Source organism: Vibrio sp. V01_P9A10T6 (assembly GCF_963877065.1).
GTDB classification, from domain to species: domain Bacteria; phylum Pseudomonadota; class Gammaproteobacteria; order Enterobacterales; family Vibrionaceae; genus Vibrio; species Vibrio anguillarum.
Map to the genome: position 1 here is coordinate 1 of NZ_CAWNTB010000222.1, position 49,803 is coordinate 49,803.

At 44.6% G+C, this 49,803-nt stretch carries 42 protein-coding genes; 15 read left to right on the forward strand and 27 right to left on the reverse strand.

Features of this window, described 5'->3' with window-relative positions; genetic code table 11:
• Positions 1-345 precede the first annotated feature (345 nt).
• Positions 346-2,025, forward strand: coding sequence for a sensor histidine kinase (locus tag AACQ21_RS17170; RefSeq protein WP_088720932.1), 1,680 nt, complete (start codon positions 346-348; stop codon positions 2,023-2,025).
• Positions 2,026-2,034: 9 nt separating this feature from the next.
• Complete coding sequence (gene btsR, locus AACQ21_RS17175) at positions 2,035-2,751, forward strand: two-component system response regulator BtsR (protein ID WP_105976596.1); 717 nt, start codon at positions 2,035-2,037, stop codon at positions 2,749-2,751.
• Between the two features lie 53 nt (positions 2,752-2,804).
• On the opposite strand, the gene nagZ is transcribed toward btsR, so the two are convergent.
• Positions 2,805-3,791: a beta-N-acetylhexosaminidase gene (gene nagZ / locus AACQ21_RS17180; protein WP_105976597.1), complete on the reverse strand. Its 987-nt coding sequence runs from the start codon at positions 3,789-3,791 to the stop codon at positions 2,805-2,807.
• A gap of 98 nt (positions 3,792-3,889) precedes the next feature.
• Here nagZ and AACQ21_RS17185 point away from each other — a divergent pair, with 98 nt between their 5' ends.
• Together AACQ21_RS17185 and murQ are read left to right on the forward strand one after the other, a co-directional pair.
• Positions 3,890-5,002, forward strand: a complete 1,113-nt coding sequence (locus AACQ21_RS17185; RefSeq protein WP_026028077.1) for an anhydro-N-acetylmuramic acid kinase — start codon at positions 3,890-3,892, stop codon at positions 5,000-5,002.
• A 15-nt stretch (positions 5,003-5,017) separates the two neighbouring features.
• A complete protein-coding gene (gene murQ, locus AACQ21_RS17190; protein ID WP_017048824.1) occupies positions 5,018-5,947 on the forward strand; it encodes an N-acetylmuramic acid 6-phosphate etherase in 930 nt (309 codons plus the stop codon).
• On the opposite strand, the gene AACQ21_RS17195 is transcribed toward murQ, so the two are convergent.
• On the reverse strand, positions 5,944-7,740 hold the full coding sequence (locus AACQ21_RS17195) for a cation:proton antiporter (RefSeq protein WP_105976598.1): 1,797 nt from the start codon (positions 7,738-7,740) through the stop codon (positions 5,944-5,946). The genes murQ and AACQ21_RS17195 overlap by 4 nt on opposite strands.
• A gap of 51 nt (positions 7,741-7,791) precedes the next feature.
• On the reverse strand, positions 7,792-8,133 hold the full coding sequence (locus AACQ21_RS17200; RefSeq protein ID WP_029388330.1) for a DUF2799 domain-containing protein: 342 nt from the start codon (positions 8,131-8,133) through the stop codon (positions 7,792-7,794).
• A gap of 243 nt (positions 8,134-8,376) precedes the next feature.
• Here AACQ21_RS17200 and AACQ21_RS17205 point away from each other — a divergent pair, with 243 nt between their 5' ends.
• Complete coding sequence (locus AACQ21_RS17205) at positions 8,377-9,861, forward strand: carbon starvation CstA family protein (protein WP_017043277.1); 1,485 nt, start codon at positions 8,377-8,379, stop codon at positions 9,859-9,861.
• Between the two features lie 95 nt (positions 9,862-9,956).
• Here the strand turns inward: AACQ21_RS17205 and ispH are convergent, their stop codons facing one another.
• From ispH to murJ, 6 genes are all read right to left on the reverse strand, one after another.
• On the reverse strand, positions 9,957-10,919 hold the full coding sequence (gene ispH, locus AACQ21_RS17210) for a 4-hydroxy-3-methylbut-2-enyl diphosphate reductase (protein WP_013857553.1): 963 nt from the start codon (positions 10,917-10,919) through the stop codon (positions 9,957-9,959).
• 26 nt (positions 10,920-10,945) lie between these two features.
• Positions 10,946-11,377, reverse strand: coding sequence for an FKBP-type peptidyl-prolyl cis-trans isomerase (fkpB, locus tag AACQ21_RS17215; protein ID WP_013857554.1), 432 nt, complete (start codon positions 11,375-11,377; stop codon positions 10,946-10,948).
• Positions 11,378-11,545: 168 nt separating this feature from the next.
• A complete protein-coding gene (gene lspA / locus AACQ21_RS17220; RefSeq protein WP_105976599.1) occupies positions 11,546-12,055 on the reverse strand; it encodes a signal peptidase II in 510 nt (169 codons plus the stop codon).
• A gap of 17 nt (positions 12,056-12,072) precedes the next feature.
• Positions 12,073-14,931 carry an isoleucine--tRNA ligase gene (gene ileS / locus AACQ21_RS17225; protein WP_105976600.1) on the reverse strand — a complete coding sequence of 953 codons (2,859 nt, stop codon included), beginning with the start codon at positions 14,929-14,931 and terminating at the stop codon, positions 12,073-12,075.
• Between the two features lie 63 nt (positions 14,932-14,994).
• Positions 14,995-15,930 (reverse strand): bifunctional riboflavin kinase/FAD synthetase, encoded by a 936-nt coding sequence (gene ribF, locus AACQ21_RS17230; protein ID WP_026028079.1) that lies wholly within the window; start codon positions 15,928-15,930, stop codon positions 14,995-14,997.
• 71 nt (positions 15,931-16,001) lie between these two features.
• The gene (murJ, locus tag AACQ21_RS17235; RefSeq protein WP_026028080.1) at positions 16,002-17,564 is read right to left on the reverse strand and encodes a murein biosynthesis integral membrane protein MurJ; all 1,563 of its coding nucleotides are present in this window, start codon (positions 17,562-17,564) and stop codon (positions 16,002-16,004) included.
• 257 nt (positions 17,565-17,821) lie between these two features.
• Between murJ and rpsT the strand changes: the two genes are divergently transcribed.
• Entirely contained in the window at positions 17,822-18,082 is a 261-nt protein-coding gene (gene rpsT, locus AACQ21_RS17240; RefSeq protein WP_026027444.1) for a 30S ribosomal protein S20, read from the forward strand.
• Between the two features lie 152 nt (positions 18,083-18,234).
• On the opposite strand, the gene AACQ21_RS17245 is transcribed toward rpsT, so the two are convergent.
• Positions 18,235-18,528: an ArsR/SmtB family transcription factor gene (locus tag AACQ21_RS17245; RefSeq protein ID WP_026028082.1), complete on the reverse strand. Its 294-nt coding sequence runs from the start codon at positions 18,526-18,528 to the stop codon at positions 18,235-18,237.
• Between the two features lie 273 nt (positions 18,529-18,801).
• The gene (nhaR, locus tag AACQ21_RS17250; protein ID WP_026027442.1) at positions 18,802-19,692 is read right to left on the reverse strand and encodes a transcriptional activator NhaR; all 891 of its coding nucleotides are present in this window, start codon (positions 19,690-19,692) and stop codon (positions 18,802-18,804) included.
• Positions 19,693-20,063: 371 nt separating this feature from the next.
• Here nhaR and AACQ21_RS17255 point away from each other — a divergent pair, with 371 nt between their 5' ends.
• Positions 20,064-21,209 (forward strand): Na/Pi symporter, encoded by a 1,146-nt coding sequence (locus AACQ21_RS17255; RefSeq protein WP_105976601.1) that lies wholly within the window; start codon positions 20,064-20,066, stop codon positions 21,207-21,209.
• Positions 21,210-21,311: 102 nt separating this feature from the next.
• Here the strand turns inward: AACQ21_RS17255 and AACQ21_RS17260 are convergent, their stop codons facing one another.
• The 5 genes from AACQ21_RS17260 to rppH are packed head-to-tail and all read right to left on the reverse strand — an operon-like array spanning position 21,312 to position 26,593.
• On the reverse strand, positions 21,312-22,163 hold the full coding sequence (locus AACQ21_RS17260) for a thymidylate synthase (RefSeq protein WP_017043268.1): 852 nt from the start codon (positions 22,161-22,163) through the stop codon (positions 21,312-21,314).
• Between the two features lie 15 nt (positions 22,164-22,178).
• Positions 22,179-22,982 (reverse strand): prolipoprotein diacylglyceryl transferase, encoded by an 804-nt coding sequence (lgt, locus tag AACQ21_RS17265; protein WP_013857591.1) that lies wholly within the window; start codon positions 22,980-22,982, stop codon positions 22,179-22,181.
• A 43-nt stretch (positions 22,983-23,025) separates the two neighbouring features.
• Complete coding sequence (locus AACQ21_RS17270; protein ID WP_094164870.1) at positions 23,026-23,817, reverse strand: sulfite exporter TauE/SafE family protein; 792 nt, start codon at positions 23,815-23,817, stop codon at positions 23,026-23,028.
• Positions 23,818-23,825: 8 nt separating this feature from the next.
• A complete protein-coding gene (ptsP, locus tag AACQ21_RS17275; protein WP_088720923.1) occupies positions 23,826-26,072 on the reverse strand; it encodes a phosphoenolpyruvate--protein phosphotransferase in 2,247 nt (748 codons plus the stop codon).
• Between the two features lie 2 nt (positions 26,073-26,074).
• Positions 26,075-26,593: an RNA pyrophosphohydrolase gene (gene rppH, locus AACQ21_RS17280; protein ID WP_010319133.1), complete on the reverse strand. Its 519-nt coding sequence runs from the start codon at positions 26,591-26,593 to the stop codon at positions 26,075-26,077.
• Between the two features lie 604 nt (positions 26,594-27,197).
• Here rppH and mutH point away from each other — a divergent pair.
• Entirely contained in the window at positions 27,198-27,863 is a 666-nt protein-coding gene (gene mutH, locus AACQ21_RS17285) for a DNA mismatch repair endonuclease MutH (protein WP_026028083.1), read from the forward strand.
• 133 nt (positions 27,864-27,996) lie between these two features.
• The gene (locus AACQ21_RS17290) at positions 27,997-29,031 is read left to right on the forward strand and encodes an NADP(H)-dependent aldo-keto reductase (RefSeq protein ID WP_013857595.1); all 1,035 of its coding nucleotides are present in this window, start codon (positions 27,997-27,999) and stop codon (positions 29,029-29,031) included.
• Positions 29,032-29,068: 37 nt separating this feature from the next.
• Here AACQ21_RS17290 and AACQ21_RS17295 read toward each other — a convergent pair whose 3' ends face one another.
• The 5 genes from AACQ21_RS17295 to brnQ all read right to left on the reverse strand — a co-directional run bounded on the left by AACQ21_RS17295 (position 29,069) and on the right by brnQ (position 35,565).
• Entirely contained in the window at positions 29,069-29,320 is a 252-nt protein-coding gene (locus AACQ21_RS17295; protein WP_105976602.1) for a hypothetical protein, read from the reverse strand.
• 499 nt (positions 29,321-29,819) lie between these two features.
• Positions 29,820-31,154 carry a cyclic-di-GMP-binding transcriptional regulator VpsR gene (gene vpsR / locus AACQ21_RS17300; protein WP_017043264.1) on the reverse strand — a complete coding sequence of 445 codons (1,335 nt, stop codon included), beginning with the start codon at positions 31,152-31,154 and terminating at the stop codon, positions 29,820-29,822.
• Positions 31,155-31,416: 262 nt separating this feature from the next.
• Positions 31,417-32,949, reverse strand: coding sequence for a lysine--tRNA ligase (lysS, locus tag AACQ21_RS17305; protein WP_088731814.1), 1,533 nt, complete (start codon positions 32,947-32,949; stop codon positions 31,417-31,419).
• 33 nt (positions 32,950-32,982) lie between these two features.
• A protein-coding gene (prfB, locus tag AACQ21_RS17310) for a peptide chain release factor 2 (protein WP_096000859.1) occupies positions 32,983-34,081 on the reverse strand; the annotation gives its coding sequence in 2 pieces (ribosomal slippage) (positions 32,983-34,005 and positions 34,007-34,081; 1,098 coding nt in all).
• Between the two features lie 170 nt (positions 34,082-34,251).
• Positions 34,252-35,565, reverse strand: a complete 1,314-nt coding sequence (gene brnQ, locus AACQ21_RS17315) for a branched-chain amino acid transport system II carrier protein (RefSeq protein ID WP_013857601.1) — start codon at positions 35,563-35,565, stop codon at positions 34,252-34,254.
• A 308-nt stretch (positions 35,566-35,873) separates the two neighbouring features.
• Here brnQ and AACQ21_RS17320 point away from each other — a divergent pair, with 308 nt between their 5' ends.
• Both AACQ21_RS17320 and srmB read left to right on the forward strand, forming a co-directional pair.
• The gene (locus AACQ21_RS17320; RefSeq protein ID WP_013857602.1) at positions 35,874-36,596 is read left to right on the forward strand and encodes a tRNA1(Val) (adenine(37)-N6)-methyltransferase; all 723 of its coding nucleotides are present in this window, start codon (positions 35,874-35,876) and stop codon (positions 36,594-36,596) included.
• 92 nt (positions 36,597-36,688) lie between these two features.
• Positions 36,689-37,924 carry an ATP-dependent RNA helicase SrmB gene (gene srmB, locus AACQ21_RS17325; protein WP_013857603.1) on the forward strand — a complete coding sequence of 412 codons (1,236 nt, stop codon included), beginning with the start codon at positions 36,689-36,691 and terminating at the stop codon, positions 37,922-37,924.
• A gap of 101 nt (positions 37,925-38,025) precedes the next feature.
• Here the strand turns inward: srmB and prfC are convergent, their stop codons facing one another.
• Positions 38,026-39,615 carry a peptide chain release factor 3 gene (prfC, locus tag AACQ21_RS17330; RefSeq protein WP_026028084.1) on the reverse strand — a complete coding sequence of 530 codons (1,590 nt, stop codon included), beginning with the start codon at positions 39,613-39,615 and terminating at the stop codon, positions 38,026-38,028.
• Between the two features lie 222 nt (positions 39,616-39,837).
• Here prfC and AACQ21_RS17335 point away from each other — a divergent pair, with 222 nt between their 5' ends.
• On the forward strand, positions 39,838-41,889 hold the full coding sequence (locus AACQ21_RS17335; protein ID WP_105976603.1) for a putative bifunctional diguanylate cyclase/phosphodiesterase: 2,052 nt from the start codon (positions 39,838-39,840) through the stop codon (positions 41,887-41,889).
• 62 nt (positions 41,890-41,951) lie between these two features.
• Here the strand turns inward: AACQ21_RS17335 and rimI are convergent, their stop codons facing one another.
• The 4 genes from rimI to ubiT all read right to left on the reverse strand — a co-directional run bounded on the left by rimI (position 41,952) and on the right by ubiT (position 44,083).
• A complete protein-coding gene (gene rimI, locus AACQ21_RS17340) occupies positions 41,952-42,398 on the reverse strand; it encodes a ribosomal protein S18-alanine N-acetyltransferase (protein ID WP_013857606.1) in 447 nt (148 codons plus the stop codon).
• A gap of 4 nt (positions 42,399-42,402) precedes the next feature.
• Positions 42,403-42,807 carry a DNA polymerase III subunit psi gene (locus AACQ21_RS17345; RefSeq protein ID WP_105976604.1) on the reverse strand — a complete coding sequence of 135 codons (405 nt, stop codon included), beginning with the start codon at positions 42,805-42,807 and terminating at the stop codon, positions 42,403-42,405.
• 261 nt (positions 42,808-43,068) lie between these two features.
• Complete coding sequence (locus AACQ21_RS17350) at positions 43,069-43,572, reverse strand: GNAT family N-acetyltransferase (RefSeq protein WP_105976605.1); 504 nt, start codon at positions 43,570-43,572, stop codon at positions 43,069-43,071.
• Positions 43,556-44,083, reverse strand: a complete 528-nt coding sequence (ubiT, locus tag AACQ21_RS17355; protein ID WP_010318913.1) for a ubiquinone anaerobic biosynthesis accessory factor UbiT — start codon at positions 44,081-44,083, stop codon at positions 43,556-43,558. Before ubiT ends, AACQ21_RS17350 begins: the two co-directional genes overlap by 17 nt.
• Before the next feature lie 196 nt (positions 44,084-44,279).
• On the opposite strand from ubiT, the gene AACQ21_RS17360 reads away from it, so the two are divergent.
• From AACQ21_RS17360 to AACQ21_RS17370, 3 genes are all read left to right on the forward strand, one after another.
• Positions 44,280-46,328: a bifunctional diguanylate cyclase/phosphodiesterase gene (locus AACQ21_RS17360; protein ID WP_094150464.1), complete on the forward strand. Its 2,049-nt coding sequence runs from the start codon at positions 44,280-44,282 to the stop codon at positions 46,326-46,328.
• A gap of 101 nt (positions 46,329-46,429) precedes the next feature.
• Positions 46,430-47,443, forward strand: a complete 1,014-nt coding sequence (gene ubiU / locus AACQ21_RS17365; RefSeq protein ID WP_010318915.1) for a ubiquinone anaerobic biosynthesis protein UbiU — start codon at positions 46,430-46,432, stop codon at positions 47,441-47,443.
• Positions 47,444-47,459: 16 nt separating this feature from the next.
• A complete protein-coding gene (locus tag AACQ21_RS17370; protein WP_105976606.1) occupies positions 47,460-48,338 on the forward strand; it encodes a U32 family peptidase in 879 nt (292 codons plus the stop codon).
• Between the two features lie 37 nt (positions 48,339-48,375).
• Here AACQ21_RS17370 and AACQ21_RS17375 read toward each other — a convergent pair whose 3' ends face one another.
• Positions 48,376-49,716 carry an MATE family efflux transporter gene (locus AACQ21_RS17375; RefSeq protein WP_146127523.1) on the reverse strand — a complete coding sequence of 447 codons (1,341 nt, stop codon included), beginning with the start codon at positions 49,714-49,716 and terminating at the stop codon, positions 48,376-48,378.
• Between the last annotated feature and the right edge of the window lie 87 nt (positions 49,717-49,803).

Sequence of the window (49,803 nt, forward strand, 5' to 3'; positions counted from 1 at the left end):
AATCTTATTGCATACCTAAACACCAATAAAATACAAATTAACAGGCTTTAAAAACATTTCAAGTGTAAATTTAAAAAAACATAATGTGTAAAAATAAAATTACACACGTATTTATCTTCTATTAAAGCAAAAAATATAAGCTGACGCGTATTTTATTCTCTCTATCTCACCTAAAATAGTGAGGATGAATCGTAAATCATACCCAAAGAGATTGGTGTTACAGTCTGGCCATCCGTACATAAATCCTAATGTATATAGAAAACTCTACGCTTAGGAAAATGAACAAAGCCAATACCACTGTAGCTTCAAGTGAAAAGGGGATCACCAAACCAACGGGTTTTTGACATGGATTTAATTCTTTCCTTACTGCAACAGATGTGTGTTTACCTCGTTCTCGCTTATATGTTGAGCAAAACACCCATTTTCTTGCCGCTGCTTAACATTTCCAGTCGAATTAGCCACAAAATCAGTACCTATGTTTTGTTTTCCCTCTTTTGCATCATGGGCACCTATTTTGGTTTGCAGATCAACGATGCGATTGCCAATACGCGGGCGATAGGTGCCGTCATGGGTGGGTTATTTGGTGGCCCCATTGTGGGGTTTGCGGTTGGATTTACTGGCGGTATGCATCGCTACACTTTAGGCGGTTTTACCGATGTGGCATGCGCCATTTCAACCACTGCAGAAGGGTTGATTGGTGGATTGCTGCACACCTATTTACTGAGAAAGGGCAAAGGGCGGCTCCTGTTTAGCCCCAGTATTGTTTTTGCCGTAACACTGTTTGCTGAAATAGTGCAAATGTTGGTGATTTTGTTAGTCGCTAAACCGTTTGTTGATGCATACGCCTTAGTCTCGACCATCGCCGCGCCCATGATCATCGCTAACTCAGTCGGCGCTGCGCTATTCATGAGCATTTTACAAGACAGAAAAACCATTTTTGAAGAGTACTCCGCCACCTTTTCTCGTCGCGCACTGAATATTGCTGAGCGTTCAGTTGGCATTTTGGCCAACGGTTTTAATCCACACAATGCAGGTAAAGTCGCTCGAATTGTTTACGAAATGACCAATGTTGGCGCGGTATCCATCACCGATAGAGAAAAAATACTCGCGTTTATCGGTATCGGTGATGACCACCACAAACCTAATACGCCGATCTCATCACAAAGTACACTGGATGCGATCACCAAAAACCGCATTATTTACCTCGACGGAAAAGATTCCCCTTATCAATGCTCACTCTCTAAAAACTGCAAACTCGGTTCAGCGTTAATCATTCCACTTAGAGCAGGTGATCGCGTAATTGGAACCATAAAGCTGTACGAGCCGAAGCGTAAACTTTTTTCAACCATTAACATGTCAATGGCTGAAGGGATTGCACAATTACTGTCGAGCCAAATTCTGTACGGCGAATACCAACAAAAGCAGATGCTGCTTTCCCGTGCCGAGATCAAACTGCTGCATGCTCAAGTCAACCCTCACTTTCTGTTTAATGCGCTCAATACCATTAGTGCCATCACCCGCCGTGATCCCGACAAAGCGCGAGAACTTATCCAGCATCTTTCGCACTTCTTTCGTAGTAACCTTAAACAAAATATTGAGACAGTGACTCTTAAAGAAGAATTAGCACATGTCAAAGCCTACTTAACCATAGAACAAGCGCGTTTTGCCGATCGCCTTGAAGTGGATATTGCCATCGATGATGCATTACTGCTTGAGCGCAATGTACCCAGTTTTACTCTACAGCCACTGGTAGAAAATGCGATAAAGCACGGCACCTCTAACTTGTTAGAAGGCGGGCGGGTACGAATCTACAGCCAAGTGCAAACGGAAGGATACAAAATTGTAGTGGAAGATAATGCGGGCAGTTACCAAGCTCCGAATGAAGATTACGATGGTTTAGGCATGCAAATTGTCAATAAACGCTTAACTAATAAATTTGGCGAACAAGCCGCACTAAAAACGGAAGTATTGGCTAATCAATACACACGAATGAGCTTTCTCATTCCTCATCAAGGATTTAACTAAGGGAATAACATGCTATCGGCACTGGTTATTGATGACGAACTGCTCGCTCGGGAAGAACTGACTGAGCTACTAGAAGAGACGGGCGATGTTGATGTGATTGGTCACGCCAGTAATGCGATCGAAGGGTTAAAAAAAATCAATCAGCTAAAGCCAGACGTGGTGTTTCTCGACATCCAAATGCCACAAGTTACTGGCATTGAGCTGCTAGGGATGCTTGACCCAGATACGATGCCCAATGTGGTGTTTGTCACCGCTTATGATCAGTATGCGCTGCAAGCGTTTGAGGAAAATGCGTTTGATTATCTACTCAAGCCAGTTGACCCTGAGCGCTTAAAGAAAACGCTGCAACGTTTAGTTCACCAAGGGCAAAAAAAGCAGGATTTTTCGATTTTATCACCAGCAGGGTTAGATCAAGTTCCCTGCATTGGATTAAATCGAATTGTGATCATTGCCACCAAAGATGTCGAGTTTGCTTTGAGCGACATCAGTGGTGTTCATGTGCAAACTCATTTACAACGAGCCACCAGCCAATTAACGCTCAAAATTTTGGAAGAAAGACCGCCACTGGTTCGTTGTCACCGCCAGTATTTAATCAATACTAGGGCCATTAAAGAGATCAAATTATTGGACAATGGGCTAGCGGAAATCATCACCCTTAGTGATCACAAAGTGCCCGTCAGCCGACGTTATCTAAAAAATTTAAAAGAAGTTCTGGGTTTTCACTAACCGCAACGAATAGAAAATAACGGCGCTGAATCTTTCACGCACAGCGCCATTTTTTACTCACCAAGCAGTCGTTTCATCGCTTCTGAAGCTTGCTTCCACTGTTCAGTACTTTGCAGTTGAGGAAGATTAAAAGCACGACGTTTGAGTAGATACTCAGCCGCTGGCACATCCAAAATCGGCAAATTATCCAACACTTCAATTTGAGCTGCGCGTTGATTGCACACTAAAATCATGTCACATCCAGCGGCTAGCGATTGATGCGCGCGCTCGGCAGGACCGCCCATGACAGATGCCCCTTCCATTGTTAAATCATCAGAAAAGACTAATCCTTTGAACCCTAACTGCTGGCGAAGTACTTGCTTCAACCAAAACGCAGAACCGCTGGCAGGTTGATCATCATAGTGAGGATAAATCACATGTGCAGGCATCATGGCATCGAGCACTCCAGCTTCAATCTGCGCTTTGAATATTGCCATGTCCTCTTCCATCACCGTGCTGCGCTCATCATAGGGCGTCTCAAGATGCGAGTCAGCGATTACCCCGCCGTGACTGGGAAAGTGTTTACCTGTTGTTGCCATGCCAGCCTCTTTCATGCCTTGCATATAGGCTGAACTGTGGCGAATGATGCTCTGTACATCATCGCCAAAAGCACGATTACCAATCGCTTTACACGCATGACCTTTATCCAGTACAGGAGCAAAGCTGAGATCAATATCATGAGCAATCAACTCCGCCGCCATCAGCCAGCCACCTTGGCGAGCTAATGCTTCACCATTATTCTGCTTGGCATACTGCTGCGCGGCAGGGATCAGCGAAAACCCATCACGAAAACGTTGTACTCGCCCACCTTCTTGATCGACACCAATCAAAATCGGACGTTTTGCTGCGTGGCGAATCGCTTTATTAAGCGCAAGCAACTGCGCGTTATCGTGATAATTACGCGCAAAAAGAATGACCCCGCCGACAGTGGGATGCTCAAGAATCTCTTTGTCTTCAGCGCTCAATTCACAGCCTGCCACATCTAGCCACAACGGTCCCATGCTCACTCCAAAAATTTACTTAAACAGTTAATTTAACGAGGTTATTCGCTTTGAATTTCTATTACAATGATTTTGTTTTTGAGTTGAAGGAGAAGCGAATGAAGAGCATTGAACGCTACATTGGTGTGATGTCTGGCACCAGCATGGATGGTGTCGATACAGCGCTGGTCGAAATGGATGGCAACCAAATTCGTTTATTGGCTCACGCTGATTTCCCAATGCCAGAAGATCTCAAACAGCGTTTGCTGAATGTCTGTATTGGGCAATCAACCAATGTGCAAGAGATTGGCGAGTTAGACCACTTGCTCGGCCATCTGTTTGCTGATGCAGTCATCGCTTTACTGGCTCAATCAGGCTATCAAGCGTGCGATATTCGCGCGATTGGCTGCCATGGCCAAACGGTTTTTCATCAACCCAACGGTAATACGCCTTTTACGATGCAACTCGGTGATGCCAATATCATCAGCAGCAAAACTGGCATCGACACAGTGGCTGATTTTCGTCGCAAAGATATGGCGCTCGGCGGCCAAGGAGCTCCATTAGTCCCTGCATTTCACGACACCATTTTCAAATCAACCGATTCGAGCGTTGTAGTACTCAATATTGGCGGCATCGCTAATATTTCGGTATTGCGGCCGCAGCAAAAAGTATTAGGCTACGATACGGGCCCGGGCAATATGTTGATGGATGCGTGGTGCTTTGAACAGACAGGCCATAAGTTTGATGATAATGGCATGTGGGCGAGATCGGGAAAGGTACACCAACCACTACTCGAACGCCTCAATCAAGAGCCGTACCTTGCGTTGAATGCACCGAAAAGTACGGGTCGCGAGCTGTTTAATCTCCCTTGGCTTCAGCAGATATTGGCTGAGTTTTCGTTAGCAGCAGAAGATGTTCAACGTACACTCTGTGAATACACAGCACTCACCATCGCCACGCAAGTCGCACACTACCAATGTGGGCCAGCGCCGGAATTGCTGCTGTGTGGGGGCGGTGCCCGTAACCCGCTATTGGTTGAACGTTTGCAGGCCCATTTAGCACACTGGCGCATCATGCCCACCAGCGATAAAGGGGTGGATAGTGACTACATGGAAGCAATGGCTTTTGCTTGGCTTGCTCAACGTCGTCTGCATAATTTACCCAGCAATCTACCAGAAGTAACCGGAGCAAGCGCTCTCGCTTCGTTGGGTGTGGTCTATTTTACTCATTAATAAGTAAGGAATGGTATGACTAATGACGCGCTGCTCTCTGCGCTTTCTCACCTTATTTCCGAAGGTCGCAACCCTGACACAATGGATATTGACCTACTATCAGCACAAGAAATTGTAGAACGGCTCAATCAACAAGATAAGCACGTTCCGCTGGCCGTCGAAAAAGTCCTTCCGGAGATCGCCTTAGCCGTGGATCGAATTACCTATGCCTTCAAACATGGTGGTCGATTAATCTACATTGGCGCAGGAACCAGTGGCCGATTAGGCGTTCTTGATGCGTCTGAGTGCCCTCCAACATTTGGGGTTAGCGATCAGATGGTGATTGGTTTGATTGCCGGTGGGAAAGAGGCCATGTTCAGTGCTAAAGAAGGGGCGGAAGATTGCGCAGAACTCGGCATTCAAGATCTCAAAAGTATTCATTTTACGGATCAAGATGTGGTTGTTGGCATTGCCGCTAGTGGGCGAACACCTTATGTCATCGGTGCCTTGGAGTATGCTAATGATTTGGGCGCGACAACCATTGCCCTATCATGTAACCCGGATTCCCCGATTGCAGAATTGGCGCAAATAGCCATTAGCCCTGTCGTTGGGCCAGAAGCTCTGACCGGTTCAACGCGCTTAAAATCCGGTACAGCGCAGAAGCTGGTACTCAACATGCTCACCACCGCTAGCATGATCCGTCTTGGTAAGAGTTACCAAAATTTAATGGTCGATGTTAAGGCCACTAACCGAAAACTCATCGCCAGGGCGGTGCGAATTGTGATGCAAGCAACCGACTGTGAACGCGCTGAGGCTGAATACTTATTAGCCCAAAGCAACAACAATGTAAAAGTAGCGATATTGATGCACTTGACGGGGTTAAGTTATGCAGAAGCTATGGATAAATTGACTGAGTCTGATGGTTTTCTTCGCCGGGCAATGGAAAGTGAACACGAGAGCCACTAGTGGCTCTGGCTCTGTTTGATCAACGAGACGACTATTTCACCTTCCGTAGGTAAAAACTCCTGAATAGAATGGTGCATCTGGATACGGCCTTTGACGTTCACCATAAACAGTGGCAAAACAAAATGTTCTTTGTTCTGCTGGAGATAATCTTGGTAGGTGAAACTTTCGCTCAGTTTTGTGTGCTTAATGTCTGCACCTTGGTTGATCAAACTGGCTAATTTTTTATAACTCACTTCACCATTAAAAAGTGATAAACCGTGATATTCCTGAGCCACTTTGTGTTTATCGCTACTATTATCATTGGCATGATCGTTCAAACAAAATACGCGTTTTTCACCGAAATCACTGAGAAAATGCATGCAAGCCATAATATTGAAATGCTTATCAGGGCTAAGTGCAACCACATGACCAATACCAATCAAATCTAAATATTCATCGGCGTGGCTTGATATCGGATTACCATAATAATTGGCTAGCCCCACCATTCGCGCCTGACTAATGTAGTCCCAGTTAGAATCGGTGAGCACAACGCGACAATCATATTTCGCAAACGCCTTTCCAAGCGCTCGAGCGACGTCATTCGCACCAATAATCAAAAAACCACGCGGAGCAGGTTCTGCCACCTTCAATGCCATTGCAATAGGACGCGCCGTCGCACTTTGTAAAATCACCGTTCCAATAATGACCATAAACGTTAAAGGCACTAATAGTGTCGCTCCCTCTACACCTGCCGCTGTCAGTTTGATAGCAAATAGAGAAGAAATAGAAGCAGCCACAATACCGCGAGGCGCCACCCAAGCCAAAAAAGTTTTCTCTTTGAAAGATAATGAGCTGCGCACGGTTGCAATAAAAATGGACATCGGACGGGAAACTAACTGCATTACCACCAACAACAGCAATGCACTCCACCCTAATGCTTGGAAATCAGCCAGCTCGATGCGTGCAGCCAAAAGGATAAAGAGGCCAGTGATTAGCAAAATAGTCAGGTTTTCTTTGAAATGAAGAATATGCTGAATATTGACGTTTTTAGCATTTGCCAGCCACATCCCCATCACCGTCACCGTCAGTAAGCCAGACTCTGACTCGATGGCGTTAGAAGCGGAAAAGACGCCAAGTACCACAGCCAATACAGCAAAAGGCTGTAAATATTCAGGCAACATGCCTCGCCTCAATATGACAGCGACGGCTTGGCCAGCGGCCGCTCCTATACTTAAACCAACACCAATAATTAAAGAGAAAACGTATAAGCTATGCGCTTGACTGCTAGAGATAATAAACTCATACACCATCACCACAAACAGTGCACCCAACGGGTCGATGAGTATTCCTTCCCAGCGCAATATATTGGAAAGTCGAGCATTTGGCCGCACGGTACGTAGCAGCGGTACTATGACGGTCGGCCCGGTAACTACGGTCAAACTGCCAAACAGCAGCGCAAGTGACCAATCAAAGTCCAATAAATAATACGACGCAACGCTGGTTATTCCCCATGAAACTAGAGCTCCAAGCGACACAATGCTCCACACAGTGTGGTTGACGCCGCGAATATCTTTGAAGTTGAGTGTGAGGCTACCTTCAAACAAAATCACCGCAACCGCAAGAGAAATCAAAGGGAATAATAATTCTCCCAATAGCTGCTGAGGTTCTAACCACCCAGTCAACGGACCAACGACAATGCCCGCAATTAATAAAAATAAAATAGCAGGAAGACGCAACTTCCATGCTAACCACTGGCACGTCAAACCAAGAACGCCAATGGCTGCAATAGCTAAAGCAATAAACTCTTCATGCATATATTTTCTCTAATAGCGATATCTTAAATGGATTACCCATCAATAGGTGGGTTAATTAGTGAACTCATTCCAACCCCGTTGCCATTCCATGCGAAAGCGCTGTGCTTGCTCGGTTCCTTCGCACGCACCTTCATAATATAGTCCTGACAATCCAATTTGATAGGCGAAATTGGGGTTACAATACTCGCTTAGCCCTTTAACGTATCCCGCTTCGTAATCGGCTTGTTGCACCGAACCGAGCTCAGAAAGCTTTTTATAGCTGCGCTGAGTATGACCTGTGACTCCATCTTGATAACCAATTTGTTGCCAATCTCCGTTTTGTGCTAATTCAGCATCAGAGGCCGCACACCCAACCATCAACACAGCAGCGCACAATACACTTAATTTTTTCATTGTTGTCCTTAAGTTCTTATTTTCATTCAATTAGCCTAGCAGATTGCTTGTAAGATGCCACTCATTGCCTCCCAGCAGCAAAGCATTATTGATCCAGATGATGAGACGAGCCCTAAACCACTTATTGTGTGAAATAGCCACTTAACTGGCTATAGTGCCGCTCACTGGAAAAGCAGATGTTTCTCGTCACAGAGCCCTTTATTATCCACAGTGAGCTTAATTCATTCATAAAGGACAATTGCTATGATGTGGTTTCTTACCTGTGTCGCAGCCCTACTGGCCGGATACTTTATCTACGGCGCTTTTGTAGAAAAAGTATTTGGTATTAACGAGAACCGTAAAACACCGGCCCACACCATGAGTGATGGCGTGGACTATGTTCCTATGTCGACCAAAAAAGTCTACTTGGTACAATTGCTTAATATTGCTGGCGTAGGCCCAATTTTCGGCCCAATCATGGGCGCACTCTATGGTCCTGCAGCAATGTTGTGGATTGTCGTCGGCTGTATTTTTGCAGGTGCGGTGCATGACTACTTTTCAGGCATGTTGTCGGTACGCAATGGCGGCGCTTCAGTGCCTACCATTACCGGCCGTTACCTAGGCAATGGCGCCAAACATTTTATGAACATTTTTGCCATTGTACTGTTACTGCTCGTGGGGGTTGTTTTCGTTTCTGCGCCTGCAGGGATGATCACCAATCTGATTAACGAGCAAACGAGTCTAACGGTGAGCATGACCTCAATGGTGGTGATCATTTTCGCTTACTACATTCTCGCCACCATCGTTCCTGTCGATAAAATCATCGGCCGTTTCTACCCACTGTTCGGCGCATTGTTGATCTTTATGTCGGTTGGCTTAATGACCGCGATTGCACTTTCCAGTGAACACACTGTGATGGGCGGTTTTGAAATGAGCGACATGTTCAGCAACATGAACCCGAACGACCTACCACTTTGGCCAGCGCTCTTTATCACGATTGCTTGCGGTGCTATCTCTGGTTTCCATGCAACTCAGTCGCCATTGATGGCTCGCTGTATGGAAAATGAAAAAAATGGCCGCTTCGTGTTTTACGGTGCCATGATTGGTGAAGGCATTATCGCACTTATCTGGTGTGCGATTGCACTCTCTTTCTTTGGCTCATTAGAAGGATTATCAGAAGCGGTGAAAAACGGCGGCCCGGGTAACGTTGTGTACAGCGCATCCTTTGGCTTATTAGGTGTGTTTGGCGGCATCATCGCCTTCTTGGGTGTGGTTATCCTACCGATCACCTCAGGCGACACTGCATTTCGCTCTAGTCGTTTGATCTTAGCTGAATATTTCAATATGGAACAAAAAACGCTGCGTAATCGCTTGTTCATGGCACTGCCGCTGTTTGTTTTGGGTGCCATTCTCACTCAAGTGGATTTCGGTATTATTTGGCGCTACTTCGGTTTTGCCAACCAAACCACAGCAGTAATGATGCTTTGGACCGCTTCCGCCTATTTACTACGCCACAACAAACTGCATTGGATTGCGACTATCCCCGCGATGTTTATGACCACGGTTTGTGCCACCTTCATTCTTAATAACAGTGCATTAGGCTTTGGCTTACCGATGCAAGCATCAACCATTGCCGGTATTTTGTTCTCACTGTCCGTAACCATATATGTAATTAGAATCTCCAAAGGTAAAGGCGACATCGAACTTACCGATGAAGAAAAACCGAAAGCAGTCACAGAAACTGCATAGTGTGAATGACGCTTCGCTTGCGTTATAGAAAAGGGCTTCCATTTGGAAGCCCTTCTTCTTTTATTAGTACGTCTAATTCAAATACTTTTTATTGACTAGTCGATTTGCTTGATTTGCAGCTCTTTGGGCACTTCAAAAAACATGTTCTCTTCTCGTCCAAGCACTTCTTCAACCGATTGAGCACCAAGCTCTTTAATTCGATCTAGGATCTGATTCACTAATGCTTCGGGTGCCGATGCGCCGGCCGTGACGCCAACGGTTTTCTTACCATCAAACCACGTTGGATCAATATCTTCAGGGCAATCAATCAAGTAACCCGGCGTTCCGAGCTTTTCCGCCAATTCTTTTAAACGCGTAGAGTTTGATGAGTTTTTCGAGCCCACTACCACCACCAAATCAACATCCAATGCAAGTTGACGCACTGCATCTTGGCGGTTTTGTGTCGCGTAACAGATATCATCTTTACGTGGTCCCTGAATATCAGGAAACACTTCACGCAATTTATCAATCACATCGGCTGTTTCATCCACCGACAAGGTGGTTTGGCTAACATAATGTAAATTAGTCGGATCTTTAACGATAGCTTTTAGCGATTCAACATCTTCCGGTTTTTCAACCAAGTACATGCCGCCTTTTTTACTGGCGTATTGGCCCATGGTTCCTTCCACTTCAGGATGACCTGCATGGCCAATCAATACCACTTCCATACTGCGGCGACTGGCTCGAGCCACTTCCATATGCACTTTAGTCACCAAAGGGCAAGTGGCATCAAACACGGTTAATGCACGCGCTTTCGCTTCAAGTCTCACCGCTTGCGAAACGCCATGAGCAGAAAAGATCACAATATTGTCATCAGGTACTTCGTGTAAGTCCTCAACAAAAATGGCCCCGCGCTGCTTCAGCCCTTCCACCACAAAGCGGTTATGCACCACTTCATGTCGTACATAAATCGGAGGCTGGTACAGCTCAAGTGCGCGTTCAACAATGCTGATCGCACGATCAACACCGGCGCAAAAACCACGAGGGTTGGCTAACAATATTTTCATTTCATTGCTCATTGAATAGGGTTATCGCAAGTTGCCAATTATTCTACAGACAAAATTTCAACATCAAAAATGACATCTTGTCCTGCAAGTGGGTGGTTAAAATCAACCGTTACCGAATCGCCCGCAATAGCGGTGATAATGCCAGGAATTTCTAAGCCATCGCGGCCACTAAACGCCATAATCGTGCCAACTTCCACCTCAGTATTACCGGCAAATTTGGCGCGATCCATATGGTGGATGTTATCTGGGTTAGACAAACCAAACGCGTCTTCGGCTTTTAACTCAATGGTTTTGGATTCTCCGGCACTCAGACCGATTAAGCACAACTCAAAATTGTCGCTTAGACTGCCATCACCAATAACCAATTTCGCTGGTTTGCCCATATTATGAGTGCTATCCGCAATAGAGCCATCTTTTAATTTAATGGTGAAGTGTAGGGTTACCGCACTGTTTGCTTTTATTGTCGTCACGTGATTTCTCTTTATTTATTTTAGTGTGGAGACAAGGCATCCATAACGACATAAAAATGCCCGTTTTTAGTACGCCTATCGCCACCGTATTTTTAGAGATGAAGAGTAAACAAAAAGCGCCACCTGAATCAACAGACAGCGCTTAGGGTTATTCAACTATTTTAGCCATTATGAGTGCGCATCGTCTTTTTTACGAAAGCCATCAAGGATAATCATTGCTGCACCAAGGCAAATGGCACTGTCAGCCAAGTTAAACGCTGGCCAGTGATAATTGCCCCAGTAGAAATCAAGATAATCAACCACAAAACCGTGCACGATACGATCAAACACGTTGCCGATTGCACCACCAATAATCATGGCATAAGCGATATTATGCCACTTCTCTTGCGCAGGCAGCTTATTCATCCAGTAAGTGAGGAGCCCCGTCACCGCAAAGGCGATGACGGTAAACAACCAACGTTGCCAACCCGCTTGATCGCCTAAAAAGCTAAATGCCGCACCATAGTTATGTACATAAAGTAGGTTAAAAAAAGGCATTACTTCGATGCGATTTGCCCAACCATACCCCATGTTATCCATGACCATCAGCTTTATACCGACATCAAGGGTAAAGATCAGAAGCGCTAGCCATAGCCAGCGAACTCCTGATTGTTTCCAAGTAAGCGTCTGCTCTGCCATATTGAATCCCAATATTATTAAGCGAACTTACGAACTTCGCCTTCACCATCCACGTTCGACACACAACGGCCACAAATAGTTTCATGACCAGTGATAGTGCCAACGTCAGGAGTATGATGCCAACAGCGATCGCACTTCTCTGCTTCCGTTGCGCTCACCAACACAAACAAACCTGTTGTTTCCGTTGCTTGTGCCGCATCGCTTTTCTCAGCCAGAGGCTTCACTATCGCTTTTGATGTCAGCAGTACAAAACGCAGTTCATCTTCAAGCTTGTTCAACTGAGCCACTAAAGCATCATCAGCAAACAGCACCACTTCAGCTTGTAATGAGCCACCAATGATTTTTTCACTACGAGCGGTTTCAAGCAACTTGTTCACCGAGCTACGAACTTTTTGCATCTCTGCCCAAAATTCATTGTTCAACTCTTCGCCTTCAGTTAACCCAAACAGACCTTCAAACCACTCACCCGTGAAGACAAATTTTTCACGCGGCTCGCCATTAGCTTGCATCGCTGGCATTTCGTTCCAAATTTCATCAGCCGTAAATGACATGATCGGTGCCATCCAACGAACCAAAGCCTCAACGATGTAATACAGCGCCGTTTGACAGCTACGCTGTGCATGTGCACCTTGTTTAGCTGTGTATTGGCGATCTTTAATCACATCAAGGTAGAACGAACCCATTTCAATTGAGCAGAAGTGCATCAAACGTTGGATCACGCCATGCGTATTATACTCTTCATATGCTTTGACAATTTCTTGTTGCGCCGCAAAGGCACGGCCTACGGCCCAGCGATCCAGCGACACCATCTCGTCAGCTGCAACCATATCCGTTGCTGGGTTAAACCCATTGAGGTTGGCTAAGAAGAAACGTGCTGTATTACGGATACGGCGATAAGCATCCGCCGAACGTTTTAGAATTTCGTCAGAAACCGCCACTTCACCAGTGTAATCAGTCGATGCAACCCATAGACGCAGGATGTCTGCACCCAGTTTATTGGTGACATCTTTTGGCGCAACCACGTTGCCGATTGATTTTGACATCTTGCGGCCATGACCATCGACCACAAAGCCATGCGTCAATACTTGTTTGTAAGGCGCAGCACCTTTCATTGCTACCGATGAAATCAATGAAGATTGAAACCAACCACGATGCTGATCTGAACCTTCAAGGTACAGATCTGCACCGTGACCATTGAACTCTTCGCGCTTATCAACAACGGCGTAGTGAGTCACACCAGAGTCGAACCACACATCCAGCGTATCGAGTACTTTTTCGTAATGCTTAGCATCTTCTTCGCCCAAGATCTCAGCAGTGTCAACATCCCACCACGCTTGAATCCCTTTTTGTTCTACCAATTGCGCCACTGTTTCAATCAGCGCAGGGCTATTAGGATGAAGTTCTGCCGTCTCTTTATGCACAAATAGCGCAATCGGTACACCCCAAGTACGCTGACGAGAAATACACCATTCAGGACGACCTTCAATCATTGCTTCGATGCGGCTTTGACCCCATTCAGGCATCCACTGTACACCTTTGATCGATTCTAGAGCTTGGGCGCGCAGACCGGCTTGCTCCATAGAAACAAACCATTGTGGTGTTGCACGGAAAATGATTGGGGTTTTATGACGCCAGCAATGAGGATAACTATGCTCGTAGGCATGGTGGTGCAACAAAGCACCTTTTTCTTTCAGTACTTCAAGTACAGAGTCATTCGCTTTAAACACATGTTGACCAGCAAATAGCTCGGTGTCTGCTAGATATACGCCGTTTGAACCGACAGGGTTGGCTACTTCAAGGCCGTATTGCTGACCGACCACGAAGTCTTCTTGACCATGACCAGGTGCAGTATGAACGACACCAGTACCCGATTCAGTAGTTACGTGCTCACCCAAAATCGCAGGCACAGTAAATGCGTAAAATGGATGATTAAAAGACATTAGTTCAAGGTCTGCGCCTCGGCAAAAACCAAGATTGTGGTAATGACTGATACCAGCACGATCTATGACACTTTTTGCAAGTTCTGACGCAACGATAATGCGTTCAGCAGGGCGTTCACCGTCTGCTTCAATTTGCAACAAAACATATTCAAGATCATCACGTAAGCAGACTGCGCGGTTAGCTGGCAAGGTCCAAGGTGTGGTTGTCCAAATTACAATCGACACTTGACCGTGGCCGGCGTGATCAGCCGCGAGCGTGAACTTTTCAAGCAGCGCCGCTTCATCGGCTGCTTTGAATCGTACGTCAATCGAAGGTGACACTTTATCTTTGTATTCAACTTCCGCTTCAGCCAGTGCTGAACCACAATCAGTACACCAGTGAACAGGTTTGAAACCTTTCAGCAGGTGGCCTTTATCGGCAATTTTACCCAATGCGCGAATAATGTTTGCTTCGGTGGCGAAATCCATGGTGCGATAAGGTTTATCCCACTCACCCATGATGCCCAAACGCTTAAAGCTCTCTTTCTGGCCTTCCACTTGACCTGCTGCATATTCACGGCATTTTTCACGAAACTCAGCCGCGGTCACTTTCTGGCCTGGTTTGCCGACTTTTTTCTCTACCATCAATTCGATAGGTAGGCCGTGACAGTCCCAACCTGGGATGTAAGGCGCGTCAAAACCAGATAAGGTTTTCGATTTAATAATAATGTCTTTAAGAATCTTATTCAGTGCGTGACCAATATGAATATCACCGTTGGCATAAGGAGGGCCATCGTGCAATACGAAAGATTTTTTGCCTTTTTTGGCTTTACGGATTTCGCCGTAAAGATCTTCTTGATACCAACGCTTTAACATTTCTGGCTCACGTTTAGCCAGATCGCCACGCATTGGAAACCCTGTTTCAGGTAGGTTCAGGGTATCTTTATAATCACTCATCGATTCTTAATTCCGTTATATTGGGCGACGTTAGACATGATATTAATCGGTGGAATAATCCGACTAATTCTTTAGCTGATGCAACCACACCCTTGCCGCATCAGCATCCAATTCAATTTGTTGCTTTAACGCTCCAAAAGATTCAAATTTCTTTTCATCTCGAAGCTTATGTAAAAGTGCCACTTCTAGCTGTTTGCCATATAAATTGGCATGAAAGTCAAACAAGTGTACTTCAAGTTGTTGGCGAACCCCGTTGACTGTTGGCCTATTACCAATATTGGCAATTCCTCCGATGGGCGAGTTATCAAGGCCATAGACATTGACGACGTAAACACCAGAGACCGGTGAAACACAGCGCTTAAGCGGAATGTTCGCTGTAGGGAAACCAATGGTTCGCCCTAACTTTTGACCATGCGACACTCGACCACTGATACCGTAATCACGACCGAGCATCTGCTTAGCTAACACTAAGTCATCGCTTGCTAAAGCGTTACGAATAGCAGTACTACTCACTCTTTGTTGTTGCAAGCAAAAACTGTGGGTACTTACCACCTCAAAACCAAACTGTTGTCCAGCCTGTTGCAGCATACTGAAATTACCTTGGCGATTTTTACCAAAACAAAAATCATCACCAATCACCAGAAACTTAACACCCAACTGAGCGACCAACAAGTCACGAATAAAAGCTTCTGCCGTTAAATTAGCAAAGTGCTGGTTAAAATTCACACATAACAATCTGTCAACCGACTGCTTGTTCAATTGCACAAATTTATCACGTAATCGAGTTAACCGAGCTGGTGCATTGTGCTTGGCAAATAATTCTAATGGCTGCGGTTCAAACGTCATGACCACCGAAGGTAAACCCAATAATTGCGCTTTCTTGGATACTTGCTTCAAAACTTGCTGATGTCCTAAATGAACACCATCAAAGTTTCCGATGGTTAATACACAGCCATGATGCTGTGGCTTGATATTGTGAATGCCGCGAATCAATTCCATTAGAAAATGCTTAAAACCTATAGTTCTCAATTAGCAAGGTGCGAAACCGACGGATTATATACTAATCACCATTAATCTGTCGCCGCTTTTAAGTCTTTTAAACGCACGCCAAGCACGGCTAGGCAAAGCAAATAACTGACCGCACCGATACTGATCAGCATCACCAATGATGTAGCCCTCTGTGTCAGACTCCACTCTAGCCACGTTGACATTTCTTCCAATTGCCAAACAATGACCACAACCATCGCACTGCTGGCCACCATTAAGCGAATAATAAAACCAATAGTTTTACGGGTGATCTGATACACCCCTTGCACATGTAACCCTCTGTAAAGCAGTGCCATGTTGATAAAAGCAGATAATGACGTAGCTAACGCCAAACCAACATAACTTAAATGCCACGCTAAAAGCGCATTGAAGACCATATTAGAGATCATGGCGATAATACCATAACGAACTGGCGTTTTGGTGTCTTGCCGAGAGTAGTACCCTGGTGCAAGCACTTTGATCAGCATAAAACTGATCAAGCCCAAACCAAATGCATAGAGTGACAACGCCGTTTGATTGACATCATTCGGGGTAAACTCACCTCGCATAAATAGCACCATAAGCATCGGTTTTGCCAACACAATCAGGCCTAACATCGCAGGAAAACCGAGCAGACAAACCATACGAATACCCCAATCCATGGTTTGCGAAAATCCTTCGCTGTGGGCATCAACATGTTTACGGGATAATGCAGGCAAAATAACGGTAGCGATCGCAATACCAAATAAGCCTAACGGAAATTCTAGCAAACGGTCTGAATAGTAAAGCCAGCTGATGGAGCCCGTTTGTAAGAAGCTGGCAATGAAGGTGTCCAGCAATAAGTTAATTTGACTGACCGATACCCCAAAAAGAGCGGGCAACATCAAAGTGCGAATTTTCACAACCCCCGGTTCATTCCAACCCCATTGAGGCCAAACCAATAAACCTGCTTTGAGCAAAAATGGAATTTGAAATAGAAACTGGACCAATCCCCCAAGAAGGACGCCAATCGCCAAGCCAATTTCCGGTTGCTGTAAGTGCGGCGACAAAAACCAAGCGCAACCGATGATCATCACATTCAAAAATACAGGGGTAAAAGAAGAGACGGCAAACTTGCCCAGGGTATTAAGAATCGCTCCTGATAAAGCAACAAAAGTGATGAACCATAAGTAAGGAAAAGTGATTTTTAATAATAAACTCGCAAGCTCAAACTTATGCGCATCAGGGCCATCATTAAGCCAATCTAAAAACCAACCAGCCCCAAACAGTGCCGTGACCGCGCCAGAGCATAAGATCCCCACAACAGTCACCAAAGTGACAATAACCCCCAATGTGCCAGATGCTTTAGCGATCAGCTCGCGTGTTTTATTGATATCTCCGGATGAATGGTATTCGGTCAGTACTGGAACAAACGCTTGAGAAAAAGCCCCTTCGGCAAATAGCCGACGTAAAAAGTTAGGAATTTTATTAGCAAAGAAAAAAACATCGGCACTCGCACCTGCCCCCATCAAATTCGCAACAACTACGTCACGAACTAGGCCCAACACACGAGAAATCAACGTCATAGCACTGACAATCAAGCCAGATTTGAGTAGGCGTTTGCTCACTATTACCTCGAAAAACAAGCCAAAACGTCATTATCCACAGCAACACATAAGGAATGTCAGTGCGAGATCAGATAAGTATTAGCATTGGAAAAAAAATACTGTTAGAATCCCCGCATCTTAACCGCGATGACCTTCCTATACCAAAATTTGTTTGGCCTAGAACGGTTTTTGCACAAATCATTTGACAATTGAGAGCAAATAAGGGATATTCCCCGCCCTTAAATTGTCACCGAACTAAGTTTTTGGGAGTTAGACCCTTGGCAAATAGTAAATCTGCTAAGAAGCGCGCTATCCAAGCTGAGAAACGTCGTCAGCATAATGCTAGCCGTCGTTCTATGATGCGCACTTACATGAAGAAAACCATCGCAGCTATCGCAGCTGGCGATAAAGAAGCTGCAACTGCTGCATTTGCTGCAGTTACACCAATCCTTGACCGTATGTCGACTAAAGGTCTTGTTCACAAGAACAAAGCTGCTCGCCATAAGTCTCGTTTCGCTGCAGCAATCAAAGCTCTATAATTTAGACTTGGTTCCACGCGAAAATAAAAACCGGCTAAGGCCGGTTTTTTTATATCTGCAGCGCCAAGTAAAGTATTTACTCTAATTTCAATATAAAAAAATCCGAACTATGTTACTAAAACATAATTTCGGATTGTGTATTTTTCAAAACACTAGCGGCAGTATAAACCGTGTAACAACTCAATCATCGCCTTGATCTCATGGCTGCTGAGTGTGTAGTAAACCGTCTGAGCTTCTTTTCTTGTATCCACTAACCCATCTCTTCTTAACCAAGCAAGATGCTGCGAAAGTGCCGATTGACTCAATTCTAATTTCCCACATAGCTCACCAACCGACAGTTCTTGATTGTGTAATAAACACAATATTTGTAGGCGTCTTTCGTTAGCCATAGCCTTTAACAACACCACTGCTTTAGCGGAATTTTTTTCCATTTCTTGTAGGTTCATGAATAAGCTCCCTTGGAACAACTTCTTACATCAAACACATCACAAGTTTGCATCTTCCTTAACCCAACAGGTTATGAGTTTATAAGTAAGGTTAGTACCTTTTCTACGTAGTTTAATTGTTATACCGTTTATGACTGCAACCATTCAATAGAGCGTCAATAACAGCATCAGAAGGCGTATAACCAGTTTAGATTAGTATTACTTGGCAAGCGATAATTAATAATATTGCTAGATAATGAGATAGTAATCTATTTATCGTTAGTAGTGAAAGCATCATACAAACAAATTATTAAAATCTGCATCGCAAACATTTTTCACTGCCGGATGTTGGATCATCCTCTCAGCAAAAATGACGTAGTACTCTTCTTTTAAATCATCAATCTGACCGATCAGTTGCAAAGGAAGATCATCACCAACTTCAGTCACATAGATTGAGGGCGCTAAAAAAATTGCATCATGATGATAACGCGCAAAAGCTTTCATCAGTGCCGCATCATCAAACTCCCCCAGAATATTCGGCTTCAGGCCTTGACGGTCAAACCATTGCAATAGATTCCGCCCCATCGCGGTTCGGCTTCCCGGTATCAACAACTTTCTCTGCTCTAAAATGGCGGGAAAAGAGACATTTTCAACCTTGCCTGAACAAAAAAAACTCATGTGACTCTCACCCAGTTTTTTACTGAACAGGCCCGGGCTTTGGCTGGAATCGACGGGATAATCAGAGAGGATCATATCCAACTTGTGTTGTGAAAGTTGCTCTAACAACATTTCATGGGTCGATTCAAAACAACGCAAGTGGATACTGCTATCGGCCGGGACCGTCGTCATCAGTATTTTACTGACAAGCCGTTTAGAGAGGGCATCCGCCACTCCTACATCAAACAGCAGGTTAGAGCGCTGACTATAATTGACAATATCGAGCATCTCATAACTTAAGCCGAACATCCGGTCAGCATATTTAAAAACCAGTTGTCCAAGTTCTGTCGGTTCAATGCTACGGCCATTACGCTTAGTAAGTTTACCATCCATGCGCTCTTCAAAAGCCTTAATTTGCCCAGTGACGGTTTGCGGAGTCAAGAAGAGTGCTTCTGCAGCTTTAGTGACCGATCCCTGCTTGCATACCATCCAGAAGTAGTAAAGATGATTGTAGTTGAGGTGAAACATGATAGGGACACTCCATTTTATCTGGTCGTTGTTTATAACAAACCCAAGCCAAATGAGCAATTAACTCGAAAAAACCGAACTTAAGAACGTTAGCTAATCTTAATACCGAGCAGTTAGAGTTCAAAAATGACAACTTCGTCATAAAATATCTAAAACTAGCGTCCCTCGCCCTCCTCCTCCACGTTGTTAAAATCGCATAACATCATGAAAATTCAATAAATAAAGAATTAAAAGTCACCGTGAAACTTGTTTTTATCAGAGTTATCAATGAGAAACCCACTGTCATATAAATGAAATAATTATTCTCTACTATCTCGCTCAGATTCAACAACAGACCGAACAACACTCAAAAGGTCAATGGAGAAAAGAAAATGAACCAAGCGACAACTACTGCTGCACCCATTGCGAGTACCACTCGTTGGCTGCGTTGGGCGAACTTGGCATTCATGCTCTACCTACTGCTACTTGCAGTGGCGATGGTAGGTAGTGGATTTAAATGGGCGACAGGTGATCAAGCTAAGGTACTGTTTGAGTTTGCCTCACACCCAATAGCGGGGTTGATGATAGGGTTAGTCGCCACAGCATTGATTCAATCTTCAAGCACCGTAACCTCTATCATTGTCGGTCTTGTGGCTGGCGGATTACCTGTTGAAATGGCGATCCCAATGGTCATGGGTGCCAATATTGGCACCACAGTAACCAACACGCTTGTTAGCCTTGGACACGTTCGTTGCCAAGTCGAATTTAAACGCGCTTTTGCAAGTGCAACAATTCACGACTTCTTTAATCTTTTGGCGGTACTGATTTTCCTACCGTTAGAGATGATGTTTGGTATTTTAGAGAAAATTTCCCATTGGCTTGTTTCACCGCTACTTTCTACCGGTGACATGAGCATGAAAGGGCTTGATTTTATCGGACCACTCACAAAACCTGTTGTCAGTGGATTAAAATCTCAGCTCTCTATTTTTGGAGACACCATTGGTGGTATCGCTCTAATCTCACTTGGAATATTTACCATATTTATCGCGATAACAGCCATGGGTAAACTAATGAAAAGTTTGATGGTCGGCCGTGCGAAGGAGTTACTAAAAAATGCAATTGGTCGTGGACCACTGCACGGTATTGCTTCAGGCTCCATTGTAACGATATTAGTCCAATCTTCCTCAACGACGACTAGCCTAATGGTTCCACTTGTCGGATCTGGAGTCTTAAAAGTACGCGATATTTACCCATTCACTCTAGGTGCTAATATTGGTACTTGTATTACCGCCCTACTCGCTGCTACTGCGGTTTCTGGAGAGTTTGCGGTTTTTGCCTTGCAAATTGCCTTAGTTCACTTAACGTTTAATTTACTCGCTACGCTACTAATCTATGGGGTTCCATTTTTACGCGAACTGCCAATCAAAGGCGCAGAAATGATTGCTGAGATGGCAACAAAGAATAAAGCGGTCGTTGCGGGTTATTTACTATCGGTCTTTATCATTATGCCTGGCGGTATACTGGCACTAACGGCTTAAGTAACGAACAAACCACACAATAGATCAAAAAAATCCCCGAGCAACGCTTCGGGGATTTTTTACAACTAGAAAACAGTACTTTTTCATAATGCGAGAGAGCAACTAAACCGAAAACGGGTACTGGATGGCATCATGGCATTGGTAGCCTTCAATCCAGAAATCATCCAAGGTAACCCAAGTTTCAAGATCTTCTAGCGTTTTAATTTTCGGGTTAATATGAAACTTCGCCATAGGGAGCGGTTCACGCTTAAGTTGTACATCTTTCATCAACGCCAGTTGGTCTTCATAGATATGCGCATTGACGATCTTATGGTAGGCCACGCCGGCTTTTTTGCCGGTAATTTGCGCCATAATTGCGAGGAACACGTAGACCTGAACCATATTAAAATTCAAGCCAAGCGGGACATCACACGAGCGTTGCGTACTATTGAGATACAAAGTATCGCCCAACAACGAAAAGTGATGACTGTACATGCAGGGGCGCAAGCAACCCATATGAAACTCACCTGGGTTGTAAAAGTTTAGGATTTCGCCTCTATCATCAACGCCACGTGAAAGATCATCAACAATCTTACGCAGTTGATCAATCTGCCCACCATCCGCCTTGGCCCACGCACGTCCTTGAACGCCGTACACGCGGCCCATATCATCTTCACCTTTACGGTATGGATTGTTAAGCCAAGCTGCATTTAAATTCGCATTCGCATCCCACGTTTTGGTTCCTAAAGCGCGAAAATCGGCTGCATTATCGTAGCCACGAATATAACCAAGTAGCTCAGCAACTGCGGCTTTCCAGAAGCTTTTACGCGTTGTCACTAACGGGAATTGATTCTGACCTACATCATAGGTGAGATCAGCGTTAACCACCGTTAGGCAGCGTTTGGCTGTACGTTCATTTTCGATCCAAACGCCCTCATCAACAATTCGCTGACAAAGTTCAAGATACTGTTTCACAAACTATCCTTAACACTATTGAGTCACTTTATGGTTAACCTTGTACGCCCATACCATCATCAGTGCACCGACAATGATCATCGGTAGCGACAGGATTTGCCCCATGGAGATAAATCCAGCGAACAATCCTAATTGTGCATCAGGTTCACGAACATATTCGACAAGGAAACGGAATGTTCCGTAGCCTATCAAAAATAGCCCTGAGACTGAACCAATTGGCCGATTTTTGCGGATAAACAGGTTCAATATAATAAACAGCACAATCCCTTCTAAGAAAAACTCATAAAGCTGTGATGGATGGCGAGGCAAAGGCCCGCCGTTTGGAAAAATGATCGCCCATGGAACATCGGTTACTCGCCCCCACAATTCACTGTTCATGAAGTTGCCTAATCGTCCCATGCCTAAACCAAATGGAACCAAAGGAGCCACAAAATCGGCGACACCAAAAAACGTTCGGTTATTTTTCCGTGCATACCAAAACATTGCGCTGATCACGCCAAGTAGACCACCATGGAAAGACATCCCGCCTGTCCACACTTTAAAGAGATAGAGCGGGTCTTGGAGAAACAGATCAAAATTGTAAAACAACACATAACCGACACGACCACCAATGACCACCCCTAAAAATCCAGCAAACAGCAAATCCGAGACTTGCTCACGAGTCCAGCCACTATTTGGTTTGTCCGCTCTTCGATTGGCAAGCCACATCGCAAAAACAAAACCAACTAAATACATTAAGCCGTACCAGCGAATGGATATAGGGCCAATCGCAATCAGCACGGGATCAATATTTGGGAACTGTATAAAACCCTGAGACATAAACGTGTTCTCTTACTAAAAATGAGGTGAAGATAATAAGTGATTAAAACAGCATAGTTGCCGCTATAACCATCAGAAAAACGGAGAATATTTTTTTCAATACCGCCGTCGGTAACTGAGTCGCGTAACGCGCTCCTAATCGAGTAGTGAGAATTGAGGTCGAAGCAATGGCGACTAACGCAGGTAAATAGACATAGCCAATGCTGTAAGGTGGTAAATTCTCCACTTGATAACCGTGCAAAATAAAACCAATCATGCCAGAGATTGCGATCACACACCCACAGACAGAAGAAGAACCGACGGCTTTACGCATTTCAACGCCATGACGATTCAAAAAAGGAACGGAGAGCGAACCGCCACCAATTCCCGCTAAACTAGAGACAATACCAATACCACTGCCACATAGCATGGTCACCCACGCACCGGGCATCGTTCTTTGTATTTGCGCTTTTATCGATAAAAACATTTGAATCGCCAAGCAAAAAACAATCACGCCAAATACTTTCGGTAGATATTGAGTCGGGATCACGTCTGCGATCATTGAGCCAACAAACCCACCGACGATAACACCGGGCATGAGCCACTTGACGACAAACATATCCACATTACCCAATTTAAGGTGATTTAATGCCGAAGAAGCCGAAGTAACAATGATGGTCGCTAGCGATGTCGCTAACGCTAAATGCATACTAAGTTCGGGGGAAATACCTGCCTTGGGAAGCAAAAGAAGCAACGCCGGAACCACAATTAAACCACCACCAATGCCCAGCAAACCAGCCATAAAACCAACGACTGAGCCCAATAACACCAGCAACACCATCAACTCAAAATTCACATTGGTTCCTATTTTTTGCCTGCGCGGATAAAGCCAGCAAAGCCTTTATCTTCAAAGTATGAGTGCATCATATTATAAATGTCGTTGCCGTAAGGTTGCATCAACGCTTTGTCAGCAAGTTGCCGTAACTGTCCTAATTGAGAGTGCCTCACTAAATATTTGACCTTGGCTACGTTGGAGGTATTCATACTTAGCATGCGATAACCCAAACCAATTAATAACAGTGAACCGATAGGGTCTCCGGCCAACTCACCACACACACAAACAGGTATACGATGAGACTGGCAAGTCTCTAAAATCTGTTTAAGCGCCATTACCACCGCTGGATGCATGGAGTCATAGACATCAGCAACATGTGCATTGTTCCGATCAACGGCCAACAAATATTGGGTTAAATCGTTGGTTCCAACCGAAACAAAGTCCACTTTGCTCGCAATCAATGGTAGAAGATAAATCATCGATGGTACTTCAATCATAATGCCAATCTTGGGCATTATGATCCGATCATCAACGCTAGAAACTTCTCGATACGCTTGCTCAATCAACCGCATTGCGTCGTCCAACTCTTTCGTTCCTGAAATCATTGGCAATAAAATGCTGAGATTTTGGTTATCGCCGCTGGCACGCATCATCGCCCGCAGTTGAATCAAAAAGATATCGGGATGATCGAGCGTAAAACGAATGCCTCGCCAGCCAAGAAAGGGATTGTCTTCTTCAATGGGTAGATAAGGCAGTGCTTTATCGCCACCAATGTCTAACGTTCTCATCACCACCCGTTTATCAGGATAAGCGTTCAAAACGCTGCGATACTGCTGCACTTGTTCTTCTTCTGATGGAAAGCGATGTTGCAGCAAAAAGGAAATTTCGGTTCGATACAGCCCGACACCATCAACCCCTTGGTTAATTGCGATGTTGGTATCCGCACTTAATCCAGCATTGAGCATCACTTCAATACGTGTGCCATCTTGCGTAAAAGGAGCTTCTGCAATGGTTTCATTAACCATTTGAGAAAGTTCGCTTTCTTCATAAGCTAAAGCGCGATATTCCGCCAGAATTTGTCTATTTGGTGAGATAAAAACCTTGCCGCTATAACCATCGACAATGCCCTTCTTACCGTTGATCTCCTTGAGATTAAGTGAAATCCCCATCACTGCGGGAATGCCCAGCGCCCGTGACAATATTGCTGCGTGGGAATTGGCAGCCCCTTCTAAAGAGACCACCGCCAGTAATTTATCTTTAGGAATAGCGGCGAGAATTGAAGCAGTAAGTTCGCGTACCACCAAAATAATCGGTTTATCAAGTTGCTGCTGATCATGCTCAGTGTTGTGCAAAAAAAATAGCAGTCGCTGACCTAGCTCACGAATATCCTGTGCACGCTCACGTAAGTAAACATCTGACATCTTCGCAAAACGGTTGGAATAACTCTCCACAACCTGCCGTAATGCCCAATCTGCACGATCGCCTTTTTGGATTTGGCTTTTCAGATCGTTGCGTAGCATCGGATCATTGAGTAGATGAGTAAAGAGATCGAAGATGGCTAACGCATCTTTATTAATATCACTATCGAGTTTTTTTCTTAAACGACGAAAATCGTTCAAGGCGCTTTCTACCGCCAGCACTAGCCACTCTTGTTCTCGTTCAATATCGAGCGTTGAGGCGGGGTAAACATCAGACAGTTGAGGCTGGGTGTCATCCCACCAAAACTCACCAATCGCGATGCCAGATGACGCAGCAATGCCACTGGTGGATAACTGCTTTTTCGAAAGCAGCCACTGCCCTTGTGTTTGAGCATGAGCAATAATCACGGCCACTTGCGCCGCCAGAGTGACAATAAAAGACTCTTCCATCTCACTAAATAAGCGAGGTGTTTTTTGCTGCACGACCAAGACACCCAATACTCGCTTGCGATGAATAATCGGCGTACCAAGAAAGCTTTGATACACCTCTTCGCCAAGCTGTTTGAAGTATTTAAAATTAGGATGTTTCGACGCTTCAGCAATGTTGATTGGCTCAGCTGAACGTTTCACTAAGCCCACTAAACCTTCGTCAAAACCGATGTGGATTTTGTCGCCTTTGAACTTTAAGCCTTGCGTTGCCATCAGTTCTAGACGATGTTTTTCTTCGTTAGCAAGATAGACAGTGCAACACTCGGTACTCATCGCATTGCACGTTTGCTTAACCAAAATATCCAAGGCTTGGTGTACATCTTCTACCTTGGATACTTGTTCAACTATTTCCCTTAGCTGAGAGAGCATGTCTATCCTCTTTTATTTTTGCGCTTACCTTTGTTATTACGTTCTTTAAATGGCATCGCGAATGATGCAAACTCTTTCATCGCGCGACGATAAACATCTCGCTTGAAAGAGACTACTTGCCTCACTGGATACCAATAACTGACCCAACGCCAACCATCAAATTCAGGGGTACTGCCGCGCTGCATGTTGATTCTTGATTCATCACACTCTAAGCGCAGAAGAAACCATTTCTGTTTTTGCCCAATACAGACAGGTTGAGAATCCCAACGAACGAGCCGTTTTGGTAATTTATATCTTAACCAATGACGGCTTGTTGCTATGATTTTCACATCTTTCTTTGTAAGCCCAACCTCTTCGTAAAGCTCTCTAAACATCGCTTGTTCAGGAGTTTCATCGTCGTCAATTCCACCTTGTGGAAACTGCCAAGAGTGTTGTCCGTATCGTTTCGCCCAGAATACCTGACCATGGTTGTTACAAATCACAATACCAACATTGAGTCGGTAACCATCGCCATCGATCACTGGCCAACCTCTAGTAAAATCTTAATTGCTTTGATTTTTCCACATATCCCCAATAGGAGCAAACTTACTAGTGTGATTAACACGAGATTTATGTGTTCCTAATCATTAATTGGATAACTTTTCATCAAATTTAAAGTTATCAACAAAATAATGCGACACCAGCCACATTTATTCACCTTTTCTGTGAGTAACTATGTGAAGAATCTCTAGATAGCGACTTACTTCCCCAAAAAGCAAAAAAATACGGGCCAATAAAAAAAAGATAATAATAAATTAAATACATAAAAAACAATTAATTAATTGGATTTTCCATTATTAAAATTATGTTGCGATTAACAAAAAATTGATCCTTTCACAACATGCTCAAAGATCCACCAATTAGCTCGTTATCCACACCCCCACTCTAGTAGAAATAAGATTTACTGATTAAGAGGCCCACTCTCTCAAGCAAAACCCTGTAAATGCATACAGATAAACAAAAATGGAATATTTTTCCGATCAACCTGTGGATAACTTGGATTGCGATGATCTTTTAAGCAAAAGAAACGACAGCACATTGTGTATAAGAATTTGCTACAATCGCGTTTTTATCATTCAAAGTATCATGAAACCTGCACCTAAAACTGAACATGAATTAATGCTTAGAGCCCAAGACATTGCAGGCTTAAGCTTTAGTCAACTGGCCGAAGAAGCCAAGATGACCGTACCCCCTGACTTAAAAAAAGATAAAGGATGGGTCGGTCAGCTATTAGAGTGGCATTTGGGTGCAACAGCAGGCAGCAAACCTCAGCAAGATTTCGAGCAATTAGGTATCGAGCTCAAAAGTATTCCAATCAGTTACACTGGAAAACCGCTCGAAACAACGTTTGTGTGTGTGGCCCCACTCACCGGTGTTCATGGTTTAACATGGGAGCAAAGCCACGTGCGAAATAAACTCTCTCGAGTACTGTGGATCCCAATAGAGGGTGAGCGAGAGATCCCCCTAGCCCAGCGCCATGTCGGCTCGCCATTGCTATGGAGCCCTTCTCCTGCACAAGAACAGCAGCTAAAAAATGATTGGGAAGAACTGATGGAGTTCATCGTTCTTGGCAAAGTTGAGCAGATCACCGCTAAGCACGGTGAAGTATTACAGCTCAGGCCAAAAGCGGCAAACGGGCGAGCATTAACCGAAGCCTACGGTGCTAATGGTAAACCTATCAAAACCCTGCCACGAGGCTTTTATCTTCGAACTCAATTTACCGCGAGCATTCTTGAGCAACACTTTATTTAAAAGTGCTCGTTATTGCTCATGAAAAACGTAACCGTTTGATCTTTCACAGCACAATTCGTTTCCGTTTCACTGCCATCTTCGCTTATAGTAAAAACGTCACACACTCCACCAGCGAGAGCATCAAGGAAGGAATATGCAATACACCAAACTGCCTCATTCCACACTGGAAGTGAGCAAGATCTGCTTAGGTACCATGACTTTTGGTGAACAAAATAGCCAACAACAAGCCTTTGAGCAGCTCGATTACGCCTTAGACCAAGGTGTGAATTTCATCGATACTGCGGAAATGTACCCAGTTCCCCCCAACGGTAAAACCCAAGGTCTGACCGAAAGCTATATTGGCAACTGGTTAGAAAAATCAGGTAAACGTGAAAAAGTGGTGTTAGCGACTAAAGTGGCAGGCCCGCGTAACGTGCCTCACATCCGCGAAAAGATGTCACTCGATAGACGCAACATTCATTTAGCGATTGATGATAGTTTAAGACGCTTAAAAACAGACTATGTCGATTTGTATCAATTACATTGGCCTCAACGCCAAACGAACATGTTCGGCCAACTTAACTACCCTTATCCTGATCAGCAAGAAGAAGTCACTTTAATCGAAACGCTCGAAGCGCTTAATGATCTCGTCAAGGCTGGAAAAGTGCGTTACATCGGTGTGTCAAATGATACCCCGTGGGGCGTAATGACGTTGCTAAAATTGGCAGAAAAACACGATCTAGCAAGAATTGTCTCTATCCAAAACCCTTATAATTTACTGAATCGCAGCTTTGAAATTGGCTTATCTGAGATTAGCCACTTCGAAGGTGTCCAACTGCTGGCTTACTCGCCACTGGCGTTTGGTTGCTTGAGTGGTAAATATTTAAATGGCGCAAGACCTGACGGTGCTCGGTGCAGCCTATTTGAACGCTTTTCTCGCTATTTTACGGCGCAAGGTGTACAAGCCACTCACGCTTATGTTGAGCTTGCTAACCAGTATGGCCTTGATCCAGCACAGATGGCATTGGCGTTTGTCAATCAACGTCCGTTTGTCGCATCCAATATCATTGGCGCGACAAACCTAGAGCAGTTGAAAACAAATATCGATAGTTTAGATGTCGTACTCAGTAATGAATTGCTTCTTAAAATTCAAGAGATTGGGACGACTTACTCCAACCCTTGTCCGTAGATATCTTCGGGGCTAGCGAAGCCACTAGCCCCTCGTTTTACGTTGTTATTCGCATACTTAACACACGGCGAAGATGACGAATATGACGTTCAGCTTTAGTTGAGTCAGGGACTGAAACGCCAATAGCGCGTCCATCACTTTCTAAGCCAATATCTTTAAGCAAGTGTTGGCTATTAAAAGGCAGATCAAAAGCATGACGGCGAACATTTCGTTGCCATTGACGCTCTTCACGGCGTAAATCAGCACGGACCAGTAAAGTAGCAAGTTGTAAATAAATTGAATGACGCATGAGTATTCTCCAGTAGTAAACTAAACGTTGACGGCTGGAAAAATGGGGGCAAACAAGGTGGATCAACACTTTGATAAGCTGCCATTTTCCGCAGCCTATCTCAAGGTTACGGATTAACTAAAAATCGGTGCCTTTTTTATCATCAAACATACGACAGGCGTCTGTAGTAAGAGACGATTTAGGCGCAGTAAGATCGATAGAAACGCGAACAGTATGAACAAAAACGAAATGATTCATGTTGCGCCTCCAAGCAAATAGTTAATCCAAAGTGAAATGAGTGTGTGAGCACGGCTCACGGTTAAATTCTATGCAACTGAGGTGATTATTCAACTCTTAATTTTCAAACAATTAAAAAACAATGCATTAACCTAAAATGAAAGCCGATGACAGCAAATAAGTGACACATTCAGCTAGAGAATAACTTATTCGCAAAAGATATGATTATAAAAAATGGCCACATGGATTAAATGTGGCCATTTTTACTTGAATAATCATCAAGTTAATAGGTATTTTCAGTGATTAAGTTATGCTTATTAAGCAAGCGATACATAGTAGCTCTAGATACACCTAGCTCTTTGGCGGCCATTGATACTTGCCCTGAGTTGGATTCTAGAACCAGTAATAGCGCATCTCGCTCTGAACGCTCACGAATGCTTTTTAGGCTGCGCTTACCATCACTGCGTTTTGGTAAGTCGAGTTGCAATTCATCCAACATGACTGAATCGGACATCAGCACCACACGTTTGATCTGATTCATCAGCTCACGAACGTTACCCGGCCAGTGATAACGAGCCAATGAGCGCGCCGCTTCTTCAGTAAAACTGCGCGCCTGCGCGTTAAACTCTTTTGAATACTCCTGCAAGAAGTGTCGTGCCAGTAAAGCAATATCACCCGCCCGCTCTTTTAAGCTCGGGACATTAATACGCAATACGTTGATATAGTGGTACAGCTCTTCGTTAAAATTGCCATCAATCAGCGCTTTTTCAATATCGGAAGAGTTGGCGGCTAAAATACGCACATCCACCTCTTTGACACCCATTGAAGTTTCTATCGTTCCTTCTTGCAGGAAACGCAAGAGGTTCGCTTGTTGGCTTTTAGGTAGCGTGAGAATATCTTTGAGTAGGATCGTCCCACCATCAGCCCGCTCCAATAATGAAGTTTGAGATGAGTCTTCACAACCAATACCGAACAGCTCACATTCAAAGCGGCTCTCCGATAAAGCTCGGCAATTCACTGAAATAAAAGGTTTTTGTGCGCGAGACGAGGTTTTGTGTACCGCTCTCGCGACCGTCTCTTTGCCCGTTCCATTTTCCCCATAAATGAGGATACTGACATCTGTAGGGCCGATGCGTTTGATCTGATCACGCAAGCGCTTCATGGGAGTGGACTCACCAATTAAACCAATATCCCCTGTTGCTCCATAATGTGGCCATACTTTTTTCTCTAACTTAAGCATTCCAAGTTGGTGTCCAATGGTGCTCAGTAGCTGCGCATCGGGAATCGGCGCCGTAAAAAAGTCGATACAAAAGTTAACAATGAATTGGCAAATCGTATCCGAGCTCAACTGTGATTCGCGAATGAACGCCAACCAACGTACTTGTTTATGGTTGCTGACCAAATTGGCAATGCCATTGAGGCTGAATTCATCATGGCTCAAATCAACAATACCAATGCATGGGCCTGTTTCTGCAAACAAGGCATCCGCTTTACGTAAATCTGCGCATTGTGTACAACGCCAACCAACCTGTTCAAGTACAGATAACCAAGGCTCGTATGTCCCACCAACGACGACAAGCGAACCAGGGACAGAATCCATTCGGAATTGAGTGCCCATCTATTATTCCTTATCTTTAAATTTATATGCAGTGCTACTTTTGGCACATTAAACGGCTGTTACATTAACGAGACTTGGCGCTGTAGTCTGTCTCAATCATAAGACTAGACAACAAATAAGCGCTTTGCCATTTAATATAGGGAACTATTTCATAATCCTTTCGAAATTGTTGTCTGTTAGTCCACGCTAGTGAACAAAATTTTTCAAACTAATGCAAAAAAAAACCGCCTATTTAGGCGGTTTATCGGAACGAAAGTAGCAATTACTGCTGTGGGCGCATCGCAGGGAATAGGATAACGTCACGAATCGTATGGGTGTTGGTGAGTAACATCACCAAACGGTCAATACCAATGCCTTGACCCGCCGTTGGTGGGAGACCGTGCTCTAACGCAACAACATAATCAGCATCGTAGAACATAGCTTCATCGTCGCCAGCATCTTTGGCATTCACTTGCGCTAAGAAGCGCTCGTCTTGATCTTGAGCATCATTAAGCTCAGAGAAGCCATTGGCGACTTCACGACCACCGATGAAGAACTCAAAACGGTCGGTGAAGAATGGGTTGTTATCGCTACGACGCGCCAATGGTGAAATATCCGCAGGGTATCCAGTGATGAAGGTCGGTTGCATCAACTTAGGTTCGGCCGTTTCACCGAAGATCTCTTCAAGCAGTTGGCCGCAAGTCCAGAAAGGTTCAACGTCTACATGAACCGATTTCGCGATAGATACCATGAGCTCACGGTTTTGCAGATCCTGTTCAGTTAACGCTTGGATTTGAGCGTGCTCTGGGTTGTAGTGTTTGATGGCTTCAAACATACTCATGCGAGCATATTGACCACCAAATTCTACCGTTTCATCACCATAAGGCATTGACGTTGAACCCAAAACTTCAAGTGCAACTGAACTCAATAACTCCTCAGTAAAGTCCATCAGATCATTGTAATCTGCGTACGCCATATAGAATTCCATCATAGTAAATTCAGGGTTATGGCGAGGAGAAAGACCTTCGTTACGGAAGTTACGGTTGATTTCAAACACGCGATCAAAGCCACCCACAACTAAACGCTTAAGGTAAAGCTCAGGTGCGATACGCAAGTACATTGGCATGTCGAGCGCATTGTGATGAGTGATGAATGGACGCGCACTAGCACCGCCAGGGATCACATGCATCATTGGCGTTTCTACTTCCATGAACTGTTTTGAGATCATGAAGTTACGAATTGCAGTCATTACTTTAGAGCGAACAATGAACGCATTACGTGAACTTTCATTAACAATCAAATCCACATAACGTTGGCGGTAGCGCATCTCTTGGTCAGTCAAACCGTGGAACTTCTCTGGTAATGGACGAAGTGCCTTTGTCAGCAATTCGTACTCTTCCATATTAACGTAGAGATCGCCTTTGCCAGATTTGTGCAACGCACCTTTCACGCCGATGATGTCACCAATGTCTAGACCTTGGTATTTTTCCTTCAGCTCAGTTTGAACCTCTTTTGAAGCATAAGCTTGAATACGACCAGAGGTTTCTTGAATAACAAGGAAAGGGCCACGTTTCGCCATGATACGACCCGCAATCGCCACAACATGGTTTAAGGCTTCTAACTCTTCTTTGCTCTTTTCACCGAATTGCTGTTGAAGATCGCCCGCAAGGCTGTCACGACGAAAGTCATTTGGGTGGCCATTCGCTTTACAGCTCTTACGGATGTGATCCAGCTTGCTGCGACGCTCTGCGATGAGTTTGTTCTCTTCTTGCGCAATTTGCTCTTGATTCATTTCGTTTTGAACAGCATCAGTCATTTTACATGTACCTTATATGTCGGTAAAAAAGCATTAAAGGCCTGATTTCAGGCTTGCTTCAATAAATTTGTCTAAATCACCATCTAATACCGCTTGGGTATTGCGGTTTTCAACGCCAGTGCGTAAGTCTTTGATTCGGGAGTCATCCAATACATAAGATCGGATTTGGCTTCCCCAGCCAATGTCAGATTTCGCATCTTCATTGGCTTGCTTTTCTGCATTCTGCTTTTGTAACTCAAGTTCAAACAGTTTTGCACGCAATTGTTTCATCGCTTGGTCTTTGTTTTTATGCTGCGAACGATCGTTTTGGCATTGAACAACGGTATTGGTTGGAATGTGCGTAATACGCACCGCCGATTCGGTGGTGTTAACGTGCTGACCACCCGCTCCCGAAGCGCGATAAACATCGATACGAAGATCGGCTGGGTTGATGTCGATAGCAATATTTTCATCAATCTCAGGATAGATAAACGCAGAGGCAAAAGAGGTATGGCGGCGGCCACTCGAATCAAATGGGGATTTACGAACCAAGCGGTGTACGCCAGTTTCGGTGCGTAACCAGCCATAAGCGTAATCACCGATAATTCGCACGGTTGCGCCTTTTAGGCCAGCAACATCACCTTCAGACACTTCAATCACTTCAGTCTTAAAGCCTTTCGCTTCTGCCCAACGTAAATACATGCGTAGCAGGATTGATGTCCAGTCTTGAGCCTCGGTGCCGCCCGAACCAGACTGCAGATCAATATAGCAATCTGAAGAATCGTGATCGCCAGAGAACATACGGCGAAACTCAAGCTGTTCAAGCTTAGTTTCCAGCTCATCCAGTTCAGGGCCAATTTCATCGAAGGTTTCTTGGTCTTCTGCTTCAATAGCCAGTTCCAGTAGCCCTTCCACATCATCCACACCTTGATCTAACTGATCAATGGTATCGACAATGGCTTCGAGCGAAGCGCGTTCTTTACCTAGCGCTTGTGCACGCTCAGGTTCGTTCCAGACGTTGGGTTGCTCGAGTTCTGCATTCACTTCTTCTAAACGCTCTTTCTTAGCGTCGTAGTCAAAGATACCCCCTCAGGATATTTGTGCGCTCTGACACATCCTGAAGACGGTTTTTAATAGGATTGATTTCAAACATGTTTGCTCAACATTTATGAGTAGAATTTAACCGAAGAATTCTACTTAAAAATGTGACGAAGATACAGGAAAAATTCGTTTGATCTCTTGGAATAAAAGCTGGCGCACGCCTAAAAAAAGAGGCTGAACAATCGTGTTCAGCCTCTTTAATGCTTACGGGTAAAAACGCGATTATGCCGCTTCTTTAACCACACTTTGTTGAACGGTAGTTGCAATAAAGAACATGCAAATCATCGCAGCAAGTGTCGGAAGCAACCACCCCATGCCGACCTCAAACAGTGGCAGCATATTGAACGCAGACACATCAACGCCAGCCACTTTTGCCGCGTCGATCAACGCAAAAAGAAAAGAGACAAGTAGCACTACACGGTATGCCACTGCTGGGTTTGGTAGTTTCCCTCTCAAGAAGGTCAACATAATCAAGGCAATCGCGACTGGATAAAGCGCATACAGTGCGGGGATAGAAAGCGTGATCAATTGTGATAAACCAACGTTTGCCACGATAGCGCAAGCAACACCAATAATGATCACCCAAGATTTATACGCAATTGGAGTCAATGTGCAAAAGTAATCTGAACATGCTGAAATCAAACCAATTGCCGTGGTTAGGCAGGCTAGTAGCACGATGACAGAAAGCACGATCTGCCCATAAGGGCCAAACAGCGCTTGCACATATTGGCTAAGCACCGCACCGCCATTTTCTGCACCAAAAGCGACCACAGAGCTTGTCGCACCAAGATAAAACAGTGAAATATAGACAAAAGCTAAACCAACCGCCGCAATACACGCCGCGCTGATTAAATACTTTGTGGTTGCCGCGCGCTCAGTAATGCCTTTGCTACGCAGTGCATCGACAATTAACATCCCAAACATCAGTGCGCCAAACGTATCCATGGTGTTGTAGCCTTCAAGGAAACCTTTCGTCAACGGCTGAGTCAGGTATTCGCCTTGTGCAGTCACCATCTCACCTTGCGGGTCAACAAAAACCGCAACGGCTAAAATAATTAATCCAACAAATAGAGCAGGAGTTAGCACTTTACCAATGATGTCAATTAGCCGACCTTGAGACCAGGCAAAAAACATCGCAATCACAAAAAAGAGAATCGAAAATAGTGTCAAATGCGATTGTTGCGCATCAATGAAAAATGGTTTCACTGCCATTTCATACGCCACAAGGCCGGTACGCGGTGCTGCAAAGGCAGGACCAATGATGATAAAGATCATCACTGCCATGATAGTTGCAGCTTGTTTAGGCAAATCTTTGGTTAAATGCTCCCAAGAACCACCCGCGACAGCAATCGCAATAATCGTCATCAATGGTAAACCGACAGCGGTAATAAGGAAGCCAGTCATGGCTGGTAGTAAATGCTCTCCAGCAAGTTGGCCAGCGATTGGCGGAAAGATGATGTTACCAGCACCCAAGAAAAACGCGAAAAGCATAAAGCCGACCGCGATAATATCTGTTAGTTTTAACGTCTGCTTCACAGATAACCCTTAATTATTATTTGATAAATGTTGTGTATGCATTGTTGATGAGGTTGAAACCGCATCTAAATCTAAAAATTAAGGGCGAATAATGACGAAACACTCAAGACTTCGCAAGGGCAAAGCAAAAAACGCTACATTAATTTATAATATCGGTGAAAAACCAGTTTAAAACTCTAAATGTTAAAAAATAGAAAGAATGATGTGTTGATCATTTTCTCATACACTCTCATAACAGATAGAAGAATAATCCGAACAAATAGATAACAATAGTGGTTATCACTTAATTAGAGCTATATTTTGAAATAATGATGAAAAGTCACACGCCCAAAAATAAGCGTTTCAAATTTAAACAATTTTCCATTGACGGTGGACAAGCGGGAATGCCTGTCAGTACCGATGGGGTTCTATTAGGCGCGTGGGCTTTCACGCACCATCCCAAAACCATTCTCGATATTGGCACTGGTACCGGGTTATTAGCATTAATGTGCGCGCAACGTTTTAGCGATGCACAAATTACGGCCGTCGATATCGATGCCTTTGCCTTTGAAGCGGCCCAATACAACAGTAATGCTTCTTCATGGGGGCAACGCATACAGGTTTTACAAGGTGATATTTTAGACACCTCTTTTACGCCGTCCTTTGATGCAATTATTTGTAACCCACCCTATTTCAACAGTGGTGAACTGTCTCATGATCCCCAGCGAGCTACTGCTAGGCACACCAATCAACTTGCTCATCACGCTTTATTAGTCAGAGCAAAAAGTCTTCTCAACGATGAGGGGCAAGCTTGTTTTATTTTGCCCGTGTATGAAGGGGAACAATTTATCGAGCAAGCACTCACACTCGGCTGGCAGCTTAAGCGGCGCTGCACTGTACAACCCGTAGCACACAAACCCGCTCATCGGCTATTGATTGAACTAAGTTTAGCCTCGGCTTCTGTGATTGATTCATCATTGGTCATTCACTCATCAAGCGGTTATAGCGAAGCCTTTATCGCCCTAACTCAAGATTTTTATCTCAAGATGTAGAAATAACATGTGATCCTAATCACCAATCCCCCTATAATGTTCGACCTTAATTTTATAGCCAAATAAGCCTAACGGCTTGTGGAGTACTCACTGTGATCAAAACCTTTGCTGACCTCGATCTTGACCCTTGCATCATTGCGGCCATTGAAGATATGGGCTTTGAACGTCCCACCCAAGTTCAAGCTGAAGCGATCCCACAAGCCCTAGATGGTCGAGATATTCTTGCCTCTGCGCCGACGGGAACCGGTAAAACCGCTGCATTTGTTTTACCCGCGCTACAATATCTTTTAGATTTTCCGCGCAAGCGAGCCGGCCCTGCACGCGTCTTGATTCTGACCCCAACTCGTGAATTGGCGATGCAAGTGGCGGATCAAGCTCGTGAACTGGCGAAGAATACTCGCCTCAATATCGTCACCATCACTGGCGGCGTACAATATCAAGAGCACGCCGACATCTTAGCCAAAACGCAAGATATTGTGGTGGCAACGCCTGGTCGCTTGATGGAATACATTGAAGGCGAGCGTTTTGATTGTCGTGCGATTGAATGGCTTATTTTGGATGAAGCTGACCGCATGCTGGACATGGGCTTTGGCCCAATCGTCGATCGTCTCGCTGCGGAATGTCGCTGGCGTAAACAGACCTTGCTCTTCTCTGCAACACTGGAAGGTCATGGTGTGGAAGGTTTTACTGCCGATCTCTTAAAAGAACCAGCAACAATCAATGCCGATCCTTCTCGTCGTGAACGCAAAAAAATCACTCAATGGTATCACCGCGCCGATACCATGGTGCACAAAGTTGAGCTATTGAAGAAAATCCTCACCGAGCAAGCCGAACGTTCTATCGTGTTTATCAAAACTCGTGAGCGCTTAGCTGATTTGCGTACAGAGCTAGAAAAAGCGCAAATTCCTTGTGCTTGGATTCAAGGCGAAATGCCACAAGATCGTCGCAATAACGCCATTACGCGATTCCGTGAAGGCGCAGTCAACGTACTACTGGCAACCGACGTGGCCGCTCGCGGTATTGACTTACCTGACGTAAGTCACGTGATCAACTTTGATATGCCACGCTCAGCGGATGTGTACTTACACCGCATAGGTCGTACGGCTCGTGCTGGAAAAAAAGGCAATGCGATCTCTTTGGTTGAAGCCCATGATCAAGTGATGATGGACCGCGTCGCGCGTTATGTCGACGAGGAGATCAAAGAGCGCTTCATTAAAGATATGCGCCCGCAGCACAAAAAGCCGGTATTCAAAAAGAAAAAGAAAACCGATGACAAAAAAGTCAAAGTGGTTTCGAAGAAGAAGAAAGCGAACAAAAAGAAAAAATAGTGTTCCAATACCACCTATAAAAAAATGCCGATACTGAAATATCGGCATTTTTTATCTTTAACGTTTGAAGAGAGTGTCACTCTCTTCAAAATCACCAAGTTTTAATGTTCGCGTGTGGCACGGAACTCCACTTCAGGAAAACGCTCTTTGGCCAGATTCAAATTGACCATAGTCGGCGCGATGTAAGTCAGGTTATCCCCACCATCCAGTGCGATGTTACTTTGGTTTTTGCGCTTAAACTCTTCGAATTTTTTATCATCTGCGCACTCAATCCAACGTGCTGTTGCAACGTTAACACCTTCGTAAATCGCCTCGACGTTGTATTCAGATTTTAAACGAGACACCACCACATCAAACTGCAGCACACCCACTGCACCCACAATCAAATCGTTATTTTGTAGTGGGCGGAAGACTTGAACCGCTCCCTCTTCCGACAACTGCACTAAACCTTTAAGCAGTTGCTTCTGCTTCAGTGGATCGCGCAAGCGAATACGACGGAACAGCTCAGGAGCAAAGTTAGGAATACCTGAGAATTTCAACGATTCACCTTGAGTAAAGGTATCACCAATCTGAATCGTTCCATGGTTATGCAAACCGATAATATCGCCAGCATAAGCATTTTCAGCACGAGAGCGATCGCCCGCCATAAAGGTAACCGCATCAGAAATACTCACTTGCTTACCAATACGCACATGGTTCATTTTCATGCCTTGGGTATAAGTACCCGACACAATACGCATAAACGCAATACGATCGCGGTGTTTAGGATCCATGTTCGCTTGGATTTTAAACACAAAGCCTGAGAATTTCTCTTCCGTGGCTTCAACAATACGCTCATTAGCTTGACGTGGCATCGGCGCCGGAGCCCACTCAGTTAAACCATGCAGCATATGGTCCACACCAAAGTTACCTAATGCCGTTCCGAAGAAAACAGGGGTCAACTCACCTTTTAAAAACAGCTCTTGATCAAATTCATGAGAAGCACCCAATACCAATTCAAGCTCATCACGCAGCTGAGCGGCAAGGTCATCACCCACGGCCTTATCCAGATCAGGGTTGTTGAGGCCCTTAACAATTCGCTCTTCTTGAATAGTGTGGCCTTGGCCGGTCGCGTACAGAATTGTCTCATCACGGTGAATGTGGTACACGCCTTTAAACTCTTTACCACAACCCACTGGCCATGAAATCGGGGCGCAGGCAATCTTCAGCTCATTCTCCACTTCATCAAGCAATTCCATTGGGTCGCGGATCTCACGGTCCAATTTGTTCATGAAGGTTACAATCGGTGTATCACGTAAGCGAGTCACTTCCATCAGCTTACGAGTACGATCTTCAACACCTTTTGCTGCATCAATCACCATTAAGCACGAGTCAACCGCCGTCAATGTGCGGTAAGTATCTTCCGAGAAGTCTTCGTGCCCTGGAGTATCGAGCAAGTTAACCAAACAATGATTGTAAGGAAATTGCATCACAGAGGTCGTGACCGAAATACCACGCTCTTTTTCCATTTCCATCCAATCTGATTTAGCATGCTGGTTAGAGCCGCGCCCTTTTACCGTTCCCGCTTTTTGAATGGCATTCCCGAATAGCAGAACTTTTTCAGTAATGGTGGTTTTACCCGCATCCGGGTGCGAAATAATAGCGAAGGTTCTACGTTTAGAAACTTCACTCAAAAAAGGAGTATTTGACATGAAACAGGTCTTCTCAATATGCTGATATAAGGGAGAGCCGAAGCGCTTACGCTGATCAGCAGTTCGATTCAAATTTGCGCGGTATTCTCCCCTATATTTGATCTGGGAGCAACTTTCGTCGCTATACAAATCAACAAGAGAATGACGACCTTTCTATTTGTAATTAAATTATCAATAAATATGAGCTATAACTAAAAAGGGCGAAGAGAATAAGCGAGTATTATGCTGATAACCAAACAAAGAAATTCTCTGGCATTTAAACAAGCCAAAACAGTGTTCCTAGTATCGGTGATACTTGGGATAGGCTTTAGTTTATACCATACTCTTCTCGATCTACACCAAGAGCAAACACGCATTGAAGATCACTACCGTTTTAAACTGCTGCAAAATTATTCAAATGCCAGCCAGGCTGCTTATCACCTCAACAACTTATTAGCCAATCAAGTCGTCTCTAGTCTAATGGTTGACAATGCCATTTATCATGTTGAAATTATTGATGATTTCGGCGATACACTGGCAAAAAAAAGCAGAGAGATTCCAGCGCAGACTGCTTTTATTCGGCTCTTATCGAATTATCTGACACCTGAAATACCCATCTTTAAAACTGACTTGCATCAACCCAATTCGAGTGTGGTGGTAGGTAGCTTAAGTTTTTCCGTCAACGGCTCTTCCATTGCCAAAGAATTTATTGCAAAAACCACACGAGTATTGCTGTTTGATCTCTTTCGAAATGTGTTGCTGACTTCGATCCTTTTAGTCTTTTTTTACTACAAGCTGTCAAAACCCATCACCACGTTAATTTCGTGGGTTCGCTCATTGCAAAACAATCAACGCCCAACACAGCCGCCATTACAACAGCAAAAAAATGAGCTCAGTGAGTTAGCCGGTACTTTCTATACTTTATGGAAAGAGCGAGAGCTCGCGGATGCTAAACTTAACCAATTAGCCTACTACGACACGTTAACTGGCCTTGCTAATCGCAGCTTGCTGCTACAACTGCTCACTGATGCGATTGATAACAGTATTCGCACCCACACTTCTGGTGTGTTGTTTTACCTTGATCTCGACCGTTTCAAAACGATCAATGATTCACTTGGACACACAACGGGGGATCATTTAATCAAAGCTATCGCCATGCGTATGGATGGCTGGCTTAAACACGATTACACCGCCGCACGCATCGGTGGCGATGAGTTTGCGGTGTTGATTCCTCATCTCTCTCGCCAACAAGCAGAGAAGGTAGCTCAGCAGCTTCTGGCTCTGATTTCCAACCCTTACTCGATTGATGACCACCAGCTTTATTGCACTGTGAGTATTGGTATCTCGATTTTTCCGTCAGTGGGCAAAACCAATATCGATGTCCTTAGACAAGCCGATACAGCGCTTTACCGCGCAAAAGCGAATGGACGCAATAAATACATGTTTTATGAGCCAGAAATGCAGGCTCAAGTCGAATCGTTTCTGGAAATTGAAAAAGGCCTCCATGAAGCCCTCAATACCCAACAGTTAGAACTCTATTACCAACCTCAAGTCGATGATCGGCACAATATTGTCGGTGTGGAAGCCTTGATCCGCTGGAACCACCCAACCAAAGGTGTATTGCCACCGGGTGTGTTTATGACCATCGCAGAAGAAACGGGGCAAATTATTCCGATTGGAAACTGGATATTAGAGCAAGCGTGCTATCAATACGCCGCTTGGAAGCGCCAAGGAGTATTACCGCCCCATTTTCGCCGTTTAGCCATCAACATCAGTCCGTTGCAGTTTTCTCAAGATTCTTTTGTTGAACACATTAACCATGCAATGCAACAAGCAGGTATTACTGGTGAACATCTTGAATTGGAGATTACTGAAGGGCTATTACTGGAAAATGTAGAAAGTGCGATTCAAAAAATGGTGCAACTTAAAAAAAGTAAGCTGAGCATCTCGATTGATGATTTTGGCACTGGTTATTCATCACTGCGTTACCTCAAACTTTTATCGGTGGATGTGCTCAAAATCGATCGTTCTTTTGTCACTCAATTGCATCTAGATGAGAGTGACCAAGCAATTGTGGATACGATTATTATGATTGCGAAACGTTTAAATTTGGAGGTAATAGCCGAAGGTGTGGAAGAGTGCCAAGAACTCGAAACTCTCAAACAATTGGGTTGTGATCAGTTCCAAGGTTACTTATTTGATAAGCCGTTAACCGCTAAGGAAGTCGTCAAGCGTTTTGCAAGCCCATGCTATCAACTCAATGAACATCAAAAAGATAAGGCGCACCAGAAATAGTTCCGAGACGCCTGACCATGAAAAAACCTGAGTTTGCAAACGATCTGCTGATGGAAAATAAGCTACAAAAAATAGTAGCTCATGATGATCGCATCTTCTGATCCTTTCGGAGTGGGATAGTAGTTCACTCGACGATCGAGCTCATTAAAACCCAGCGATTCGTACAAGCTATAAGCGCGGATGTTACTTTCGCGAACTTCAAGCCACGCACTTTCAGCTTGCGCTTTTTCACAGTAAGTTAAGAAAAACTCCATCAACAATTTTCCGTAACCCTTACCTTGCTGCTGCGGATCCACAGCGATATTCAACAAGGTCACCTCTCCAACAATATTCTGTGCATAGAAATAACCGACAACTTTGCCATCAACCAACATAGCATGGTGGCATGCACCACGACTCGCCAAGTCGCGCACGAGTGATTCAGCCCAAGGGTAACTGTGGGCTTGCTGCTCAATGGACCAAATAGCATCAAGATAAGGAAGTGATAAAGGCACAACATCAATATTCATAGTTTTATGACTCATAAGAACAAATTTGCTGCCACAACGCCCGGCGCAGCTCGGTATTGCCATCTATCTCAACTAGCGGCGGTGACGTTAACACTTTCTTAGCCAACGGGCTTTCTCTCTTTTCACAGCCTGAAAACCACAACCATTCAATGCTGGAGCCTGTTAGTTGGCTAAGAGAGTGAGGCTCAAGATGACACGCCTGACTGATTTCGAGCCCCATACTCTTCAATACTCTTGAAAACAGCAATAGAGCACCTTGTTGCGGGTATTGGGGGGAAACGAGTAATAATCGGCACGTGCTCGGCAGCGTCACCGGATCAGGTTGATAGCCAGCCAGCCGCTGTGGATGGATAAGCTCCCAACGCTGGATGCCCATTTCTTGTAAATATTGATTTTCGTGATGTGACATCTGTTTATGACCTCATTGAACATCGCAATCCTAACAAATCAGCGCCAAGACAGAAACCGTTAATCATCCAATGACTCAAGAGCTATGCCCAAACAACTTGAAGTTGCAGATAGGCGACAAGTGAATTCATCCCCATGAGCCTAGATAAACGAGGTGATTGGGGTGAGCGAATGTAGCCAACACAACGGTAGCTTCAAATGAGAAGAGCATAAAAGTAAACAGGGAGCTCTGGGCTCCCTGTTTTGAATAGAAATACGGTGATTAAAGATCATTGAACTCTGGGCAATACTCAATTAAACCCGCTCGCCCGCTCAATTCGCCGTCGACTAATGCAACGATCTGAAACGCGCCAGCTGGAACATCCCAACGACAACGAAAATCAGATTTCGCCGCCTCTTTAAAGCCAAAGCGTTGATAATAATCCGGGTCACCCAAAACCACACAAGCTGGATAATCGAACTCAGCCAAACAGATTAACCCCTCTTTTACCAACGAGGCGGCGACACCTTGATTTCGCCACTCTTTTTTCACGGCCAACGGTGCAAGCCCTTGCCAATTTAAGTCTTCACCATTGAGTAAGATCGGGCTAAACATCACATGACCAACGACTTCGCCGTCATCATCACAGGCCACTAAAGAGAGCGTCAAATGGCTGTTTTCCCTTAATGTCATAACCAAATTAGCTTCAGCATCTGTCTCAAAGGCTGATTTTAATAAGCGGTCAATCGCTAAGATATCCGCTGGCGCTTCAGTTCGAATAAGCATTCATTACCTCATTTTGTGTCACTGGCGATTGTACGCCCTTATGCACAAAATCTGCTAGCTGATTAATTAACATCTGGAACGGTTTTGGTAAAAGCTCTAGGTCAACACTGTCCATCAGATTCTTCACCTCTAACCCCAGTTCGGTATCCCCTTCAATGGAGAGTCGACGTTGAAAGAACAGCGTATCAGGATCTTCTTTTCGACCAGCAATCAACACCATATCATTTAGGTTACCGCTAAAGCTGACATCTTCCACTTCCGTCTTATCAGACACAACAAGTTGTTCCGCTTGATAGCTGATATACCAATTCAAATTCAAATCGCGAATTGAAACCTTTAACCATTTCCCATCAAGAAATTCAAAGTCACCTTCTTGCAAAGCCTCATGAAATATAGTTTTCAACCCTTCTAGCAAGGCTTTTTTTTGTACAACTTGCGGTAAGAAGTGGACTGGGGATCGCAAAATTGAAGCGGCGTTTTGAACTAGTTGAGTACGAATCTTGTGAATCACGAGCGTTATCCGTTACTTTGTAATGCAATAGTACCTAATCATAATGGATGTGGGGGTGCAAATTCCTGTGATGCATCAAAAAACGTACATTGTTTGAGAACCTTTTCTAGCTTAGTAATCAAAGTTATAGTTAATGTGTTACTTACGTTGTAACATCCTCATGAATATAAGTGCTCTGGAGAGTGGTAGTAGCTTGATGCCTTCGCAACATTTACAACATTGGTTTGCAAAAATCACGTCGAACAGTCCGTTCTTTTTTGCCATCTTGAACGACCAACATAACTATGTGATGGTCAATGAACGTTATTGTGATATTGCAGGGCTGAGCACAACCGAATTGGTTGGAATGAATGACTCACAAATTCTGGGTGAGCATTTCTACCGCCATCTCAAACCCTATTATGAACGGGCATTTCAAGGAGAAACGCTTGAGACCGAACTGACTCTTCACGAGATCGATTTAGAAACGAGTTTGCATTTCTCTTTATCACCTATCATGGGGGATAAAAAAGTCGAAAATATTGTGTTTCACGCCATCGACACCTCCGAAAAACAGATCCTCATTCGCTCATTAGAAGAGTCGGAAAATAAGTTTTCAACCTTGACTAGCTTGCTTCCCGATGGATTGTTGCTGGTCGATGACGACTGCATTATCTCTGCTAACCCCGCATCGGCTCGTTTACTCGGTTTTGAAAATACCTCAGAGCTTCTTGGTGAAGAGTTATCGCGCTTGTTTGTCGATGAAAAAAGTAAAACCGTATTCAGCTCTCCACTTAGTTTATTACTCGCAGGGGCACCATTGGTCTGCCTCACTGGGCCAAAGTGTGGCTTTGAACGTAAAGTTCAACTGCACGCTGGAGCCACCGTCGTGCTGGGCAACAGCTCACAACTGATTTTGATTCAAGATGCAGAAGATGCACCTAAGCAGTTGTCTTCGACTATGCATGCCGATATCCACATTGACTCGCTGACTAACTTGTATAACCGTTTTGGTTTCACTAAACGTTTAGAACAGTTCATTCAAAATGAAACACCCCTTGTGATGCTCTATTTAGACATTGATAACTTCAAAAACATCAATGACTCTTTAGGCCATCATATTGGCGATAAAGTCATTAAAGAGGTCTCAGCACGGCTGAAACGTTTACTACCGCAACAAGCGATTGTGGGCCACCTTGGCGGCGATGAATTTGGACTAATACTGCCTGATCCTGAAAATAGTCGCGCCGCTGAAATGTTGGCTGAACGCATCATTTCTTTGATTAACCAACCGTTTGATCTGCACCATTTCAGTAAACGCTTAGCCTGCTCAATAGGTAGTGTCGCCTACCCTGGTGACGGTAGCGATGCACGCGTATTGTTGCAAAACGCCGATACGGCGATGTATGAAGCCAAAGATCGTGGTAGAAACCGTCTGATTAAGTTCAACGATCAAATGAACAAAGAAGCGCGCATGCGCTTATGGCTTGAAATTGAACTGCAAAAAGCGCTGCAACAAAATGGCCTTGAAGTGTGGTATCAACCGAAAGTAAATGCTCGCGACTTCAGCATCAATGGTGCGGAAGCTTTGGTGCGCTGGAAACACCCTGTGGAAGGGTATATCAACCCGGGCGCTTTTATCCCTGTCGCGGAAAAAGCTGGGCTGATTGAACATTTAGGCCGAGTGGTGATGCGTGATGTCTTCTCGACCGTAAAACGCTGGAAGCTGCAAGGCATTTTACCAGGTCGCGTGGCGATCAATTTATCGCCAGAACAGTTTTGTAACCCGAAGTTGATTGATTATATGGAAAAACTGCTTCGCACCACGGAGCTTGATCCAAACTGCATCACATTTGAACTGACCGAAAGTGCCGTCATGAGCGACAGCGAACACACCTTGCAAATGTTGAACGCGATCAAAAAACTGGGCTTTTCTCTGTCCATTGACGACTTTGGTACGGGGTATTCCTCGCTCTCTTACCTCGCTCGCTTCCCGATTGATGAACTTAAAATTGACCGCGCTTTTATAACGGATATCGATACGCTTCCTAAACAAATCACCGTCATTGAAAACATCATCAATTTAGGAAAATCACTCAACTTAACGGTCGTTGCCGAAGGTGTGGAAACTCAACAACAAGCCACACTGCTCTCTAATCTCAACTGTAACTCAATTCAAGGCTTCCATTTTTATCGGCCACAACCGAGGCAGGAAGTAGAAGAGTTATTCGTTCAAAATCGTCGTCATCGTTCTAATCCCAAATAAGTAAATCTCGTTTATTCGCCCCAAACCTGCCTTACATCAAATTTGCTATTCATAATGCTTCATAAAATACCACTACTTTCCCTTAGATATCGTACGGATCAATGGAACTTTTATGTCCTGCAGGTAACCTGCCTGCTCTAAAAACAGCGATCGATTGTGGTGCAGATGCGGTTTATATCGGCTTCAAAGATGATACTAATGCTCGCCACTTTGCTGGCCTTAATTTCGCAGGTAAGAAGTTAGATAAAGCGGTGCAATATGTTCATGATCACCATAAAAAAATTCATGTCGCGTTAAATACCTTCGCCCACCCTAATGGCTTCGAGCGTTGGACTCACGCCGTCGATAATGCCGCCAGTTTAGGCGTAGATGCGTTGATCATCGCCGATATCGCGGTATTGGATTATGCCGCTAACCGATATCCAGATCTGGAACTGCATCTTTCTGTACAAGCCTCCGCCACCAATGTCGCCGCTATCGAGTTTTATAAGCAGAATTTCAATATTAAGCGGGTGGTGTTACCGCGAGTGCTATCAATCCATCAAGTCAAACAGCTCTCACGTAATATGATGAGTGACGTCGAGCTTGAAGTATTTGCCTTTGGCAGCTTATGTATTATGTCTGAAGGGCGCTGTTATCTCTCTTCCTATATGACGGGAGAATCACCCAATACTGTCGGAGCCTGTTCACCCGCGAAGTATGTCCGCTGGCAAGAAACGGACTCAGGTTTGGAATCTCGCTTAAACGAAATTTTGATTGATAAATACGCAGCCGGAGAAAATGCAGGCTACCCAACCTTGTGCAAAGGTCGTTTTGAAGCGCAGATCGATGGGCAACCTAAACGCTACCACGCACTGGAAGAACCAACCAGTTTAAATACGTTATCACTATTACCAGAACTGTTTGCAGCCAACGTTGCTTCCGTCAAAATTGAAGGTCGCCAACGTAGCCCTGCATATGTGGAGCAAGTGACTAAAACCTGGCGAGCGGCGATTGATCGCTACCAAGCAAATCCACAAGCCTACCAAGTAGAAACGGCTTGGAATACCGCCTTAGCCAACGTTTCTGAAGGCACGCAAACGACACTCGGCGCGTACCATCGCCAATGGCAATAAGAGAATGGAGAAGAGAATGAAATATGCGCTGGGTCCTTTACTCTATTTCTGGCCCAAACAAGAGGTAGAAAGTTTTTATCAACAGGCAATCAATAGCCCTGCTGATGTGATCTATTTGGGTGAATCGGTCTGCTCCAAGCGACGTGAGATAAAACCACAACACTGGTTTGAGATCGCCAAAGCGCTTTCACAAGCGGGTAAACAGGTTGTGATCTCAACCATGGCGCTACTGGAAGCGCCGAGCGAAATCAATGTGATGAAAAAGTATATTGAGAATGGCGATTTTACGATTGAAGCCAATGACGTTTCGGCGATTCAACTCGCCAGTGAAAAACGCCTTCCTTTTGTGGTTGGGCCCGCTGTGAATGCTTACAACGCGCGCACACTGCAACTGTTCCTAAAGCAAGGGATGATCCGTTGGTGCATGCCTGTTGAACTCTCCCGTGATTGGCTAATCAATGTATTGCAACAATGTGATGAGCTTGGTATCAAAAACCAGTTTGAAGTAGAAGTTTTTAGCCACGGATACCTACCACTGGCTTACTCCGCACGCTGCTTTACCGCACGGGCTGAAAACCGCGCGAAGGATGAATGTGAGACTTGCTGTATCAAGTATCCAACCGGAATTCAGGTTCACAGCCAAGAAGGCCAAGCGGTATTTAACCTCAACGGTATCCAAACCCAGTCGGGCTATTGCTATAACCTTGCTAATGATTTACCAAGCATGGCGGGATTGGTCGATGTCGTTCGTTTAAGCCCACTAGGCCTTGAGACATTCGAACATCTGTCGCAGTTCAAGGCCAATGAAAAAGGAGAGCATCCCTCCCCTTTAACCAATCACCAATGTAACGGCTATTGGCACCAATTACCGGGCCTAGCGATTCAACAAAGCTGAGCGTAGCCTCCCCCTAGAGAAAAGGGGGAGGCTCTTGTTAAGCGAACAGGGTTTGCTTCGCGTTATCACAAGGTAGTGCACACAAATCTCGCCACAACATCAAACCCACCACCAAACTTAACGCAATATTGGAAATGGGGAAGGCAATCCACACACCAGTCACACCATATAACTTAGGTAACAAATACAAGAACGGTAGTTGGATCGCCATATTACCAATGGTGACAAACATCGCCTTACTGCCGCGATTGGTCGCTTGATAAAAGGCGGCGGCGACAACTAAAAATCCATCCAAAAACAGCGCGAACATATGCAGTTTTAAGCCCAGTACAGCGCTTGCCATCAATTGCGGGTCAGTTGAATTGAAGACCGCAACAACCTGAGTGGAAAACAAGTTCAGCAGCACCACAAAACCCAGCCCGCCAAGCACGGCAATGCTCATTGCAATTTTGAGCAGTTTTCTAATATGAAGATAGTTTTTGGCACCATAATTGAAGCTAACTAACGGCTGCATACCATTCGCGATGCCCTCTGCCGTTAAGTAATAAACCGTGACGATATAGCCTAATATCGCGTATGCCCCAACGAGTACCGCGCTGCCATAGTGAGCAAATAGGCTGTTGTGCACCGCCACCATCATCGAACCGTAGGCATACATAAAAAAGCTTGAAGTACCAATCGCAACAATCTTAGGTAACAACGACCATTGCACCCTCATCACCGAGAGTGACAGCTGCAACTTGGCTTGCGTCGAAAAGAAATAGCCTATACCTAATACAGTCACACTTAATTGTGCGAGTGCCGTTGCGATGGCGGCACCGGTAAGTTCCCAATGTAAGACAGCAATAAACAGATAATCGAAGAGAATATTGATTACCGCGCCACTCACCATCAGCAATGTGGCTAAATTAGGGCTGTCGTCGTTTCGTAACAAGAAAGGCATCGCAATAGAGCCAAGCGTAAAGACACAAGCGATCACTAATACTTGCAAATATTGCAAGCCAAGTTCGTAGACTCGTCCTTCAACGCCTTGCCACGCAATGAAATCGTCCGCAAGAAACCATAGAATTGTCGCCACCACGGGAGCTAGCATCACAAGCAACAATAGGCCAGTAGCAAGCACTTGCTTAGCTGCCGCCATGTTCCCTTCACCTTGCTTGATCGAAGCCAGAGCACCAGTTCCAACGCCCACCAACATGCCAAGCCCTAAAATAAAGCCAATAATAGGCCACGCAACGTTAATGCCCGCCAATCCCTCAGCACCAACATAATGACCAATAAAAATACCATCCACCACTTGATACAAACCATTGACTAACATAGCTGCCACGGTCGGAATGGTATAGCGCCAAAATTGGCGGTAAATTGAATTTTTCATAACAGACACCATAGTTAGCAAAGCTAACTATATAAGTAAATTAAAGTAATACTTTGGATAACAACATATTAAAACACAGTGCTTCTT

Coding starts and splice junctions, on each gene's coding strand:
- AACQ21_RS17170 (WP_088720932.1), top strand. CDS start 346: ATGGATTTAATTCTTTCCTTACTGCAACAGATGTGTGTTTACCTCGTT.
- btsR (WP_105976596.1), top strand. CDS start 2,035: ATGCTATCGGCACTGGTTATTGATGACGAACTGCTCGCTCGGGAAGAA.
- nagZ (WP_105976597.1), bottom strand. CDS start 3,791: ATGGGACCGTTGTGGCTAGATGTGGCAGGCTGTGAATTGAGCGCTGAA.
- AACQ21_RS17185 (WP_026028077.1), top strand. CDS start 3,890: ATGAAGAGCATTGAACGCTACATTGGTGTGATGTCTGGCACCAGCATG.
- murQ (WP_017048824.1), top strand. CDS start 5,018: ATGACTAATGACGCGCTGCTCTCTGCGCTTTCTCACCTTATTTCCGAA.
- AACQ21_RS17195 (WP_105976598.1), bottom strand. CDS start 7,740: ATGCATGAAGAGTTTATTGCTTTAGCTATTGCAGCCATTGGCGTTCTT.
- AACQ21_RS17200 (WP_029388330.1), bottom strand. CDS start 8,133: ATGAAAAAATTAAGTGTATTGTGCGCTGCTGTGTTGATGGTTGGGTGT.
- AACQ21_RS17205 (WP_017043277.1), top strand. CDS start 8,377: ATGATGTGGTTTCTTACCTGTGTCGCAGCCCTACTGGCCGGATACTTT.
- ispH (WP_013857553.1), bottom strand. CDS start 10,919: ATGAGCAATGAAATGAAAATATTGTTAGCCAACCCTCGTGGTTTTTGC.
- lspA (WP_105976599.1), bottom strand. CDS start 12,055: ATGGCAGAGCAGACGCTTACTTGGAAACAATCAGGAGTTCGCTGGCTA.
- ileS (WP_105976600.1), bottom strand. CDS start 14,931: ATGAGTGATTATAAAGATACCCTGAACCTACCTGAAACAGGGTTTCCA.
- ribF (WP_026028079.1), bottom strand. CDS start 15,930: ATGGAATTGATTCGCGGCATTCACAATATCAAGCCACAGCATCATGGC.
- AACQ21_RS17245 (WP_026028082.1), bottom strand. CDS start 18,528: ATGAACCTACAAGAAATGGAAAAAAATTCCGCTAAAGCAGTGGTGTTG.
- nhaR (WP_026027442.1), bottom strand. CDS start 19,692: ATGTTTCACCTCAACTACAATCATCTTTACTACTTCTGGATGGTATGC.
- AACQ21_RS17255 (WP_105976601.1), top strand. CDS start 20,064: ATGAACCAAGCGACAACTACTGCTGCACCCATTGCGAGTACCACTCGT.
- lgt (WP_013857591.1), bottom strand. CDS start 22,982: ATGTCTCAGGGTTTTATACAGTTCCCAAATATTGATCCCGTGCTGATT.
- ptsP (WP_088720923.1), bottom strand. CDS start 26,072: ATGCTCTCTCAGCTAAGGGAAATAGTTGAACAAGTATCCAAGGTAGAA.
- mutH (WP_026028083.1), top strand. CDS start 27,198: ATGAAACCTGCACCTAAAACTGAACATGAATTAATGCTTAGAGCCCAA.
- AACQ21_RS17290 (WP_013857595.1), top strand. CDS start 27,997: ATGCAATACACCAAACTGCCTCATTCCACACTGGAAGTGAGCAAGATC.
- AACQ21_RS17295 (WP_105976602.1), bottom strand. CDS start 29,320: ATGCGTCATTCAATTTATTTACAACTTGCTACTTTACTGGTCCGTGCT.
- vpsR (WP_017043264.1), bottom strand. CDS start 31,154: ATGGGCACTCAATTCCGAATGGATTCTGTCCCTGGTTCGCTTGTCGTC.
- lysS (WP_088731814.1), bottom strand. CDS start 32,949: ATGACTGATGCTGTTCAAAACGAAATGAATCAAGAGCAAATTGCGCAA.
- AACQ21_RS17320 (WP_013857602.1), top strand. CDS start 35,874: ATGATGAAAAGTCACACGCCCAAAAATAAGCGTTTCAAATTTAAACAA.
- prfC (WP_026028084.1), bottom strand. CDS start 39,615: ATGTCAAATACTCCTTTTTTGAGTGAAGTTTCTAAACGTAGAACCTTC.
- AACQ21_RS17335 (WP_105976603.1), top strand. CDS start 39,838: ATGCTGATAACCAAACAAAGAAATTCTCTGGCATTTAAACAAGCCAAA.
- rimI (WP_013857606.1), bottom strand. CDS start 42,398: ATGAATATTGATGTTGTGCCTTTATCACTTCCTTATCTTGATGCTATT.
- AACQ21_RS17345 (WP_105976604.1), bottom strand. CDS start 42,807: ATGTCACATCACGAAAATCAATATTTACAAGAAATGGGCATCCAGCGT.
- AACQ21_RS17350 (WP_105976605.1), bottom strand. CDS start 43,572: ATGCTTATTCGAACTGAAGCGCCAGCGGATATCTTAGCGATTGACCGC.
- AACQ21_RS17360 (WP_094150464.1), top strand. CDS start 44,280: ATGCCTTCGCAACATTTACAACATTGGTTTGCAAAAATCACGTCGAAC.
- ubiU (WP_010318915.1), top strand. CDS start 46,430: ATGGAACTTTTATGTCCTGCAGGTAACCTGCCTGCTCTAAAAACAGCG.
- AACQ21_RS17370 (WP_105976606.1), top strand. CDS start 47,460: ATGAAATATGCGCTGGGTCCTTTACTCTATTTCTGGCCCAAACAAGAG.
- AACQ21_RS17375 (WP_146127523.1), bottom strand. CDS start 49,716: ATGAAAAATTCAATTTACCGCCAATTTTGGCGCTATACCATTCCGACC.